General features: G+C 65.0%; 50 protein-coding genes. 28 read left to right on the forward strand and 22 right to left on the reverse strand.

The window, feature by feature from the left end; translation table 11 throughout:
• Positions 1 to 278: 278 nt before the first annotated feature.
• The 3 genes from HMPREF2990_RS07530 to HMPREF2990_RS07540 all read right to left on the reverse strand — a co-directional run bounded on the left by HMPREF2990_RS07530 (position 279) and on the right by HMPREF2990_RS07540 (position 2,910).
• Positions 279 to 1,193, reverse strand: a complete 915-nt coding sequence (locus HMPREF2990_RS07530; RefSeq protein WP_070763713.1) for an oxygenase MpaB family protein — start codon at positions 1,191 to 1,193, stop codon at positions 279 to 281.
• A 30-nt stretch (positions 1,194 to 1,223) separates the two neighbouring features.
• A complete protein-coding gene (locus tag HMPREF2990_RS07535; protein WP_070763715.1) occupies positions 1,224 to 2,006 on the reverse strand; it encodes an NAD(P)-binding protein in 783 nt (260 codons plus the stop codon).
• A 211-nt stretch (positions 2,007 to 2,217) separates the two neighbouring features.
• Positions 2,218 to 2,910, reverse strand: coding sequence for an AMIN-like domain-containing (lipo)protein (locus HMPREF2990_RS07540; RefSeq protein ID WP_141757842.1), 693 nt, complete (start codon positions 2,908 to 2,910; stop codon positions 2,218 to 2,220).
• Positions 2,911 to 3,039: 129 nt separating this feature from the next.
• On the opposite strand from HMPREF2990_RS07540, the gene dapB reads away from it, so the two are divergent.
• The 9 genes from dapB (at position 3,040) to HMPREF2990_RS07585 (ending at position 14,746) form a co-directional block, all read left to right on the forward strand.
• Positions 3,040 to 3,795 carry a 4-hydroxy-tetrahydrodipicolinate reductase gene (dapB, locus tag HMPREF2990_RS07545; protein ID WP_070763718.1) on the forward strand — a complete coding sequence of 252 codons (756 nt, stop codon included), beginning with the start codon at positions 3,040 to 3,042 and terminating at the stop codon, positions 3,793 to 3,795.
• Positions 3,796 to 3,798: 3 nt separating this feature from the next.
• Positions 3,799 to 4,551 (forward strand): FAD-dependent thymidylate synthase, encoded by a 753-nt coding sequence (gene thyX / locus HMPREF2990_RS07550; protein ID WP_070763720.1) that lies wholly within the window; start codon positions 3,799 to 3,801, stop codon positions 4,549 to 4,551.
• A 94-nt stretch (positions 4,552 to 4,645) separates the two neighbouring features.
• Positions 4,646 to 5,554: a 4-hydroxy-tetrahydrodipicolinate synthase gene (dapA, locus tag HMPREF2990_RS07555; protein WP_070763721.1), complete on the forward strand. Its 909-nt coding sequence runs from the start codon at positions 4,646 to 4,648 to the stop codon at positions 5,552 to 5,554.
• A 2-nt stretch (positions 5,555 to 5,556) separates the two neighbouring features.
• Positions 5,557 to 7,608 carry a ribonuclease J gene (locus HMPREF2990_RS07560; RefSeq protein WP_070763723.1) on the forward strand — a complete coding sequence of 684 codons (2,052 nt, stop codon included), beginning with the start codon at positions 5,557 to 5,559 and terminating at the stop codon, positions 7,606 to 7,608.
• A 649-nt stretch (positions 7,609 to 8,257) separates the two neighbouring features.
• Positions 8,258 to 8,704 (forward strand): hypothetical protein, encoded by a 447-nt coding sequence (locus tag HMPREF2990_RS07565; RefSeq protein ID WP_141757843.1) that lies wholly within the window; start codon positions 8,258 to 8,260, stop codon positions 8,702 to 8,704.
• A gap of 30 nt (positions 8,705 to 8,734) precedes the next feature.
• Positions 8,735 to 9,364 carry a TIGR03085 family metal-binding protein gene (locus tag HMPREF2990_RS07570; protein ID WP_070763727.1) on the forward strand — a complete coding sequence of 210 codons (630 nt, stop codon included), beginning with the start codon at positions 8,735 to 8,737 and terminating at the stop codon, positions 9,362 to 9,364.
• 96 nt (positions 9,365 to 9,460) lie between these two features.
• Positions 9,461 to 12,757: an FtsK/SpoIIIE family DNA translocase gene (locus HMPREF2990_RS07575; protein ID WP_083317067.1), complete on the forward strand. Its 3,297-nt coding sequence runs from the start codon at positions 9,461 to 9,463 to the stop codon at positions 12,755 to 12,757.
• On the forward strand, positions 12,758 to 13,360 hold the full coding sequence (locus HMPREF2990_RS07580; protein WP_070763731.1) for a DJ-1/PfpI family protein: 603 nt from the start codon (positions 12,758 to 12,760) through the stop codon (positions 13,358 to 13,360).
• 204 nt (positions 13,361 to 13,564) lie between these two features.
• The gene (locus tag HMPREF2990_RS07585) at positions 13,565 to 14,746 is read left to right on the forward strand and encodes a TerC family protein (protein WP_070763733.1); all 1,182 of its coding nucleotides are present in this window, start codon (positions 13,565 to 13,567) and stop codon (positions 14,744 to 14,746) included.
• Between the two features lie 8 nt (positions 14,747 to 14,754).
• On the opposite strand, the gene HMPREF2990_RS07590 is transcribed toward HMPREF2990_RS07585, so the two are convergent.
• Positions 14,755 to 15,048, reverse strand: coding sequence for a YciI family protein (locus HMPREF2990_RS07590; protein WP_070763735.1), 294 nt, complete (start codon positions 15,046 to 15,048; stop codon positions 14,755 to 14,757).
• Positions 15,049 to 15,094: 46 nt separating this feature from the next.
• On the opposite strand from HMPREF2990_RS07590, the gene pgsA reads away from it, so the two are divergent.
• From pgsA to HMPREF2990_RS07610, 4 genes are all read left to right on the forward strand, one after another.
• On the forward strand, positions 15,095 to 15,634 hold the full coding sequence (gene pgsA, locus HMPREF2990_RS07595) for a CDP-diacylglycerol--glycerol-3-phosphate 3-phosphatidyltransferase (protein ID WP_083317082.1): 540 nt from the start codon (positions 15,095 to 15,097) through the stop codon (positions 15,632 to 15,634).
• Positions 15,624 to 16,133 carry a CinA family protein gene (locus tag HMPREF2990_RS07600; protein WP_070763739.1) on the forward strand — a complete coding sequence of 170 codons (510 nt, stop codon included), beginning with the start codon at positions 15,624 to 15,626 and terminating at the stop codon, positions 16,131 to 16,133. Before pgsA ends, HMPREF2990_RS07600 begins: the two co-directional genes overlap by 11 nt.
• A 16-nt stretch (positions 16,134 to 16,149) precedes the next feature.
• Positions 16,150 to 16,530 carry a helix-turn-helix domain-containing protein gene (locus tag HMPREF2990_RS07605; protein ID WP_070763741.1) on the forward strand — a complete coding sequence of 127 codons (381 nt, stop codon included), beginning with the start codon at positions 16,150 to 16,152 and terminating at the stop codon, positions 16,528 to 16,530.
• A 72-nt stretch (positions 16,531 to 16,602) separates the two neighbouring features.
• A complete protein-coding gene (locus tag HMPREF2990_RS07610) occupies positions 16,603 to 17,451 on the forward strand; it encodes a PspA/IM30 family protein (protein WP_070763743.1) in 849 nt (282 codons plus the stop codon).
• A 261-nt stretch (positions 17,452 to 17,712) separates the two neighbouring features.
• Here the strand turns inward: HMPREF2990_RS07610 and HMPREF2990_RS07615 are convergent, their stop codons facing one another.
• Genes HMPREF2990_RS07615 through HMPREF2990_RS07625 form a run of 3 tightly spaced genes read right to left on the reverse strand, consistent with a single transcriptional unit; the run spans position 17,713 to position 19,617 of the window.
• Positions 17,713 to 18,327, reverse strand: a complete 615-nt coding sequence (locus tag HMPREF2990_RS07615; RefSeq protein WP_070763745.1) for an energy-coupling factor transporter transmembrane component T family protein — start codon at positions 18,325 to 18,327, stop codon at positions 17,713 to 17,715.
• Positions 18,324 to 19,013 carry an energy-coupling factor ABC transporter ATP-binding protein gene (locus HMPREF2990_RS07620; RefSeq protein ID WP_070763747.1) on the reverse strand — a complete coding sequence of 230 codons (690 nt, stop codon included), beginning with the start codon at positions 19,011 to 19,013 and terminating at the stop codon, positions 18,324 to 18,326. Before HMPREF2990_RS07620 ends, HMPREF2990_RS07615 begins: the two co-directional genes overlap by 4 nt.
• A gap of 1 nt (position 19,014) precedes the next feature.
• Positions 19,015 to 19,617, reverse strand: coding sequence for a biotin transporter BioY (locus HMPREF2990_RS07625; protein ID WP_083317069.1), 603 nt, complete (start codon positions 19,615 to 19,617; stop codon positions 19,015 to 19,017).
• An 89-nt stretch (positions 19,618 to 19,706) separates the two neighbouring features.
• Between HMPREF2990_RS07625 and HMPREF2990_RS07630 the strand changes: the two genes are divergently transcribed.
• The 3 genes from HMPREF2990_RS07630 to recX all read left to right on the forward strand — a co-directional run bounded on the left by HMPREF2990_RS07630 (position 19,707) and on the right by recX (position 21,880).
• Positions 19,707 to 19,922: a DUF3046 domain-containing protein gene (locus tag HMPREF2990_RS07630; protein WP_070763749.1), complete on the forward strand. Its 216-nt coding sequence runs from the start codon at positions 19,707 to 19,709 to the stop codon at positions 19,920 to 19,922.
• 234 nt (positions 19,923 to 20,156) lie between these two features.
• Positions 20,157 to 21,281 carry a recombinase RecA gene (recA, locus tag HMPREF2990_RS07635; protein ID WP_070763751.1) on the forward strand — a complete coding sequence of 375 codons (1,125 nt, stop codon included), beginning with the start codon at positions 20,157 to 20,159 and terminating at the stop codon, positions 21,279 to 21,281.
• Positions 21,281 to 21,880, forward strand: a complete 600-nt coding sequence (recX, locus tag HMPREF2990_RS07640; RefSeq protein WP_070763752.1) for a recombination regulator RecX — start codon at positions 21,281 to 21,283, stop codon at positions 21,878 to 21,880. Before recA ends, recX begins: the two co-directional genes overlap by 1 nt.
• Here the strand turns inward: recX and HMPREF2990_RS07645 are convergent.
• From HMPREF2990_RS07645 to gluA, 4 genes are all read right to left on the reverse strand, one after another.
• On the reverse strand, positions 21,877 to 22,815 hold the full coding sequence (locus tag HMPREF2990_RS07645) for an amino acid ABC transporter permease (RefSeq protein WP_070763754.1): 939 nt from the start codon (positions 22,813 to 22,815) through the stop codon (positions 21,877 to 21,879). The two genes, recX and HMPREF2990_RS07645, sit on opposite strands and share 4 nt — an antisense overlap.
• Complete coding sequence (gene gluC, locus HMPREF2990_RS07650; RefSeq protein ID WP_070763756.1) at positions 22,815 to 23,501, reverse strand: glutamate ABC transporter permease GluC; 687 nt, start codon at positions 23,499 to 23,501, stop codon at positions 22,815 to 22,817. The genes HMPREF2990_RS07645 and gluC overlap by 1 nt, the downstream gene beginning before the upstream one ends.
• A 70-nt stretch (positions 23,502 to 23,571) precedes the next feature.
• A complete protein-coding gene (locus HMPREF2990_RS07655) occupies positions 23,572 to 24,450 on the reverse strand; it encodes a glutamate ABC transporter substrate-binding protein (protein ID WP_070763758.1) in 879 nt (292 codons plus the stop codon).
• A gap of 50 nt (positions 24,451 to 24,500) precedes the next feature.
• On the reverse strand, positions 24,501 to 25,229 hold the full coding sequence (gene gluA, locus HMPREF2990_RS07660; protein WP_168167132.1) for a glutamate ABC transporter ATP-binding protein GluA: 729 nt from the start codon (positions 25,227 to 25,229) through the stop codon (positions 24,501 to 24,503).
• Positions 25,230 to 25,422: 193 nt separating this feature from the next.
• On the opposite strand from gluA, the gene miaB reads away from it, so the two are divergent.
• Complete coding sequence (miaB, locus tag HMPREF2990_RS07665; RefSeq protein ID WP_070763762.1) at positions 25,423 to 26,973, forward strand: tRNA (N6-isopentenyl adenosine(37)-C2)-methylthiotransferase MiaB; 1,551 nt, start codon at positions 25,423 to 25,425, stop codon at positions 26,971 to 26,973.
• A gap of 17 nt (positions 26,974 to 26,990) precedes the next feature.
• Entirely contained in the window at positions 26,991 to 27,611 is a 621-nt protein-coding gene (locus HMPREF2990_RS07670; protein ID WP_070763764.1) for an Rv2732c family membrane protein, read from the forward strand.
• A gap of 6 nt (positions 27,612 to 27,617) precedes the next feature.
• Here the strand turns inward: HMPREF2990_RS07670 and HMPREF2990_RS07675 are convergent, their stop codons facing one another.
• Positions 27,618 to 28,706, reverse strand: a complete 1,089-nt coding sequence (locus HMPREF2990_RS07675; RefSeq protein ID WP_070763766.1) for a GNAT family N-acetyltransferase — start codon at positions 28,704 to 28,706, stop codon at positions 27,618 to 27,620.
• A complete protein-coding gene (locus tag HMPREF2990_RS07680) occupies positions 28,706 to 30,037 on the reverse strand; it encodes a DUF349 domain-containing protein (protein ID WP_070763959.1) in 1,332 nt (443 codons plus the stop codon). The genes HMPREF2990_RS07675 and HMPREF2990_RS07680 overlap by 1 nt, the downstream gene beginning before the upstream one ends.
• Before the next feature lie 308 nt (positions 30,038 to 30,345).
• On the opposite strand from HMPREF2990_RS07680, the gene HMPREF2990_RS07685 reads away from it, so the two are divergent.
• From HMPREF2990_RS07685 to dapF, 3 genes are read left to right on the forward strand one after another with little or no spacing between them, the layout of a single operon-like run.
• A complete protein-coding gene (locus HMPREF2990_RS07685) occupies positions 30,346 to 30,957 on the forward strand; it encodes a hypothetical protein (RefSeq protein ID WP_246817487.1) in 612 nt (203 codons plus the stop codon).
• A gap of 11 nt (positions 30,958 to 30,968) precedes the next feature.
• Positions 30,969 to 31,892: a tRNA (adenosine(37)-N6)-dimethylallyltransferase MiaA gene (gene miaA, locus HMPREF2990_RS07690; protein WP_070763961.1), complete on the forward strand. Its 924-nt coding sequence runs from the start codon at positions 30,969 to 30,971 to the stop codon at positions 31,890 to 31,892.
• A complete protein-coding gene (dapF, locus tag HMPREF2990_RS07695; protein ID WP_070763767.1) occupies positions 31,889 to 32,707 on the forward strand; it encodes a diaminopimelate epimerase in 819 nt (272 codons plus the stop codon). The genes miaA and dapF overlap by 4 nt, the downstream gene beginning before the upstream one ends.
• 22 nt (positions 32,708 to 32,729) lie before the next feature.
• On the opposite strand, the gene HMPREF2990_RS07700 is transcribed toward dapF, so the two are convergent.
• Positions 32,730 to 33,245, reverse strand: coding sequence for a hypothetical protein (locus HMPREF2990_RS07700; RefSeq protein WP_051904869.1), 516 nt, complete (start codon positions 33,243 to 33,245; stop codon positions 32,730 to 32,732).
• Between the two features lie 82 nt (positions 33,246 to 33,327).
• Positions 33,328 to 34,101: a hypothetical protein gene (locus tag HMPREF2990_RS07705; RefSeq protein ID WP_070763769.1), complete on the reverse strand. Its 774-nt coding sequence runs from the start codon at positions 34,099 to 34,101 to the stop codon at positions 33,328 to 33,330.
• A gap of 122 nt (positions 34,102 to 34,223) precedes the next feature.
• Here HMPREF2990_RS07705 and hflX point away from each other — a divergent pair, with 122 nt between their 5' ends.
• Positions 34,224 to 35,750 carry a GTPase HflX gene (gene hflX, locus HMPREF2990_RS07710; RefSeq protein ID WP_070763771.1) on the forward strand — a complete coding sequence of 509 codons (1,527 nt, stop codon included), beginning with the start codon at positions 34,224 to 34,226 and terminating at the stop codon, positions 35,748 to 35,750.
• A gap of 50 nt (positions 35,751 to 35,800) precedes the next feature.
• A complete protein-coding gene (locus HMPREF2990_RS07715; protein ID WP_070763773.1) occupies positions 35,801 to 37,078 on the forward strand; it encodes a uracil-xanthine permease family protein in 1,278 nt (425 codons plus the stop codon).
• A 69-nt stretch (positions 37,079 to 37,147) separates the two neighbouring features.
• Here HMPREF2990_RS07715 and HMPREF2990_RS07720 read toward each other — a convergent pair whose 3' ends face one another.
• From HMPREF2990_RS07720 to lexA, 5 genes are all read right to left on the reverse strand, one after another.
• The gene (locus HMPREF2990_RS07720; protein WP_038591031.1) at positions 37,148 to 37,417 is read right to left on the reverse strand and encodes an HPr family phosphocarrier protein; all 270 of its coding nucleotides are present in this window, start codon (positions 37,415 to 37,417) and stop codon (positions 37,148 to 37,150) included.
• Positions 37,418 to 37,469: 52 nt separating this feature from the next.
• Positions 37,470 to 39,545, reverse strand: coding sequence for a PTS fructose transporter subunit IIABC (locus HMPREF2990_RS07725; protein ID WP_070763775.1), 2,076 nt, complete (start codon positions 39,543 to 39,545; stop codon positions 37,470 to 37,472).
• Positions 39,546 to 39,560: 15 nt separating this feature from the next.
• Positions 39,561 to 40,541 (reverse strand): 1-phosphofructokinase family hexose kinase, encoded by a 981-nt coding sequence (locus tag HMPREF2990_RS07730; protein ID WP_070763777.1) that lies wholly within the window; start codon positions 40,539 to 40,541, stop codon positions 39,561 to 39,563.
• A gap of 189 nt (positions 40,542 to 40,730) precedes the next feature.
• On the reverse strand, positions 40,731 to 41,522 hold the full coding sequence (locus HMPREF2990_RS07735) for a DeoR/GlpR family DNA-binding transcription regulator (protein WP_070763779.1): 792 nt from the start codon (positions 41,520 to 41,522) through the stop codon (positions 40,731 to 40,733).
• A 163-nt stretch (positions 41,523 to 41,685) separates the two neighbouring features.
• Positions 41,686 to 42,366, reverse strand: a complete 681-nt coding sequence (lexA, locus tag HMPREF2990_RS07740; protein ID WP_070763782.1) for a transcriptional repressor LexA — start codon at positions 42,364 to 42,366, stop codon at positions 41,686 to 41,688.
• Between the two features lie 220 nt (positions 42,367 to 42,586).
• Between lexA and HMPREF2990_RS12725 the strand changes: the two genes are divergently transcribed.
• Complete coding sequence (locus tag HMPREF2990_RS12725; protein ID WP_141757844.1) at positions 42,587 to 42,955, forward strand: hypothetical protein; 369 nt, start codon at positions 42,587 to 42,589, stop codon at positions 42,953 to 42,955.
• Between the two features lie 81 nt (positions 42,956 to 43,036).
• On the forward strand, positions 43,037 to 43,495 hold the full coding sequence (gene nrdR, locus HMPREF2990_RS07745) for a transcriptional regulator NrdR (RefSeq protein WP_038591013.1): 459 nt from the start codon (positions 43,037 to 43,039) through the stop codon (positions 43,493 to 43,495).
• A 4-nt stretch (positions 43,496 to 43,499) separates the two neighbouring features.
• Here nrdR and hrpA read toward each other — a convergent pair whose 3' ends face one another.
• Together hrpA and HMPREF2990_RS07755 are read right to left on the reverse strand one after the other, a co-directional pair.
• Entirely contained in the window at positions 43,500 to 47,426 is a 3,927-nt protein-coding gene (hrpA, locus tag HMPREF2990_RS07750; RefSeq protein WP_070763784.1) for an ATP-dependent RNA helicase HrpA, read from the reverse strand.
• Between the two features lie 36 nt (positions 47,427 to 47,462).
• Entirely contained in the window at positions 47,463 to 48,422 is a 960-nt protein-coding gene (locus HMPREF2990_RS07755) for a hydrogen peroxide-inducible genes activator (protein ID WP_070763786.1), read from the reverse strand.
• 135 nt (positions 48,423 to 48,557) lie between these two features.
• On the opposite strand from HMPREF2990_RS07755, the gene HMPREF2990_RS07760 reads away from it, so the two are divergent.
• The 3 genes from HMPREF2990_RS07760 (at position 48,558) to HMPREF2990_RS07770 (ending at position 50,964) form a co-directional block, all read left to right on the forward strand.
• Positions 48,558 to 49,154 (forward strand): peroxiredoxin, encoded by a 597-nt coding sequence (locus tag HMPREF2990_RS07760; protein ID WP_070763788.1) that lies wholly within the window; start codon positions 48,558 to 48,560, stop codon positions 49,152 to 49,154.
• Between the two features lie 86 nt (positions 49,155 to 49,240).
• The gene (locus HMPREF2990_RS07765) at positions 49,241 to 49,765 is read left to right on the forward strand and encodes an alkylhydroperoxidase, AhpD family (protein ID WP_070763790.1); all 525 of its coding nucleotides are present in this window, start codon (positions 49,241 to 49,243) and stop codon (positions 49,763 to 49,765) included.
• A gap of 170 nt (positions 49,766 to 49,935) precedes the next feature.
• Positions 49,936 to 50,964 (forward strand): HNH endonuclease signature motif containing protein, encoded by a 1,029-nt coding sequence (locus tag HMPREF2990_RS07770; protein WP_070763792.1) that lies wholly within the window; start codon positions 49,936 to 49,938, stop codon positions 50,962 to 50,964.
• Positions 50,965 to 50,985: the final 21 nt, after the last annotated feature.

A 50,985-nucleotide genomic window follows, 5' to 3' on the forward strand; every position in this document is an offset into this window, starting at 1 on the left:
GTCTAAATGGAGCTAGCTCCGTTTAGGGTTGTCGGTTTTGCACGACCTGGGGTTTTGGCACCGGGGTGGTCTAAATGGAGCTAGCTCCATTTGGAGTTTTCGGTTGTGTGCGACCTGGGGATTTGTGGCCGGGGTTGGTCTAAATGGAGCTAGCTCCGTTTAGGGCACCGCGCAATGGAACCGCGCAGCGCCCCGCCGCACCCATGCAAAAGCGCCAGGCCCGCGAGATAGCGGAACCTGGCGCTTAATGGTGTATCGACAAACCTCGTACGACAAACCTAGTAGTGGAAGCCGCCCTCGGCTTCTGCCTTCTCGAAGGCGCGGGTGGCGATCGGCACCATGCGTGCCTTGCGCGGCAGGACCGAGAAGACGAGGCGGGTGCCGGTGGACAGTGCCTTGAGGCGACGGGCGTCGGACTTGGTCCACTCCCAGCCCAGGTTGTCGCGCAGCTTGTCTGGGATCATGCCGATGGCAACCCACAGGAGCAGCTTGGACACGTAGGGAGCGATCGGCTTCCACGCCCACTTCGGTACGGACGGGTCCGGGGTGTCCAGGGTCAGACCGTTGATGATGCGGGAACGATCGATGGTCTCGCTGGGGCCGAGCTTGTCAATCATCGCGTCCATGTACTCGACGTACTCGTCGTAGGTTTTCGGGGCGTTGTCCGGCTCGGCGACGCCGTAGAAGCTGTACCAGGTGCGGCACTCCTGGAAGAGCTGTTCCTTTTCGGCGCGGGTCATGTCCGGCATGAAGTTGCCCGCGAGCAGGTACGGCATGGCCACGAAGGTGGCGTGTGCCCAGTAGTAGACCTCCGGGTTGAGCGAGTGGTAGCGCGAGCCGTCCGGGTGGGTGCCCTTGATGTCCTTGTGGAAGTCGCGGATCATGGAGCCGACCTCGGGGCCCTCGTAGACTGCGCGGATGATCGGGAACGCGGAGCGGACGAGGCGGGCGACTTCGTTGTCGAACACGTTGGACTGCTGCACCAGCGAGCGGCTGATGTCGCGCTGCGCGATCTGCAGCACGCCGGCGGACAGCGCGACGAAAGCGGAGCGCCAGTCGCCGAAGCGGTTCCACAGGATGGAGTCGGGGCCGAGCTCGGGCAGGCCCGCTTCCGGCGCGGCGATGTCGATGACCGGGTCTGCCGCTGCTGCGGTGTCGGTGGTGTCGTTCTTGGGTGGGTGAACGGTAGTCATGTGTGTCTCCTTGAAGAAGCGGTGTAAGCGTTAGCCGGCGTGGGTGCGGGCGGACTTACGGGCCTCGTCCGCGTGGTTGGAGGCGCGCTGGAATGCGTGCGCGGCCGGGTCGAATTCGGACAGTTTGGAACGGATACCGCGCACGGCACCGGGCTGGACGAGCCACTTGTCGCGCTTGACGGTCAGCGCGCCCGGGCCGCGGATCTCCAGCTGGCGTGCGTAGCGGCGGGCATAGTCGCCGCGAGCCTCAAACACGGCCAGCGGGTGGCGCTTGAGTGCGCGGTCGGTGGGGAAAGGGCCGTCGACAAACAGCGCGTTCGGCAAGCCCACAACCTCGGCACCGTAGTGGAGGTAGAGGTCGTCGGCGGCGATGTTCGGCCGTCCCGGCACCTCGATCCACGGCGAGGCCTCGCCGGTGGCGCGGATGAGGATGTCAAAGCGCTCGGTACCGGTCGTGCCGTCGGCGCCGCTGAAGGTGACTTCCCACTGGCCTTCGCCCTCGTTGAACGCGGCCTTGGTCACGGTGGTGTTCGCGCGGAACTGCGCGCCGCCAGCGTTGACGGCCGCGGCGAGGTGGCGGGCGGCAGAAGCTGCGGAGCCGTCCACCTTGGTCACCTTCAAGTACGGGGTGCGGTAGCGGAAGTGCTTGGACACCGGCTCCGCGTCCGGGGCGGTGAGGTGGCCGCCGATCGCGCTGCGCATATCGAACAGCGTGGTGTCGAAGCCGGAGAACGAGCACTCGGCGGCAGCGGTGGCACCAGCCGGGCCGGCGCCGATGACGGCCACCGTGGGCCGCCTGTACGGGTCAAACATGTGCGTTACCTTTCACAGTCGGCGCGAGTACGCCGGCGAGAGGAAGTGTGGATGAATTGTTGTAGATAATAGCGGACGATACGCAGCAATAGCGGTCACTTGCAAATTATTATGTGGCCCACGTTACCAATGCACCGTCATGGTGCGCAGAGACAACAAAAGCGGGCATGCGGTGATCCATACCGCATGCCCGCGTGTCGCAGGGCGAAACCTAGTTTGCGTCGATATCCACGACGATCCGCGTCGGGTTCTCCAGCGTGAAGACGTGGAAACCGCGCTGGCGGTCGAGCCCGATGAAGAACTGCGAATCCGCCTCGAAGATCGAGGCCAGGTACACGTCCTGCACACTGCGAGTGGACACACCCTTGGAACCGATCTGGGTAATCGGCTCGTCGAGGCGCATCATGTCGCCCGCAGTGCCCTGCACAATCAGCTCGAGGTGCGCTGCCCCCGGCACCTGCATCGGGTTGCCCGAGGCCTGCTGCCGCGGCGTATCCACGTAACCAGCCAGGTAGCTGGGCGCGCCCGTGCCCGCGTACTCAAACACGACCCTGTCGTAGCCCTCGTGCTGGCCGACGCGGATGTCCTGCAGCATGAGATCCGCAGGCTGCGGCTGCGTCACGCGCACGTCCTCGACCTTGAATGGGCTGCTCGCACTCGCCATGCGCTGGGGCTTCTCGCTTGTCGACGCCCCCTCGTCCCCCGCGGCCGCCGATGAAGTCTCACTCGGCGTGCTCGCCTGCGCCTCCGTGGACGTGGTTGTCTCGGTAGAGGAGGGGGCAGTGGTGGCGTCGTTAGAATCGGCGCTTTGTCCACACGCGGCAAGCGCGAGTGCGGAAGCGCACAGCACACCGGCGAGCGTGACGGCAAGGTGCGGACGGGACTGGTGGTGCGTGTGAGTCATGCTTTAAGTATATGGGCAGTGAGCTTGCGCTGGCCGCGACCTGCGTACGCCCGGTGCGGTGCACCTGCCGCCCGCGGGCTAGAGTTGCCAGCAACGGGTAACACGAAAAAGGCTGTAAAGGAGCACACCATGACTGCGAAGACTGTAAAAGTTGGCGTCCTCGGCGCGAAGGGGCGCGTCGGCACTGCCGTTGTCGCTGGGGTGAACAAGGCGGAGGATTTGGAGCTCGTCGCTGAGGTTGACCGCGGCGATAGCCTCGACGTGCTGGTGGACAACGGTGCAGAGGTCATCGTGGACTTCACCACTCCGGCCTCGGTGATGGACAACTTGGAGTTCTGCATCACCCACGGCATTCACTGCGTGGTCGGTACCACCGGCTTTGACGACGAGCGCTACGCACAGGTCCGCTCCTGGCTCGACGCCAACCCGGAGGTCGGCGTGCTCATCGCGCCGAACTTCGCCATCTCCGCAGTGCTAACCATGGCGTTCGCCCGCCAGGCTGCGCCGTTCTTCGAGTCCGCGGAGGTTGTGGAGCTGCACCACCCGAACAAGCTGGATGCGCCATCTGGCACCGCGGTCAAGACCGCGCAGGGCATCGCCGAGGCACGCAGGGAAGCGAACATGGCCCCGATGCCGGACGCGACCGAGCAGACCCTCGACGGCGCGCGCGGCGCGGACGTCGACGGGGTCAAGGTCCACGCCGTGCGCATGCAGGGCATGGTCGCACACGAGGAGGTCATCTTCGGCACGCTCGATCAGTCGCTGACCATCCGCCAGGACTCCTACGGGCGCGATTCCTTCGTGCCGGGCGTGCTCACCGGTGTGCGCCAGGTCGCCGAGCACCCGGGCCTGACGATCGGCCTGGACACCTACCTGGGGCTGTAGGCAATGGCTGTTTCTTCGCACTTGGATGTGCAGCTCATCGCTGCGACGACGTTTACGGCCCCGCAGTCGGTGGACTGGCAGCCCGAGGAGGGGGCCACGGACGCGGAGTCGCTCGTCGAGTTCGCCGGACGCGCCTGCTACGAAACCTTCGACCGGCCCAACCCGCACACCGCGGCCAACGAGGCGTACCTGCACCACATCCTCGACGTCGGCCACGATGCCCTGCTCGAGCACGCCACCGCCACCCTCTACATCCGGGGCCTGTCGCGCTCTGCGGGCAACGAGCTGCTGCGCCACCGCCACTTCTCGTTTTCCCAGCTGTCGCAGCGCTTCGTGCACAACACCGATAACGAGGTCGTCGTTCCCGGCATCATCGCGCAGGACGAAGAGCTCAAGCGCATGTTCCTCGCTGCGGTGGACGACTCCCGCTTCGTCTACGAGGAGCTGCTCACCGCGCTCGACGAACACATGGCCGCCGAGCCGAACGCGCTGCTGCGCAAGAAGAAAGCGCGGCAGGCGGCGCGCGCCATCCTGCCCAACGCCACCGAGACTCGCTTCGTGGTCACCGGCAACTACCGCACGTGGCGCGGGTTTATCGCGGCCCGCGCCTCGGAGCACGCGGATGTGGAGATCCGCACGCTCGCCGTGGCGTGCCTGGAGATTCTGCGCGAGCAGGCCCCCGCACTTTTCGACGACTTCTTGGTCAGCACGCTTGCCGACGGCACCCGCATGGCCACGAGTCCGTACGTGGCTTAAAGGGGGCGTTGGCGGGGCGTCGTAAAGCAACTGCCCCGAACAAGCGGCGTGCTGTTGTACCACATTGGGCCCCAAGGGGGTAGGGTTTGTGGGCATGGGCACATCAATGAAAGCTAACCTCGGTGCAGAAGTCTTTGGCACCGTCTGCGTCGCAATGGTCACGCCGTTTGATTCTGACGGTGCACTCGACTGCGCCGCGGGCCGAAAGTTGGCAGCCCACCTTGTTGATCAAGGCATCGATTCGCTCGTCCTCGCAGGAACGACGGGGGAGTCCCCGACCACCACGGTGGAAGAAAAACTTGAGCTGCTCAAGGCAGTCAGGGAAGAAGTGGGGGACCGTGCGAAGCTGATCGCGGGCGCCGGCACGAACAACACGAAAACCTCGGTGGAGCTGGCGCAAGCCTCGCGCGACGCCGGGGCCGACGCACTGCTGGTCGTCACCCCGTACTACTCCAAACCCTCGCAAGACGGCGTGAAGGCGCACTTCACCGCGGTCGCGGAAGCGACCGAGCTGCCAGTCTGCCTCTACGACATTCCGGGCCGCTCCGGCATCCCCATTGACGGGGCCACGATTGCGGAGCTCGCGAAGCTGGACACGATTCAGGCGGTCAAGGACGCCAAGGGCAACTTCCTGGAGGCCGCCCCGCTGATCCAGGACACTGGCCTGGCCTGGTACTCGGGCGACGACCCGCTGAATCTGCCGTGGCTGTCCGTGGGTGCGACCGGCATGATCTCGGTCGTGGGGCACGCGGCTCCGAGGGCGATGCGCGAGATGGTCACAAGCTTCGAGGAAGGCGACCTCGCCCGCGCGCGGGAAATCAACGCCAACACCATGGCCGTCCTTGCTCACCAGCAGGGCGTGCTTGGTGGCGCAACTTTTGCAAAGGCAGCCCTGCGCCTGCAGGGCATCGACGTTGGAGCGCCCCGCCTGCCTGTCGTTGACGCGACGGATTCGCAGCTCGAGGTGCTCCGTGAGGATATGGAAAAGGCTGGAGTCCTTTAAGTATGAACGAACCCCGTAATCGCTCCCGCAAGGTCACCCGCAAGGCGGGTCCGCCGGAGCCTGCTGAGCAGCAGCCCGCATTCAAGGCACCTGCGCAGCAGTCCCCCAACAATGACGCCGACAACGGAAGCGGCAACGGTCACGCAGGCGATAACAACAGGAACAACGGCAACAATGGCGGCGGTAACGCGAAGCGCCAGGGTAACGGTAACGGCGGCAACCGCGGCGGAAACAACCGCAATCGTCGCCGCCGTGGTCGTGGCGGCTCGGGCGGCGGTCGCCGCAACCCGATGAAGTCCATGCAGGGCGCGGACCTGACCAAGCGTCTGCCGGCCCCGCCGAAGCCTGCGAAGGACACCTTGCGCATCTACGCGCTCGGCGGCATTTCTGAGATCGGCCGTAACATGACGGTCTTCGAGTACAACGGCCGTCTGCTCATCGTGGACTGCGGCGTGCTCTTCCCCAACTCCGGCGAGCCGGGCGTGGACCTGGTGCTGCCGGACTTCGGCCCGATTGAAAACAAGCTGGACAAGATCGAGGGCCTGGTGGTCACGCACGGCCACGAGGACCACATCGGCGCGATTCCGTGGCTGCTCAAGCTGCGCCCGGACATCCCGATCTACTCCTCGCGCTTCACCAACGCACTTATCGCGGCGAAGACGCAGGAGCACCGTCAGCGTCCGAAGCTGCACGAGGTGAACAAGGATTCCGAGGTCACGCTCGGCCAGTTCCGCCTGCGTTTCTGGCACGTCAACCACTCCATCCCGGAGTGCCTGGGCCTGTCCATCAAGACCGGCGCGGGCCATGTCGTGATGACGGGCGACGTCAAGGTCGACCAGACCCCGTACGACGGCAAGCCCACCGACATTCCGGCGCTTTCGCGGCTTGGCGACGAGGGCGTGGACCTCTTCCTCTGTGACTCCACCAACGCCACCATCCCGGGCATCTCCGCTTCCGAGGCGGGCATCGAGGAGACCTTGATCCGTCTGGTCTCGCAGGCGAAGCAGCGCGTGGTCATCGCCTCCTTTGCCTCCAACGTGGCGCGTGTGCAGATGGCGGTCAACGCCGCAGTGGCGAATAACCGCAAGGTGGCCTTCAACGGCCGGTCCATGCTGCGCAACATGGAGATCGCGGAAAAGATGAGCCTGCTGAAGGCACCGAAGGGCACGATCATTCCGATCGAGGAAGCCGCGAAGATGGCGCCGCACAAGACGGTGCTCATCACCACCGGTACGCAGGGTGAGCCGATGGCTGCACTGTCGCGTATGTCGCGTCGCGAGCACCGTCAGATCACGGTGCGCGACGGCGACACGATCATCCTGTCCTCCTCGCTCATCCCGGGCAATGAGGAAGCGGTCTTCGCCGTGATTAACAACCTCGCCCAGATCGGCGCGAAGGTGATCACCAATGCGGAGGAGCACGTCCACGCTTCCGGCCACGGTTACGCCGGCGAGCTGCTGCAGCTCTACAACGCTGCGCGTCCGCGCAATGCGATGCCGGTGCACGGCGAGTGGCGCCACATGCGCGCCAACAAGGAGCTAGCGATCTCCACGGGCGTGCGCCCGGAGAACACCGCGCTGGCCCAGAACGGCGTGGTCGTCGACATGCAAGCCGGCAAGATCAAGGTGGTCGGCCAGTACCAGGTCGGCCAGCTCTACGTAGACGGCGCTACGATGGGCGACGTGGACCCGGACGTGCTCGCGGACCGTTCCTCGCTGGCTTCCGGCGGCGTCGTCTCCATCACCTGTGTGATCGACGACCGCACCGGCCAGCTCCTCGAAGTACCGCGCGTCTCCACCACGGGCTTCTCTGATGACGACCGCGACTTCAACAAGAAGCTCGTCGAAGCCGTCGAGAACGTGATGGGCGACCTCGCCGCCGAGGGCGAGAACGACCCGTACCGCATGGTGCAGCAGCTGCGCCGCAAGCTTTCCCGCTCGATCGAGCAGAAGTACAAGCGTGAGCCGGTCATTCTGCCAACCGTCGTTCCGATGGCGGCGGAGAACCTGCCGGTTGACGACGAGGATATCGAAGCCACCCGCGAGTCGCTCTAAGCGTCACCCGCTTGGTTTCCGTACACCCCCTTGGCTTTTGGCCGAGGGGGTGACGTGTTTTTCGGGGACCGTACGGATCCGTGGTTCGCGATGCAGAAGAGCGGTCGTGTGGTCTGCGGCAGCCTACGGCGAGGTGGTCCTGGGCGTGCCGGGTCCAAATGGAGCTAGCTCCGTTTAGAGGATTCGGTTTGTCGCGACCTGGGATTTTGCAGGCGGCGTTGGTCCAAATGGAGCTAGCTCCGTTTAGGAGATCCGGTTTGGTGCGACCTGGGATTTTGCAGGTGGGGTTGGTCTAAATGGAGCTAGCTCCGTTTGAGAAACCAAGATGGGCTTTTGGACACGGAGTCCGAAGACTTCTTGGAGCACGCAGCGGCAGACTGAAAACTGCAAGGCATGTGGAGTCTGCGGCCGCAGACATTCGCGTCAAGAGCCATGCCCCGTTCACAAGCGCCTATCTGGTCGCGCAACTTGGAGGTTCATCCTGGATATATGGAGAGCGGGCCCATCGTTTATTCGAATGAACATCGTCCCGGCAGCAGTCTCTCCATGCAGTCACATATTCAGCCAACTGCCAGACTAATTCCGCAGGGGCGGAAGTTTCACGCGAAGGGGGTGACGCATGGATGACAGGTGTATAGAATGTCGTGGCATGAAGACGCTTAGGAGAATGACCGCGGCGCTTCTCGCCGCCACAGTAATTTCTGCCCCTGTCATCCCTGCCGCATCAGCAGTGGAGGATGAGACCGACTGGACGGGTGGCCGCCCACTGCCGGGAGGTACCGAGGTTCCCTACGAGCCCGGGTACGGCTCCAGCTGGAAGAACTACGACGCTATCAAGCTGGGCAACCCGGACTACCAGAACAGTGACGTCCAGGGAATCCGCGTTGTGGGCAACTACAAACCGGACACGATTATGTGCGTGATGAACTTCAAGGGAGGGCTGGGCGAATGCTACGCGGACGGCAAGCAGGCCGTTGACCTCGGCTGGGGCGCTGGCGGCAAAATCGTGACTACGGATCCGGTGGTCGCGGCGTTTGCGCCTGTCGTTCGTAGCTTTGTCTCTTTGGAGCAGCGGCTGTCCAGCTCCCGCGGCTAAGCTTGCGACGAAAGCGCTAGGGTAAAAGGCATGTCTTTTGCTTCTAGTGAACGGGAAAAGCTTGGCGCGCTGCTACTGGAACTCGGGCCGGACGCGCCCACGCTGCTTGAGGGGTGGCGCACTCGTGACCTGGCTGCGCACCTGTATGTGCGTGAGCAGCGCCTGCCTTGGATCGCCGGTGCGTTCGTGCCGGCGTTGAGCAAGGGTCTTGACCGGGAGATGGAAGCGGCCAAGAGCCGGCCATATGCGGAGGTCGTCGCTGACTGGTTGGCTGGCACCAACCAGGTGGTGGGCGCATTGTTCGGCCCGGCGAATGGGGGGGAGCACTTTATTCACCATGAGGATGTGCGCCGCGCGCAACCAGGTGCCGCGCCCCGCGATTTCAGTGCGGCGACGCAGGCGAAGTTGCTTAAGCTGGCCAAGCGTTACGGCAAACTCACGCTGCGGAAAGCTCCGGTGCCGGTGATTTTGACTCCCGAGCACCTCCCGCCGGTGACGTTGGGGGAGCGCGCAGGGGTCGCGGACAAGGGCGACCGCGTTGTGCGCGCCTTTGGTCAGCCCGCGGAGCTGCTGCTGTGGGTGACAGGACGTACGTCGGCTGCGCAGGTGCGCGTCGATGGTGGCGAATTGCTTGCTGGTTACGACATCACTTTGGGCTAAAACGGCGCACACTCAGCGGGGTGGTGCGGAAGAAAGTCCGCACCACCCCGCGATGCCTCTGTGAATAATGTGACTTGAGGTATTAGAGTTACACCCATGTCTGTCAAAAATTCCGCCCCACGCTCAACCCGCCCACAGTCCGGCGGGTCGTCCGCGCGTCGCAGTGGCCCCGTGTCCCTGACGCACCCACCGACTTCGTCGATGGTCGCGGCGGAAACCACCGACGAGCGCGTCGGCTCTGCCACGCGAGCGGTCGGCCGCTCGTTAGGCTCGGCCGCCCGCGGGGTGGGCAGTGCATTCGGTGCGCTTACGAGAAAGCTCGGGGGCGCCCGCCGGAAGCAAGACGATGAGGATATAGACGACAACTTCGACCTATTCGACGACGAAGAGGAGCACGTGCAACCAGACCGTAGGCGCGAGCGCAGGAGGAAAAACGCCAGCACCCTCGAGCACCCTGGCACCAGCCGCTACAGCGAGAATGCTGAGGCCAACGAAGCCGCAGATACGCAATACGACGAGGCTGACGCGCACCAGTCGCGCACGCCCTACCGTGGCACCTTTGCGGAGCACGCTGATGCCTGGGGCCTCCTACTTATTGGTCTGGCCGCAGTCATCGGTGCCTCGGTGTGGTTGGATATCGCCGGTCCCATCGGCGAGCTGATCGCCAAGGCCACCCACTGGGTGATCGGGGCGGGCGCGCTTATTCTGCCGGTGCTGCTCGTGGGCGTCGCCATCGCGCTGATGCTCAACGTGCGGGCGCCGGGCGAGGTGCGCACCCGAGTCACGATCGGGCTGAGCATCATCGCAGTGGCAATGCTCGGGCTCGTACACGTCTTCGCGGGCAACCCCTCGGACTGGGAGACCCGCCGTATTGCCGGTGGCATCATCGGTGCCTACACCGGGGGTGTGCTCGCAGCCGGGTTTTCGTCCTATGTCGCTGTACCGCTGCTCGCGTTAGTGATTGTCTACGGGGCGCTGAAGACCACTGGCATTACCGTGCGCGAGGCCTACGACATGGTCGTTGCGTGGGTCAACGACCTTGTTGACTCGGCCCGCAACCCAGAAGCGGATCTCGATGAGGAGTGGGACGACGAGGACGACGACCTCTACAGTCACGTTGAGCGTGATCTGGATGACATCGCGGAAGGCCGCGAGCGTCGCCGACCCAGGCCGCGTACAACGCCGCGAACGGAGCGAACGGAACGCCAGCCCCGCGAGCGCGATACCCACTACGGTGAGGACACCGAGCAGCGCCCGCGCAAGCGCCGCGTGCGTAAGACTCGCACGCCGCTGGACAACTACCCGGCGGACGGGCGCGATGTCGCCCCGGCGAGCGACGTGGGCGAGGAGGGTCGCGACGACTTCGGCGAGCCGGTCACGGAGGCTTTCGCGGCCCCAGAGCGCACTGAGCGTACTGAGAGGACGGAGCGCCGTGGGCGTCGTCAAGCACAGCCCGAAGAGACGAAGGTGCTCTCTCGCGGGGCGGACATTGCCGACGCCGCGGGGAAGACCGCAGCCGCAACAGTCAAGGGTGCAGGCCGGACTGCGGCGGCGGCCGCCGGTGCTGCCGGGTCAACCGCAGGCGCAGCTGCAGCAGGCAAGGCCGCGGCAGCCGGGCAGGCGGCCGAGGCCGCCGGGGACGCGGTGGCAAGCTCGCGTGACGCGGTGCGCAAGGCGATCGTGGCCCGCTCGGGTATCGACGCCGCCGCGGTGCCTGCCTCCACGCCGAAGTCGGAGCTGGAGGCCGCAGATGCCGACGCGGCACCGACCCAGCAGTTGGCGCGGAAGGTGGCGCGCGATACGGACTACACGTTGCCGTCGACAAGCTTGCTCATCGAAGGTGACGCACCGAAGACGCGCACTGAGACCAACGACCGCATGATCGAGGCGATTACTGATGTCTTCGAGGAGTTCAAGGTCGACGCCCAGGTCACCGGGTTCTCGCGCGGGCCGACAGTGACGCGCTATGAGGTCGAGCTTGGGCCAGGTGTGAAGGTTTCGAAGATCACCAACCTGCAGTCCAACCTCGCGTACGCAGTGGCGACGGATAACGTGCGCCTGCTGACACCCATTCCGGGCAAGTCCGCCGTTGGCATCGAGGTACCCAACCGCGACCGCGAGATGGTGCGCCTGCGCGACGTGCTCGACGCGCCGAAGGTCGCCGCCGATGAGGACCCGATGCTCATCGGGCTGGGCAAGGACATCGAGGGCGACTTCATCGCCTCCTCGGTGCAGAAGATGCCGCACTTGCTCGTTGCGGGTTCGACGGGTTCCGGTAAGTCGGCGTTTGTGAATTCGATGCTGGTCTCGTTGCTTACGCGCGCCACCCCGGAAGATGTGCGCCTGATCCTGGTGGATCCGAAGATGGTGGAGCTGACGCCCTACGAAGGCATCCCGCACCTGATCACCCCGATCATCACGCAGCCGAAGAAGGCCGCGGCCGCCCTGCAGTGGCTGGTCGAGGAGATGGAGCAGCGCTACCTCGACATGAAGCAGGCGCGCGTGCGTCACATCAAGGACTTCAACCGCAAGGTGCGCAGCGGCGAGATCCAGGCCCCGCCAGGGTCCGAGCGCGAGATGCGGCCGTACCCCTTCATCGTCTGCGTGGTCGACGAGCTCGCCGACCTGATGATGACGGCGCCGAAGGAGATCGAGGAATCGATCGTGCGCATCACGCAGAAGGCACGTGCAGCCGGTATCCACCTGGTGCTGGCGACGCAGCGTCCGTCGGTCGACGTGGTCACGGGCCTGATCAAGACGAACGTGCCCTCGCGCCTGGCGTTCGCCACCTCCTCGCTCACCGACTCCCGCGTCATCCTGGATCAAGGCGGCGCCGAGAAGCTCATCGGCATGGGCGACGGCTTGTTCATCCCGCAGGGGGCCGGCAAACCACAGCGTCTCCAGGGCGCGTTTGTTACCGACGAGGAGATCCAGGCAGTTGTCGACGCCGCGAAGTCCCAGGATGAACCCGACTACGTCGAGGGCGTGACTGAGGAGAAGCAGGCGGAGAAGAAGGTCATTGACGACGACATCGGCAAGGATCTCGACGACCTGCTCGAGGCAGTCGAGCTCGTGGTCACCTCGCAGCTCGGTTCTACCTCGATGCTGCAGCGCAAGCTGCGTATCGGCTTCGCCAAGGCCGGTCGCCTGATGGACCTCATGGAATCCCGCGGCGTGGTTGGGCCCTCCGAAGGGTCCAAGGCGCGCGAGGTGTTGGTCAAGCCGGAGGAGCTCGAGACGATCATCTGGATGATCAAGGGTGCCGATCCGGCTGAGGCTCCGAAGGAAGCGGATGTGGAGGACGACGGGGCGTCGACAAGCGATGGCTCGGATGCTGACGATGAGACCCGCACCGTGCAGGCAACCTACAATCCGACTGGCGGCGCGTTCTAGATGCAGCAGCGCAGCTCAAAACGGATCTCGTTGGTTCCGTTTGACGGGTTCGAGCTTCTCGACGTGGCCGGCCCGCTGGAGATTTTCTCAAAGGTTGCGGGGTGGGAAACCACGTTGCTCTCCCCGGATGGGCGGCCGGTGGCCTCGTCTCAGGGTGTGCGGTTTGAGGTCGGCGGTGACTATGCGCCGCGCAGTTGCGATGTGGTGTTCGTTCCGGGAGGGCAAGGGACTCGCAGGCTTGCGGGCGACGAGAGTTTCCTTAAGAGTCTTCAGAAGATGGCGAACGAAGCCAGCGTGGTGATGTCAGTGTGCACCGGCTCGGCGTTGCTTGCCGCGGCAGGGCTCCTGGAGGGATATGCGGCTACGAGCAATAAGCGAGCGTTTGCCTGGGCCACCAGCTTCGGCCACGACATTGACTGGCGACGCTCGGCCCGTTGGGTGCACGATCGCGACCGTTGGACATCCTCTGGAGTCTCCGCCGGTACAGATATGGCGGTGGCCTTCGTCGCTGATGCGTGCGGTGAGACAGCCGCACGTGAAATCGCGGACGCGGTCGAGCTTCGTCTCCACCTGGACCCGAACGTTGACCCTTTCGCTGTGTAGGCACCACAGACCTCAGCGGACGGTGTCCTCTCGCTTGATGTGCCTCGTGGTGTAGAGTTGGACGAGCTTGGAGGGGAGTACCCCGTAAGTGCCCGGATCGTCAGCACGGCAGCGCACCTCGCGCCCCGGTCTGGGCAGCCCCATATCAAGGGGTGGGGGAGACCTCCGGTCATTTCATCGTAACTTCTGACCGGAGGAAAGCTTATGCATGTGCCTCTTTCAATTTGGCTGCTCACCTCAGCGGTGATCCTCGGCTTTTTCGTCTTTGACTTTCTCTCGCACGTGCGCAACGCGCACGAGCCGTCGATGAAGGAGTCCGCCGGGTGGGCCGGGTTCTACATGGCCATGGCCGCCATCTTCGGCGGGATTGTCTGGTGGCTGTGGGACGCCGAGCACGGGATGCAGTTCTTCACCGGCTACATCACCGAGTTGTCGCTGTCGGTGGATAACCTCTTCGTCTTTGCTCTGATCATGGGCTCGTTCAAGATCCCGCGCGCCTACCAGCAGAAGGTGCTGCTCATCGGCATCGTGATTGCGCTGATCTGCCGCCTCGCCTTCATTCTGCTCGGTGCGGTGATCATCGAGGCGTGGTCCGATGTCTTCTACCTGTTTGCCGCATTCCTGCTGTACACCGCGATCAAGCTGGTCTACGACGAGGCGACCGACCAGGAAGACCCCGACCCGAACGACATGATGGTGGTCAAGACCCTGCGCAAGGTCATTCCGGTGACCAGCTCGTACCACGGCGACCGGCTGGTTTCGGCCACGCAGGCTGGCAAGAAGGCCGTCACCCCGCTGTTCGTGGCGCTGCTGTCCATCGGGTTTGTCGACGTGATGTTCGCCTTCGACTCCATCCCCGCCATCTTCGGTATCACGCAGGAGTCCTTCCTGGTCTTTACCGCCAACGCCTTCGCGCTGCTCGGTCTGCGCCAGCTCTACTTCCTGCTCAACGGGCTGCTAGACAAGCTGGTGTACCTGCCGTACGGCCTGGCGGTAGTGCTCGGCTTCATTGGCGTCAAGCTGCTGCTGCACGCCCTGCACGAGAACAACCTGTCGTTTATCAACGGCGGCGAGGGCCTTTCCGTCCCGGAGATCGGCACAGTCACCTCGCTGCTGGTCATCATCGGCGTGCTGGCAGTGACCGCGGTTGCTTCCATGATCAAGGACCGCGCGGACATCAAGGCCGGGCGCCTCGACCCGGATGGGCCGTCGTTCCACATTGACTACGACGACCACGGCAACCGCCGCAAGGTCGACCGCGATGGCCATCACATCGAGTGGATCGACGACCCGGCAACCTCCGGTAAGGGCGACCACACGGCGACCGGCTCGCGCGAGACGGACCACTTACATGTTGCCCGCGGCGGCAAGCCGAAGCAGGGCTAGACCCGGGCTTAATCGCCGGCGAAGATGTTGCTCACCGGGTTCCACTCGTGGACTTCACGCCCGGCCAGCGCCCCTTCTACCGTGTACGGGTCAGCGTCCATGATCTCCTCCGCGTCGGCCACCGATGCGGTATCCGGCAGCTGGAGGATGATCAGTGCCTGCTTGCCGCCCGCGTAGGGGCCGGAGCCGACAATTCGGCCCAGCGAGAGCTGGCTGGAGATAAACTCGCGGTGGGCGGGACGGGTCGCGTCGACAAGCGCGGCGTCTGCACCGTAGGTATAGGTAAATGCGAAATACTTCATGGGTGGCAGTCTAGGCCACGGCGAGTAGGTGGGTAGGGTGGTGGGCGTGAACACTCAGTCCAATTGGAATCTGCCGAACGCGCTGACCTCTTTGCGCATCCTGTTTATTCCGGTGTTTGCGTGGCTCGTGCTCGCGCAACATTGGTGGTGGGCGTTCGGGCTGTTTGTAGCGCTCATGATCACGGACAAGCTGGACGGGGACATCGCCCGCGCCAGGAACATCGTGACCGACTTTGGCAAGATCGCCGATCCCATCGCCGACAAGGCGCTGATGATCACCGCACTGGTCACCCTGAATATCGCCGGCCCGCTGCCGGTGTGGATCACGGTGGTGATCATCGTCCGCGAGCTGGGCATTACTTTCTGGCGGATGTGGATGCTGCGCCAAGGCCAGGTCGTGCCCGCCTCCAAGGGCGGCAAACTCAAGACCGTGCTGCAAACTCTTGGCGTAGGGATGTACTTGTGCCCGCTGCCCGGCTGGATGGACATCCCGACGCTGATTGTCATGCTGATCGCGGTGGCCGTCACCGTGATCACCGGCGTGCAGTACCTGGTAGATGCACGGAAGGCCAACGATGGAGCGTGAGCTTGTTCGCTTAGCGACGGGCGCGGGGGTCACCCTCGCCTTCTGCGAGTCACTCACCGCGGGACTCGCTGCAGCCACAGTGGCGAGTGTGCCCGGTGCCTCCGCGGTACTGCGCGGCGGGCTTGTTACCTACGCGACGGATCTCAAGGAGACGCTCGCCGGGGTGCCCCACGACGTGCTCGCTGCCTGTGGTCCGGTGAGTCCGGAGACGGCCCGCGCCATGGCTGAGGGCGCGCGCCGTACCTGCCGCGCCGACTACGGGGTGTCGCTCACCGGTGTGGCCGGGCCGGACTCCCAGGACGGGCACCCAGTCGGGGAAGTCTGGGTCGGTGTGGCGACGCCTACGCGCAGCTTCGCAGCGTCGGCTGGGGGTGACGCGCTGCTGCAGGGTTCGCGCCAGGAGATCCGGAGCGCCGCTGTGGACGCTGCGCTACGGATTCTTGTAGATACGCTGCGGGAAGATCTTTCTGCCCGCGACGGGAACAAATCAGAGACCTAGACCGTTATTACTCGTGATGGCAACAACAACTCTCGTACACGAAGCACCGATGACCCGCCCCGCCGCGCTCGCAGGCGCGGTGGATGACGCACTGCACTCGGGCACGCCCGGGCGCGAACCGCTGCTGCGCGAAGCGCTCGGCATGTCGCTGCGTGCCTACCGCGCCGACAAGAACGTCACGCTGCGCGAGCTGGCCAAGCAGGCACGCGTGTCCTCCGGGTACCTTTCCGAGCTGGAACGCGGCCGCAAGGAAGTGTCCTCGGAGCTGCTCGCCGCGATCTGTAATGCGCTGGACACGACGGTGGCTGAGCTGCTGATGGAAGTGGTGGCGAATATGTCGCTGCATTCCATCCAGGAGGAATTGGCTACCACTTCTCCGGCGGCAGCGGAAGCGTAATGGCACCGGCCGCACTACAGTAGTGACTACTTAGTGTGATCGACCCATAAACGAAAGGTCTTTTGAACTCGTATGGCTAACCCATTTGCAAAGTTCTGGAACTACTTGATGGCCCTCTTTGACAACAAGATCGAAGAGAACGCTGATCCTAAGGTGCAGATTGAGCAGGCAATCAGCGAGGCTCAGCGCCAGCACCAGGAGCTTTCCCAGCAGGCCGCCGCCGTCATTGGCAACCAGCGCCAGATCGAGATGCAGCTGAATCGCCGCCTCGAAGAGGTGGAGAAGCTGCAGGCGAACACCAAGCAGGCACTGCAGCTGGCGGACAAGGCCCGCGCGAACAACGACGCGCAGAAGGCCCAGGAGTACGAGAATGCCGCCGAGGCGTTCGCGGCTCAGCTGGTCACCGCCGAGGAGAGCATCGAGGAGACCAAGCAGCTGCACGACCAGGCGCTGCAGCAGGCAGCCCAGGCCAAGCAGGCCGTCGAGCGCAACGCCGCCCACCTGCAGCAGCAGGTCGCCCAGCGCTCCAAGCTGCTCAGCCAGCTGGAGCAGGCCAAGATGCAGGAGAAGGTCTCCGAGACCATGCAGTCGATGAACTCGATCACGGCGCAGGGCCCGAACCTGGACCAGGTGCGCGACAAGATCGAGCGTCGCTACGCCAAGGCGCTTGGCTCCGCAGAGCTGGCACAGAACTCCGTCCAAGGCCGCATGGCCGAGGTCGAGCAGGCAGGCATCCAGATGGCTGGCCACGGCCGTCTCGAGCAGATCCGTGCAGAGATGGCGGGCGAGCTGTCCTCCGGGCAGAAACCGGCGATCGAGGGTTCCGCTGATGCTGGCTCCAGCGCTGCCGATGCTGCCGGCGCGAATGTGAGCGACGACGCGGTGGCGCAGCGCATGCGCGAGCTGCGCGGCGAGAGCTAAGCCGAAGAGCTACAGCGCCAGAGGAGAGGCTTCCCCTGGCGCTTTTTCGTGCCGTTTTCGGTGGGTGGTTCGCCTGGCTCGCCTACATGACGAAACTCGGTTGACGAAGATGTCGCGATTTTCGTCAATCTGCGGCCACTACGTTCGTCATGTAGCACGGGCGTGGGCCAAATAGCGCAGATCGGAGCTCGATACTGTTGAAATTTCGGCACTATCGAACTCCAACTTGCGCTTTCTGCGTCAGCCCCAGCGAAAACCCCGCTAGTCCACCGCGCCCCGTGCCATGAGCGCCTCGCCGATCAGGCGGGCGCGGCGCACCGAGCGGATCACGAGCGGGATGCCGAAAGCGGCAAGGGAGAAACCGACACCGCGGGCCTTGCGGGCGTCGAGAACCTCGTTCGCGGTGGCGAGCATGAGCGGAATGAGCCGGATGGTCAGGGCGATCGTCAGGCTGATGGTCTCGACCGGCACGCCGAATCGTCCGAGCGGGGCGAGGTTGCGGTCGAGAGCGTCGAGTAGGGCCTCGACGGGCGTGGTCAGCGTGAGTAGGTTCGCGGCGGCCACGGTGGCGAGCAGCGCGAAGAACGTCGTCGCAGCGGACTTCAGCCCGTTTTGCCACCACAAAAACGCAGCAAGGAAGAGCAGGAGCGGAAGCACAGGGAGCGCCTGGTCCCAGGCGATCTTCGGCGGGATCTTCGCTACCGCGTAGAGCGCGACGGTGAGGCCGAAGGCGGCGAGCGCGTGCCACGGCACCGTGGGCAGCAAGGTCACGGCGAGGATGAACACCACCAGCGCGACGAACTTCTGCGTCGGGCCCGCGCGATGGAGGATCGTGTCGCCTTCGATGTAGACGCCTAAGGGGAGTGCGCGGATCATGGCTTGGAATCCATCAGGTCGGTGTAGAACGCGATGGCGTCCGGGGGTGCGCCGTCGTAGACGAGCTCGCTGTCGTCGATGCAGATGACGCGATCAAAGCCCGCGAGCATGTCGAGGTCGTGCGTGACCACGATGACCTGCTGGTCCAGCGCGCTGAGCTCCTGGATGATGCGGCGGCGGTTGCGTAGGTCGAGCAGCGTGGTCGGCTCATCTGCGATCACCGTTTCGGGCTCGATGACCAGTACGGAGGCCAGTGCGAGCAGCTGCTTTTCGCCGCCGGAGAGCGTGTGCGGGGAGTTCTCCGCCTTGTCTGCCAGCTCGAAACGCTCGAGGACCGCGTCGACGCGGGCGCGGACTTCGGCGCGGGGAAGTTTGAAGCGGCGCAAGGAGAAGGCGACGTCGTCGGCAACGCGCGGCATGACGATCTGTGATTCGGCGTCGGAGAAGACGAAGCCGACGCGCTTGCGGACGGTTTTGCCGTCGGTGGTCGGCGACAGGCCGTCGACAAGCACTTCGCCTTCGGTGGGCTCAATTAGCCCGTTGATCAGGCGCACGGTGGTCGATTTGCCGGAGCCGTTCGAACCGATGATGCCGATGCGGCGCTCTGTGAGCGTGAGGTTGAGCGGGGCCAGGACGGTGCGCCCGTCGTAGGCGACGGTGGCACCGCGGAACTCGATGGTGGGCATCTTAACGACGGCGCATGTCCGGGAAGGCGGCGTGGACGGCGAGCGCGATGACGATCATCAGCGCGATCTTGCCCGCATCCGGCAGCAGGAAGGGCACCTGGGCGGCCCAGGCGGCACCGAAGGTCATGTCTGCGCGGAACATCAGGCCAAACACGCCGAAGAGGTATTGCAGGAACAGGCCGAGGTAGCCAGCGACGATGAACATCGCGACGCGGGTACCCTTGCCGCCGCGCAGGGAAGCGTATGCGATCGCGCCAGCGACGGCTGCGGAAATGAGGTAACCGACGAGGTAGCCCACGGTCGGCGATCCGAGCGCGTAGATAGTGGTGCGCCCGCCCGCGAGCACAGGCATGGCCAGGCCGACCAGGAGGAAGATCGCCACGGACGCGGGGCCGCGGCGCGCGCCGAGGACGAGGCCTGCGAGGATGGCGGCGGCGTTCTGCAGCACGATGGGCACGCCGGCTGCGCCGACGGGGATAGAGACGAAGCCGAGGACGCAGATGATCGCGGCAAAGACGGCGATGTAGGCGATGTCGACTGGGGAAGTGGAGCGGGCGCCTGCGTTCTTACTTGGCGCTGCGTTGGAGGAGGATTGCGTACTCATGGGAGTGACATTACTGAATGGTGTTCAATCCTTCGCACGACGGGCCGGGTTTGTGTCGGCGTTTCGGTGCGGCGTGTAGGTTGGACGGCATGCGTTTGACGGAGTTCCGGCAGTTGGTGGACGACGAATTCGGCCCCGATCGGGCTGGGTGGATCATCCAATCGCAAGTGCTCACGGGGGAGGGCGAGACCGCCGCCCAGATGATCGAAAACGGGGTCGACCCGAAGGAGGCCTGGGCGCGGCTTTGCGACGCCTTCGATGTCCCCGAAGAGCGCAGACTCGGTGTCGATAGGCCGGGCACCTAGTCCGGCGCTTGATGCGGCGCGCCGCGTGTGGAGTCGAACATGTATGCGTGTATGCTCTGAGAGTGTTCGCGCGCTGTTCTACTGTGTGCGGTAGTTCCCCTTGGAAGCCGGGTGAAGAAAACTTTGCGGTGTGAAGGGAACCGCCCCCTATAGTCGGTGCGTCTAATAAAGGGAACGTGGCATACCTGCCGCAAGAAGCATTGAGAAGAAGCGAAGGTTTAAGGAGCAAACAACATGGCTGCGAAGAAGAAGGCTGCCGCTGCGAGCGGCAATGATCGCCAAAATGCCCTCGATGCCGCGATGGCGATGATTGAGAAGGACTTTGGCAAGGGCGCAATTATGCGCCTGGGCGATGATAACCGCCCGCCGATTCAGTCCATCTCCTCTGGCAATACCGCGATTGACGTGGCGCTTGGCATCGGCGGGTGGCCGCGCGGCCGCGTAGTAGAGATCTACGGACCGGAGTCTTCGGGTAAGACCACCGTGGCGCTGCACGCTATTGCTTCAGCACAGCGCGCTGGCGGCATCGCCGCGTTTATTGACGCGGAGCACGCGCTCGATCCGGACTACGCGAAAAAGCTCGGCGTAGACACCGATAACCTGCTGGTCTCCCAGCCGGATACAGGCGAGCAGGCCCTGGAGATCGCGGACATGCTGGTGCGCTCCGGTGCGATCGACATCATCGTGATTGACTCCGTTGCGGCGCTGACGCCGAAGGCGGAGATCGAGGGTGAGATGGGCGACTCGCACGTCGGTCTGCAGGCGCGCCTGATGTCGCAGGCGCTGCGCAAGATGACCGGTGCGCTGTACAACTCGGGCACGACCGCGATCTTTATTAACCAGCTGCGCGAGAAGATCGGCGTGATGTTCGGCTCGCCGGAGACCACCACCGGCGGTAAGGCACTGAAGTTCTACGCCTCCGTGCGTTGCGATGTGCGCCGTATCCAGACGCTGAAGGACGGCCAGGATTCGATTGGTAACCGCACGAAGATGAAGGTGGTGAAGAACAAGGTTTCCCCGCCGTTCAAGATCGCCGAGTTCGACATCATGTACGGCGAGGGCATCTCGCGCGAGTCCTCCATCATCGACCTGGGCGTGGACAATGGCATTGTGAAGAAGTCCGGCTCCTGGTTTACCTACGAGGGCGACCAGCTCGGCCAGGGCAAGGAGAAAGCCCGCAACTTCCTCAAGGACAACCCGGACCTGGCCAACGAGATCGAGGACAAGATCTTCCGTGCCTTGGGCGTTGGCGCATACGCGAACGCGAAGGACGAAGACGAGCTGACGGACGATCCGGTGGACATGGTGCCGAACATCGACTTCGACGATGAAGAGGCCGCCACGGCGGACGCGAAGTAGTGGCGCAGCCGGATCCGGAGAAACTGGAGCAGCTGCAGGCAGCGCTTGCCGCCTACGAGCGCGGGGAAGGCTCCAGCGAGCTGTTTGACCGCACCCGCGAGGAGGCGCTCGCCCCGGTGCGGAAGCGCGCGCTCGGCCTGCTCGATCAGCGCGCCCGCTCGCGCGAGGAGCTACGCGAGCGCCTCGTGCGCGCGGAGTTCGAGCTACAGGTGGTTGAGGAAGTACTTGACGAGCTTGAGCGCAGCGGGCTGATCAACGACGCCGCCTTTGCCCACGAGTGGGTCCGCCAGCGCGCGAAGCGGCGCGGCAAGTCCTCGCGCGCGCTCGATCGGGAGCTATTGCAGAAGGGTGTGGGCAGCGCGGACCGCGCCGACGCGCTCGCGCAGCTCAGCGAAGAAGACGAGGAACACACTGCCCGCGAGGTTGCGGAGAAGAAAGCCCGCCAGGTCAAGCGCGTGCCCGCGGACCGCGGCGAGTACAACAAGGTGTTGCGCCGGGTGGTGGGGGCGATGGCGCGGCGCGGCTTCCCCGAGGGGATGGCGCTGGCCATCGGCAGGCAGGTGCTTGACGCCAGGCTCGAGGAGTTGCGAGAGAGTTAGCGGTCCGGGTTGTCGATCCGCACGTAGTCCGGGTCGTGCCAGTCCACGTTGACGTTGTCCTTCGTGTCCAGGCCCTGGTCAGCCTGCTCGGGAACGAGCGCGAACGGGTTGCGGCGGGCGCGGCCTGCGCGCAGCTGGCGCTCCACGCGGGAGGCCAGGCGGGTGAGCAGGAAGTTGATCGCGATCATGATGATGCCCACCACGATCAGCGCCGGGATGTAGTTCTGGTTGGCCGACGCGACCTGGGTGCCGGAGCGAACCACTTCGATGTAGCCGATCTGGTAGCCCAGCGCCGAGTCCTTCAGGGCGATGACCATCTGGGAGATCAGCGCCGGCAGCATGGCCGCGACGGACTGGGGCAGCAGGATCTGCCACATGGTCTGCCAGTGCGACAGGCCGAGCGCCTGGGCGGCCTCGGTCTGCCCCTTCGGCAGGGACTTGATGCCTGCGCGGAGGATCTCGGCGATGACGGCACCGTTGTAGAGCGTCAGTGCAACCACCACGGCCCAGAAGGCGAGCCCCTTCGGCGGCACGATCTTGAATACCGCGAAGAACTGGTAGAGGAAGATCATGAGCATCAGCACGGGAATTGCGCGGAAGAACTCGATGATGACGCCGCAGAACCACCGGACGATTTTCGCCTCGGCGAGACGCCCGAGGCCGAAGATCACACCGAAGACGATGGCGAAGAGGATCGACAGCGCAGCCGCCTTCAGTGTGCCGAGCAGGCCTGGGATGATGTAGGTCGTCCAGGTGTTGCCCTGGATAAACGGCGTCCACTTTGCGGCGCTCAGCTGCCCGTTGTCGGCGAGGGTGGAAAGCACCCACCACGCCACGGCGGCAAGTGCGAGCACCGTCAGGACCGTGTAGATGCGGTTTCGGCGGATGGCCTTTGGTCCCGGTGCGTCGTAAAGAACTGTTGCGCGGACGGACATTAGCGCTTCACCGCCAATCGGTCAGACAGCCAGCCGAGGGCAAGACCCATCGGCAGGGTGAGGATGAGGAATCCGGCGGCGAAGACGCCGAAGATGACAAACAGTTGGTTCGCGTGGAACTCGATCGTGGACTTCATCAGCAGCGAGGCTTCGGCCACGCCGATCACAGACGCGATCGTGGTGTTCTTCGTCAGCGCGATCAGAGTATTGCCCAGCGGCACGATCGCGGCGCGCACGGCCTGCGGGAAGATGATCAGAGAAAAGATCTGCCCGAAGCTCAAGCCCAGAGAACGTGCGGCTTCCGCCTGCCCGAAGTGCACGGTGTTGATACCACTGCGCAGCGATTCCGCCACGAAGCAGCTGGTGTAGAGGATAAATCCGAGCACGGCGAGCCGGAAGTTCTGGTCGATGATAAACGTCGAGGAATCCCGGCTGGCCAGCGTCAACCCGAGGTTTTGGTACAGCCCGAAGGAGCAAAACAGGATCACCAAGGTGAGCGGGGTGTTGCGCACCGTCTCAATGTAGGTGGTGGCAAGCCCGCGCAGGATGCCTACGGGCGAGACCCGCATTGCGGTCAGAATCGTGCCGAGGATCATTGCGCCGATCGCCGAGTAGACGGTCAGCTTGATCGTGGTGAAAAATGCCGGCCAGAGATTCGGTAATAGGTCGGCCCATAAGGCGTCCATGGAGTACTCCTACAAGCTGTGCGCGCGTATCGACGCCCCGTCGATACGCGCGCGGGGTGGGTGGGCTGAACTAGCTCTCGAGGAAGGAGAGGTCGCCCGGGGTTGCCTCGTTGACGCCAACGCCGCCCTCGAGGTTCTCGTCGACGAAGTTCTTAAAGGAACCGTCGGCGTACATCGCCTCGAGCGCCTTGTTGATCGCGTCGACTGCGGCGGTGTCGTCCTTCTGCACGCCGATGCCGTAGTTCTCGTTGGTGAACGGCTCGCCGTCCTTCTCCAGCTCGACGACCTCGAAGTCGCCCGGGGACTGGGCTGCGTAGCCGCCGAGGATGGTGGCGTCCGTGGTCAGGGCGTCAACGTTGCCGTTGCGCAGTGCCTCGACGCAGGAGGAGTAGGTGTCGTACTCCTGGAGCTGGACACCCGGCAGGGCATCTTTGACCTTCTGTGCCGGGGTGGAACCGGTCACGGAGCAGAGGATGCGGCCATCCAGGTCCTCCAGGCCCGCGATGTCGTTGGCATCGCTGCGAACCAGCAGACCCTGGTGGGTGAGGAGGTACGGGCCGCCGAAGCTGACGGCCTCGGAGCGGGACTCGTTGATGGTGTAGGTCGCGCCGATGGCCGCAACCTCACCGTTCTGGATGAGGGTCTCGCGCTGGGCGGACGGGGTCTCGCGCCAGGTGATCTCCGGGTGCTCCCAGCCGTTTTCGTCAGCGATGGAGTTGACCACGTAGGTCAGCACCTCCACGTCGAGGCCCGACATGGTGCCGTCGGCCTCGCGCAGGCCGAGGCCCGGCTGGTCGTACTTGGTGCCGAGGGTGACGCTGCCTGCCTCGATCTGTGCGAGCAGGCCGTCGCCGGAAGCTTCGCCTTCCGAGCCGCCGCAGGCAACCAGGGTGGTGGCCGCCAGCGCGGCGACGGCGGTGGTGGTCAGGGTGCGAAGTGCGCGGTTCATGAGTGGTCTCCTTGCAAGATAAAGGGGTAAGGGTGTGGGATGTGGTCCGATTAGTGCGAGAGGATCTTTGCCAGAAAGTCTTTCGCGCGACCGGACTGGGGGTTGGTGAAGAAGGACTCCGGGTCGGTGTCCTCCACGATCTCGCCGTCGGCCATAAACAGGATGCGGTCGGCTACCTTGCGGGCGAAGCCCATCTCGTGGGTAACCACCACCATCGTCATGCCGGTTGCGGCAAGCTCGCCCATCACATCGAGGACTTCTCCGACCATTTCGGGGTCGAGGGCGGACGTCGGCTCGTCGAAAAGCATGACCTTCGGCTCCATGGCGAGCGCACGCGCGATGGCGACGCGCTGCTGCTGGCCGCCGGAGAGCTGTGCGGGGTACTTCTCGGCCTGGTTGCCGATGCCGACGCGATCGAGCAGCTCCGCCGCGCGCTTCTGCGCATCGGCCTTGCTCATCTTGCGCACTTTCATCGGGCCAAGCGTGACGTTGTCGCGGATGGTCAGGTGCGGAAACAGGTTGAACTGCTGGAACACCATGCCGACGTCGGCGCGCAGTTTTGCCAGCTCCTTGCCCTCGGCGGGCAAAAGCTTGCCGTCGATGTGGATCGTGCCCTCCTCGATGGTTTCGAGGCGGTTGATCGTGCGACACAGGGTGGACTTGCCAGAGCCGGACGGCCCGAGCACGACCACGACCTCGCCTTTGGGCACGGTCAGGTTGATGTCTGTCAGGGCGTGGAAGTCACCGAAGTACTTCTGCACGCCCTCCATGCGAATCATGGGTTCAGTTTCCTGTGTCATAGGTCTAACTGGTACTCCATAAACGTGACCTATGCCACCCGATTGTGAAAGTTTGTGTAAATTTCCCCCAAACTGTGGGTAACGCTGCCGCAATTTTTGCTGACGGGACCCTGGCCGCCGCGCGCGTACATACGGTTGGGTGGATTCCGCGCGCGGGGATAGACTGTTCGCCGTGACGCAGCAGAACACTTCCCACACCACGGACCTGGCAGAAGCACCCGCGCACCCGCGTACCTACGAGGTGCGCACCTTCGGGTGCCAGATGAACGTGCACGACTCCGAGCGCCTCTCCGGCATGCTGGAAGAGGCCGGTTACGTAGCCGCGGATACGGACACGGAAGCGGACCTGGTGGTGTTTAACACCTGCGCGGTGCGGGAAAACGCCGACAAGCGCCTCTACGGCACGCTTGGTCAGCTGAAGAAGACCAAGGAGCAGCACCCGGGCATGCAGATCGCCGTCGGCGGCTGCCTGGCGCAGAAGGATCGCGACACGGTGTTGGAAAAGGCCCCGTGGGTGGATGCTGTCTTTGGCACGCACAACCTGTCTGCCCTGCCCGCGTTGCTCGACCGTGCGCGCGTGGAGGAGGAGGCGCAGGTGGAAATCGTCGAGTCGCTCGAGGTGTTCCCCTCCGTACTGCCGGCGAAGCGCGAGTCCTCGTACGCGGGCTGGGTTTCTGTCTCGGTGGGCTGCAACAACACGTGCACCTTCTGTATCGTGCCGAGCCTGCGCGGCAAAGAGGTCGACCGCCGCCCGGGCGACATCCTGGCTGAGGTGCAGGCCCTGGTGGACCAGGGGGTCTCGGAGATCACGCTGCTGGGGCAGAACGTCAACTCCTACGGGGTCAACTTCGTCGACGCGGACCTAGAGCGCGACCGCTCGGCCTTTTCCAAGCTCCTGCGCGCCTGCGGCGAGATCGAGGGCCTGGAGCGGGTGCGCTTTACGTCCCCGCACCCGGCGGAATTCACCTCCGATGTCATCGACGCGATGGCCGAGACCCCGAACGTGTGCCCGCAGCTGCACATGCCGCTGCAGTCGGGCTCCGACAAGGTGCTCAAGGACATGCGTCGCTCGTATCGCACCAAGAAGTTCCTCGGCATCTTGGACGAGGTGCGCGAGAAGCTGCCGCACGCCTCGCTGACCACCGATATCATCGTCGGCTTCCCCGGCGAAACGGAAGAAGACTTCCAGGACACGCTCGACGTGGTGGAGAAGGCGCGCTTTACCTCCGCGTTTACCTTCCAGTACTCGCCGCGCCCCGGCACCCCGGCCGCAGAGATGGACAACCAGGTGCCCAAGGAGGTCGTGCAGGAGCGCTTCGAGCGCCTCATCGCGCTGCAAGAGCGCATCAGCGCCGAAGAAAACGCGAAGCTCGTCGGCACCGAGCAGGAGCTGCTCGTCCAGGCCGAGGGCGGGCGGAAGAACGACCGCACCCACCGCATGTCCGGCCGCGCCCGCGACGGCCGCCTCGTCCACTTCACCCCAGAGGGCAACCTCGATGGCGAGATCCGCCCCGGCGACGTCGTGCACGTGCGCATCACCGATTCCAAGCCGCACTTCCTCATCGCCGACGACGGTGTGCTTGCGCACCGTCGCACCAAGGCTGGCGACAACTCGGCCGCAGGAGAGGTGCCGACCACCGCGCCGGTGGGCGTAGGCCTTGGCCTGCCGACGATCGGTCAGCCGGCGGCAGGGGCTCCGGATTCCGCCTGCTGCGGCGGTTAGCGCTACAGTTGGGCGACATGACGAAGCTCAACACCGAGACGCTTGCCCGCGCGGAAAAGGAAGCCGCCTCTTCCGTGGTCATGGGTACGAAGCGATGGGTACTCGCAGCTGCAGCGGCGCTCTACCTGGTGGCGGTGTTCCTGCCGTTTGCAGGCGGCGCCTCCCTCTGGCAGGTGCTTGCCGCGACTGAGGCGGCGAAGGCGGCGCAGACCGCGCTGACCGAGTACCTCTTCGCCTGGATTTCCTTCATCGGCGTCGCCGTCCTGACCACGCTCGCGGTGCTCACACAGCGCTTCGCTCTCGCCGTGCCCGCATGGATGGTCACCACGGTCTCGCTGGTGTTCTCCGTGCTGGGGATCTGGCTGCGTAACTCGAACAGCTCCGGCATTGGCCGCGGACCCGGCTACTACCTGGCCATCCTCGCGGTGGTGGTCGTGGTGTTCACCATCTTCCCGCTGATCCTGTCGCGCAACGAGGAGCAGGCCGCCGTTGCCGAGCAGCGCAGGGAGATCCAAGGCAAGGACGAGGTGGCGCTCGCGCAGCGCGCTGCGACCAGGGAGCAGGGCAACCCGCTGCTTATCGACGATCGCCGCGCCCGCGCCGCCGAACGCCACCGTAAGGACAGTGAGCGCGACTAGCGAGCATCAGCGCTTGTGCCAGGCGGTCGTCGAAGAGACGCACTCGGCACCAAGAGCTGCAAGGAGCGCGCCCGCTGCCGCGGAATCGGCGGGGTAGGAGCAGTACACCGTTTCTAGGTCCTCCCACACCTGGTGCGCGCGGGTAAGCGTTGCGCGCATCATGCCTGCGGCAAGTCCCTTTTCGCGGTGCTCGGGGAGCACGTAGATCAGCCCGAGCTCGCAGACTGTCTTATCGTCGGCGCTGTAGCGAACGAGCTCGCACAGCCCGACGATTTTCTTATCGACGTAGGCCAGGCCGGTGAGCTGGTGCCCGCCCCGGTTTCCCAGGCGCTGCCCGGCCTCCACGATGCGCGCGAGGTCCCACTCGATCGTGTCGAGCTCCAGCTCGCCGCGCGGGTAGCCCTGTGAGGCGGAGGTCAACAGGTGGGCGAATTGTTCCACCTCGCCCGGGATGCCGGGTCGTGTGGAGTTGAAGCCGGGGCCCTCGACGACCTCGAAGGTGCCGTCGGGGTAGCAGGTGGAGTCGGGGAGCACGCTGCGGCGTGCGATCGGGAAGGTGGCCTGGTCCTCGCGGAAAGCGGCGGTGTAGCCAAAGTCCTGCAGCGCCGGCGGGGTGTGCTCGCCTGGGGCATGGGGGATCCAGATGTGGCGGGTGGGGCGGGTGAAGTGGGACGACAGGGCGTCGAGAAGCGTGAGCGCTGCCTCCCACGGTGCGGGCGGGATGGGCTCGCCGGGCAGCGGGGCGATGGCCGCGTCGAGGGTGATGTTTGCCTCGATCACGCCGCGGTCCTCCAACAGCGGCAGTGAGACGAAGACCCAGGCGGCCACCTGGTCGAGGTCCTCGGCGAAAAGCTCCGGGTAGCCGAGCTCGGTGACGGGTCGCGGCGCGCGGGCGTCGGTGAGTGCGAAGAGGTAGGCGGCGGATTCCGCAGATGGTGCCAGGCGGGTGCGCACGTGCGAGGCGCTGACCCCGGAGGTGGCAAGGCCGGTGATGTCCTGGATGGCCAGGGTGGCGGAAAAGGCGTACGCCCCGGTCACGGCCTCCGTGAGTTCGACCGTTCCGGGGTGAAGTACGAAAAGTTGCGGGTGCAGCACTAGTTGTCGTTGACCGCCTTGGTCGCCACGTCGGCGAACTCCTGCCACTGGGCAGCCTGCTCGCGCAGCTCCGCGGCCTTGTCGGACTTGCCTGCGGCTTCGGCGGCCTCTGCCTGCTTCTTCAAGTCGTCTGCCTTGACCTGGAACTGGTTCGCGGTGGCCTGTGCTGCCGGGTCCGCCTTGCGCCAGCGGGATTCCTCGGCCTCGGCGACGCGCTGCTCGAGCGCGCCAATCTTGTCCTCGTACTCGCGCACCTGACCGCGCGGTACGTAGCCGATCTCATCCCACTTGTCCTGCAGCTCGCGCAGCTTCGCCTTCGCCCCACCCAGGCCCTTGGCCGGGTCGATCAGGGGCTCGTACTGCGCGATGAGCGCGTCCTTGGCCTCGGCGTTCGCGGCGAACTCGCGGTCGCGCTCAGCGTTGACCGCGTCGCGTGCACCGAAGAACTTGTCCTGCGCGGCGCGGAACTTCGCCCACAGCTTGTCATCGGCTTCGCGCGGGGCGCGGCCGGCGGCCTTCCACTCCTTCATCAGGTCGCGGTAGGCACGCGCGGTCTCGTTCCAGTCCGTGGAGTCCTGCAGCGCCTCGGCGCGGACCACCAGCTCCTCCTTCGCCCGCTTAGCGGCGGCACGATTGCGGTCCAGCTCGGCGAAGTGGGAGCCGCGGCGGCGGTTGAAGGCGTCGCGTGCGCGTGAGTAGCGCTTCCACAGCTGGTCGTCCGTCTTGTGGTCGATGCCGCGGATGGTGCGCCACTCCTCCAAGATGGCGCGGATCCTATCGCCCGCTGCCTTCCACTCAGTAGAGTTCTCGGCCAGGTCCTCGGCTTCGGCCGCGAGCGCTTCCTTGCGGGCGATGGCATCGGCGCGGCGCTTCGCCTTGGCTTCCTTGGCCTGCTTACCCGCGACATCGGAGGCGGCGATGACCGCATCCAGGCGTGCGTCGACCGCGTCGAGGTCGCCGATGACGGCCTGCTCATTCAGCGAGGCCTTGAGCTCCTCGGCGCGCTGGCGCAGCTGCGCCGCGTCGTCCGGGTGGGCGGCAAGGCGGGACTCGATCAGCTCGACCTCGGTGACCAGGTCGTCGAAGCGCTGCCCGTAGTGAGCCAGGCCTTCCTCCGGGGTGCCAGCCTGCCAGGAGCCGATCTGGCGCTCCGTGCCGCCGCGGGTGACAAAGACCGCGCCGTTTTCGTCGATCCGGCCGAACTTGGACGGGTCAGAGGCGGGTGCGACAGGTGCCGGGTGTGGCACCGGGGACGGGGTAGTGGACTGCGGGTTCGCCGAACTCGGGCGCGCACCGGGCAGCGGTCCCGGCTTGGGCGCGCGGTGCGGCATTGCGGCCGGCGAGGGCTTCGCGCCCGGTGTGGGCTTTGCCTGTGGCTTCGCATCCGCCTGGGGCGTGTTCTCCGGTGTCTGGTCCGAGGTGGTCATTGCAGGTCCTTTCCCTACGTTCAAAGTGCCGCGCGACGCGGCTGCCGGTGCCACCCAGCGCGTGCGCCGGGGCCGAAGTGGAATACGGCCCATAACGCACGGCGGGTGCTGCAACAGACTCTACAGGGGGCAGGCAGGAAGTGCGCCGAAAACCTGCCAACTCGCAGGGCCAGCAAGAAAGACCACGCGACCGGGTCACTAGAGTGGGGTGCGTGACTACTCGCGCCCAGATTCTGCTGATGCCCGGCTCGCCGGCCCTCGTGGACGCGCTCGCGCCCGCGCATGAGCCCTCGCGGCGGGTGCTGGAGTGCATCCGCAGCGCCGCGCGCGATACGTTAGAGGACACAGATGCCCGCGCCGTCGATATCGTCTGCCCGCTCGAGCAGCACGACTATACCGCCCATACCGGCTCCTTTGCGGCCTGGGGCGCACCGCAGGTACAGCCAGGTGCCGGCAACTACCTCCCCGAGCTGGTCGCCCGCTACGCGCTGGCTCCGCTCGAGGTACAGGTGCGCGAGGTCCGCGAGCACATCGGCACCCCGGCCCCGGAGGTGCTCACCGTCGTGGTGGTGGACGGCTCCGCGGGGCTGACCGCCCGCGCCCCGCTCGCGCTCGTACCCGGCGCGCCCGAGCTGCACGCCCAGCTGCAGGACTTCGTCGCGGGGAAGGCCGAGTTGCCTGGCCAGTTGGAGTCCCTCGGCGTGTTTGCACCGCGCCTGTGGGAGGAGCTGGCCAATGTAGAGGCCCTCCGTCGCGAGCTGTACTGCGCCGACGACTCCTTGGGCGTGGGCCGCTATGTAGGAGTGTGGGAGGTGTGCTCGTGAGTACACATGAAATCCGACCGATCGCAGTCGTGGGGCCGACGGCCTCCGGCAAGTCCGACCTGGGCATCGCGCTCGCCCAACGCCTGGGCGGCGAGGTGGTCAACGTCGACTCCATGCAGCTGTATCAGGGCATGGACATCGGCACCGCCAAGCTCGCCCTAGATGAGCGCGGCGGGATCACGCACCACCTGCTCGACATCTGGCCGGTGACCAAAACCGCGTCTGTCGCCGAGTACCAGGCGCTCGCCGTCGACACGGTGGAAATGCTCATGGCGCGGGGCAAGGTCCCCATCCTCGTCGGCGGGTCCATGCTGTACGCTCAGTCGCTTCTCGACGCCTGGACGTTCCCGCCCACCGACCCCGCCGTCCGCCAGAAGTACGAGGACCGCAGGCAGGAAATCGGCACCGACGCGCTGCATGCAGAGCTCGCCGCAGTCGACCCCGCGGCTGCGCGCATCATCGAGGACAAGGACCCCCGCCGCACTGTCCGCGCGCTCGAGGTCATCGAGCTGACTGGCAAACCCTTCCAGGCTTCCCAGCCACCCAAGGACGCGCCGCCGCGCTGGGGCACGCGCATCTTGGGGCTGCGCACCAATGCGGAGTGGCTCAACCCGCGCATCGCGCTGCGCGCTGAGCGCATGTTTGCACTCGGGCTCATCGAGGAGGTCGAGTCGCTGATGGGCGAGGGGCTTTCCCGCAACTCCACTGCGGGCCGCGCCATCGGCTACGCCCAAGTGCTCGACATGCTTGCGGGCACGCTCACGCGCGAGGAGGCCGAGGAGAAAACCATTACCGGCACGCGTCGCTACGTGCGCCGCCAGCGCTCCTGGTTCAACCGCGACCACCGCATTTCCTGGCTCGACGCCGCCGCAGGCAACACACTCGAGCAGGCCTTGGCGGTGCTGGACACACCCGCGATAGACTCGCAGGCATGACATCCCCGCTGCACTTCATCAAGGCCCACGCCACGGAAAACGACTTCGTCGTGCTCATCGACGTCGACGATCAGCTCGAGCTCACACCTGCGCAGGTGGCCTGGCTCTGCGATCGCCGCGCCGGTATTGGCGGCGACGGGCTGCTGCGGGTGGTGCGTACCGACGGCACGTGGTTTATGGACTACCGCAACGCCGACGGCTCCATCGCCGAGATGTGCGGCAACGGCATCCGTGCCTTCTCCCACGTGCTCAAGGCCGAGGGACTCGAAGACGCCGACGAGTTCGACGTGCACACCCGCGCCGGGATCAAGCACATCACCGTCGAGCACGCGGACGAAGTCCACGCCCGCGTCCGCGTCGGGATGGGCCAGGTCAACGTCTTCGGCGAGTCCTGGGCGAAGGTAGGGGAGACTACGTACGAAGGCATTGCCGTCGACGTGGGCAACCCGCACCTCGCCGCCGTGGTACCGGGGTTGACCGCGGAGGCGCTTTCAGAAATGGAGCTTTCCGCCCCGACCTTCGACCCGGGGGTCTTCCCCAACGGGGTCAACGTGGAGATCCTCACCGCCGCGCGCGACGGGGCGTGCTCGATGCGGGTGTGGGAGCGCGGGGTGGGCGAGACCCGCTCCTGCGGGACCGGCACGGTCGCCGCAGGTACCGCGGCACTGCGCGCCAGCGGTAAGGAATCCGGCAGCGTGACCGTCCGCGTGCCGGGCGGCGAGGTAGAAATCGAGCTCACCGAATCTGGCACCGCCATCATGACCGGGCCTTCGCGCATTGTGGCGCGCGGCGAACTCGCGGCTGAGCTCGACTAGTGCTCGATCAGTGCCCGACTGATTAGGCAGGCCCGATCTGGCGTGCGGCGCGCCGGGCGTCGTCCCAGGATTCGGCGAGTTCCAAAGCGCGTTCGTCCGCGACAGCGATGAGCCGCTCCAATTGGTAGCGGTCGATGTCGGGGGACTCGAGGTAGCCGTCGATACGGGCGATGAAACGTCGCGCTGACGAGCTGCGCAGCAAAAACTCGCTGATGGCGTGATGGGAGATGTCGCCGTTGGCCAGGGCGGGGTAGTTGAGTGTGCGGTCGGCGACAGCCTGGGTGGAGGTGCCGTGCTGGAGGTCCTCGTAGTTTTGCAGGATCTCGGCCATGTCGTCCCGGGCGATGCGCAGCGAGGCCTTCAGCGAGGCGACCTCCGGGTTGGTGTTGTAGCGGCGGTGGACGGCAACGCCAAACACCACCAGCAGAATCGCGATGATCAGGCCAGGCAGACGGAAGAAGACCACCAGCAGGATCGCTAGCGCAAGGACAAGCGCCCCGTAGAGCGCTTGGAGCAAGTCTTTCCGCGAGGGATCCATCGCTGCATCGTCACCTCCTGAAAACGTACCGACCGTCGATTTCGCGCCATGGTAGCGCGAATCTCCTATCGATGTGGCAGGCCTAGTGCCCGCCGCAGCCGCAGGAACCGCCGCAACCGCCGCAGCCGCCGCCCGCACCCGGGGTCGGGATCGCACCGGTCAGCACGGCGCTGCCCGCGATGACGGAGTCGCGCTCCGGCAGCTCGCCGTCGGGCAGGCAGATGTCGAAGGGGAACGCCCCGTCGACGGTGGCGTGGATGAAGCGCTGGCCGGTCAGCTCAGAGGTGCGGTACTCGGCGTCCAGCACGCGGGCGGAGAACTCGGCCGCAGCATCGGGCGCGGTTGCTGCGCCAGTCGCGACGGCCTCCGCACCGGGAGACAGCACCGCCCCGAGGGTAGCGCCGGGGTTGTTGGCCAGGTAGGCCTCCGTGGAGGCGTAACGCTCGTGCGCGAGCACCAGGGCGGTCAAACCCAGCTCCTGCCACTGCAGGGTCGCCTCTTCCACAACGAGCGGGCCCTGCGCCAAGTTGACGGTGACCGAGGTAATGGTGTTACCGTGCGGGTCGACGATATCGGCCAACGACACCACGTCGTTAAGCGGCGTGATGTGCGCGTACGCGCGCGTGACCGAGTCAAAGCCAGCGAAGGTGGCGAAAGGCTCCACCGCAAGAATGTTGAGCTGCGCGCCGGACGGGTCGCTGTACTGGATCAGCTGCCCGCCGCGGACCTCGCCGGTGACCGCAAGGTGCTCGGTGGCAATGGCCCGCTCGACTGCGTCCTGCCACTTGGCAAAGCCAAGGCCGATGGCGGCCAGATCAGCGTGCGTGTCAGAGTGCGTGTCTAGAGATTCGGTCATAGGCCACAGCCTAGTCCGTGGCGGCGGCAGGGCGGAAACGCGAAGCGAGAGAGGAAGCACCCGGCGGCTGGACATAGCACGTAAGATAGCGAGAAAGCATGCTGGTGAGAACAAAGGACTCAATGACCTCAACTGTAAATACCCATCCCGAGCACGACCCACAGGAAGCTGCGCACGACGCGCTGCTGGCGGAGGCTTTTCGCCACAACGCGCCGCAGCCTCCACGAGAAGGCTCGGGCGAACCAACCACAGGCTCCCTCGACCTGGAGGCGCGCAACGCGCTGCGGCGCGTGGGCCAGCGCACCGAGATCCGCACCGACGAGGCCGAAGAAGCCTACGAGGTTGAGTACCGCAAGCTGCGCCTCGAGCAGGTCATCCTGGTCGGCGCGTGGTTGGAGGGCACCACCGCGGAGATGGAAGCCAACATGCGCGAGCTGGAGGCCTTGACCGAGACCGCCGGGGCGGAAGTCATCGACATGCTCTACCAAAAGCGCGACAAGCCCGACCCGGGCACGTACATCGGCGCGGGCAAGGTTTCCGAGCTGCGTGAGGTCGTCGAGGCCTCCGGCGCGGACACCGTTGTCTTCGACGGCGAGCTTTCCCCCTCCCAGATCGTGGCGCTGGAGGAGGCGCTGCGCGTCAAGGTGATCGACCGCACCATGCTCATCCTGGACATCTTCGCCCAGCACGCGAAGAGCAACGAGGGTAAAGCCCAGGTGTCGCTGGCGCAGATGGAGTACCTGTTCTCCCGTACCCGCGGCTGGGGCGGCAACCTGTCGCGCCAGGCCGGTGGTCGGGCCGGATCCAACGGCGGCGTGGGTCTGCGTGGTCCCGGTGAGACCAGGATTGAGGCGGACCGCCGCCGCCTGCGCGCGGACATGGCGCGCCTGCGCCACGAGCTCAAGGGCATGAAGACGGTACGCGAGGTCAAGCGCGCCCGCCGTAATCGCTCGACCACGCCGCAGATCGCCATCGCGGGCTACACCAACGCGGGCAAGTCCTCGCTGATCAACGCGATGACGGACGCGGGCGTGCTCGTTGAGGATGCGCTCTTTGCCACCCTCGACCCTGCCACGCGCCGCGCCCAGCTTGCCGACGGCCGCACGGTCGTCCTCACCGACACCGTCGGCTTCGTCCGCCACCTGCCAACCCAGCTGGTCGAGGCGTTCAAGTCCACCCTGGAGGAGGTCACCAACGCCGACCTGGTGCTGCACGTGGTGGACGGCTCCGACCCCTTCCCGCTGAAGCAGATCGAGGCGGTCAACGAGGTGCTCGCGGAGATCACCCGCGACTCGGGCGAAGAGATCCCGCCGGAGATCGTGGTGGTCAACAAGATCGACCAGGCCGACCCGCTCGTCCTCGCCGAGCTGCGCCACGCCTTCGATAAGTCCGGCCGCGACGTCGTCTTCGTTTCCGCGCTCACAGGCGAGGGCATCCCCGAACTCGAGGGCAAGGTCGAGCAGTTCCTCAACACGCTTGACGCGCACGTGGAGATGCTCGTGCCCTACACGCGCGGCGATGTCGTCTCCCACATCCACGAGGCCGGCACCGTGCGCAACGAGGCCTACGAGGAAGACGGCACGCGTATCGACGTCCGCCTGCCGCACGTGCTCGCCGAGCAGTACGCCGAGTTCGTCGTCGCAAAGTAGCCCCGCGCGGAATTGTGTGACACCTGGGTGCGCGCCTTAGACTCCCAGGTGTGAAACAGACACTTGGTTGGTCCCTCCATGGCGACGGCCGCACCGTGAAACCCGGTGCCGTCGTCGCACCCGATGAACGTTTGAGCTGGTCGCGTACCGTCGGCATCGGCATGCAGCACGTCGTCGCCATGTTCGGCGCAACGCTGCTCGTGCCGACGCTGACCGGGTTCCCGGTCAACACGACGCTGCTGTTTTCCGGGCTCGGCACGATCATCTTCCTCCTGATCACCCGCAATCGGCTGCCAAGCTACCTGGGCTCGTCGTTCGCCTTCATAGCTCCGCTGTCCGCCTCGCAGCAGTACGGCATCGGCGCGCAGTTGGGCGGCGTGCTCGTCACCGGTGTCCTGCTCATCCTCGTCGGCGTGGTGGTGCACGTGGCCGGCAAGCGCGTCATCGACGCGGTCATGCCCCCGGCCGTCACGGGCGCGATCGTGGCGCTTATCGGCTTCAACCTTGCGCCAACCGCGGTGAGCAACGTGGAGACTCAACCCGCCGTCGCGGGCGTCACACTCGCCACCATCGTGCTGGTCACCGTCGCCACGCGCGGCATGGCCTCGCGCCTAAGCATCCTCATCGGCGTCGTGGTCGGCTGGGCCTTTGCAGCTGCCACGGGCGGGCTTTCCGACGACGCGCTTTCCACCATCGGCGCGGCCCCCTGGGTCGGCCTGCCGGAGTTCCACAGCCCCGAGTTCCACCTCTCCGCCATCCTGGTGACGCTGCCGGTGCTGGTGGTACTGATCGCGGAGAACGTCGGCCACGTCAAAGCCGTCTCCGAGATGACGCACCGCGACCTCGACCCGCTGCAGGGCAAGGCGCTGATTGGCGACGGCATCGCCACCACCCTTGCCGGCACCTTCGGCGGCTCCGGCACGACCACGTACGCCGAGAACATCGGGGTCATGGCCGCGACTAAGGTGTATTCGACCGCCGCGTACTGGGTGGCCTCGCTCTTCGCTATCGCGCTGGCCTTTGTTCCGAAGTTCGGTGCGGTGATCTTCACCATCCCGGCCGGCGTGCTCGGCGGGGCGTGCCTGGTGCTCTACGGGCTCATCGGCATGCTGGGTGTGCGCATCTGGCAGGAAAACCAGGTGGACTTCACCAACCCGGTCAACCTCACCGCGGCCGCCGTCGCGCTCATCGTGGGCATCGGCAACCTGTCCTTTACTGTTGGCCAGGTCACCCTGGAGGGCATCGCGATTGGTTCCGTTGGCATCATCGTGTTCTACCCGCTCATGCGTTGGGCGTACGAGACGATCGGGGAGGGGCAGTACCGCTAACTCTAACGTCGAAGCCCCCGGCACCAAGATCACGGTGCCGGGGGCTTGAAGCGTGCTTTAAGCGAAGGCTTACTCCTCGTCGAGGTTCTGCTCGATCAGCGCGGCGATCTTGTCCACCGCGGCTGCGTTCTCGGACTCGACGGTGACCTCGTCGCCGAACTCGGCGCCCATCGCCATAATCATCAGCGAGGACGCGGCATCCGTCTCATCGTCCTCGTCGCCACCGACGAGGGTGAGGATGATCTCGTCATCGAACTCGCCGGCTGCATCGGCGATGATGGTTGCGGGGCGGGCGTGCAGCCCAACCGTGGAACCGACCTTGACAGTCTTGGAAGCCATAGTGAGAATCCTTTCTTTTGGTGTTTACGTGCTAGTCTAGGCGCGCGTGTGCTTAGGCCGCCACCGTTTCCGGGGCCTGATTTTCCGATTGCTCCTTGGCAGCGGCGGCTTTCTGAATCTCTTCGTTCGGCCAGAACTGCTTGATGGCAATTACGGCCACGGTAGCTACCGCTACGCCCGCAGCCAGGGCGATGAACATGCCCCACCACGGCTCGTAGGCGAAGATGACGAAGATACCGCCGTGCGGTGCCTGGCACCCCACGCCCAGGCCCATGGAAACCGCGCCCGCAGTCGCGCCGCCGAGCATCATCGCCGGGATGACGCGGAAGGGGTCAGCCGCGGCAAAGGGGATCGCGCCTTCGGAGACAAACGACAGGCCGAGAAGCCAGGCCGACTTACCGTTCTCCTGCTCAGCCGGGGTGAACAGCTGCTTGCGCAGGAAAGTAGCGATGGACAGCGCGATCGGCGGAACCATGCCGGCGATCATGACGGCGGCCATGATCTCGAAGCTTGCGTCCGTGCCTGCCGACAGACCGGCAGTACCGAAGAGGTAGGCGGCCTTGTTGACCGGGCCGCCCAGGTCGAAGCACATCATCAGGCCGATGATGATGCCCAGCAGGATCGCGGAGGAGCCACTCATGGACTCCAGCCAATCGGTCAAGCCCAGCATGAGTGATTCGAGCGGGCGACCGAGCAGAAGGAACATGATCAAGCCCACGACCAGCGAGGTCAACAGCGGGATGATCACGACCGGCATCAGCGAGCCGAGCCAACGCGGTACGCGCCAGGTCTGAATCCAGTAGGCAATTACACCGGCGAGCAGACCGGTGACCAAGCCACCGATGAAGCCCGCGCCGACCATGACAGAGATTGCGCCGCCAATGAAGCCCGGGGCGATACCGGGGCGGCCCGCCAGGCCATAGCCGATGTAGCCGGAGAGCGCGGCAACGACGAAGTTCATGCCCATCTGCCCGGTGGCGAAGAGCACGGCACCGAGGTAGAGGGCCCAGCCGGAGCGTTCGAAGGTCATGGCGGTGCCGTCGACAAGCACTTCATGGCCCGGCAGGTTGGTGGGCGAGTGCTGGAGCACGAGCGCCTCCCAGGCGTTGGCCATGTCGTAGCCGCCGACGAGGAAGCCGAGCGCGAGCAGGAGGCCGCCTGCAGCCACGAAGGGCACCATGTAGGACACGCCGGTCATGATCGCCTGCTGCAGGCGCTTCGGCCAGGGCTGACCGTCGCTGGAGGCGGCGGAGTCCTCGCCCGCCGACTCGGAGGCCGCCTCGACGCGCTTGGCGTTGGGGTCCTTCGCGGCGGCGATGGCCTCGTCGATGAGCGCGTCCGGGCTGTTCACCCCGCGCTTGACGGGGGTGTCGACGACCGGCTTGCCCGCGAAACGACCCTTGTCGCGGACAGCGACGTCGTGGGCGAAGATGACCGCGTCGGCGCTGTCGATGAAGGACTGCTCGAGCGGGTCGCCGCCCGAGGAGCCCTGGGGCTCGACGATGAGCTCGACGTTGTCGCGCTTCTGCGCGGCCTGGGTGAGCGCGTCGGCGGCCATGTAGGTGTGCGCGATACCGGTGGCACACGAGGTCACCGCAGCGATGCGGATGACCTCGGGCTTCTTCTCAGCTCTTGCCGCTGGCGCAGCCGGGGCCGCCTTCTTTTTCTTCGGCTCGGCGTTGACGACTGCAAGCACGGCGTCGACGATCTCCTGCTCCGTCGTGGCGGCGCGCAGGGTCTCCACGAAGTCACCGCGAACGAGCGCGCGGGCGAGCTTCGACAGAATCTTCAGGTGCGCCTTGCCGCCGGACTCCGGCGCGCCGATGATGAAGACCAGCTCGGCGTCGCCGTCGGGGCCGGAGAAGTCCACGGGCGCGGACAGGCGGGCAAACGCGAGCGTCGGTTCGTTGACCGCAGCGACGCGGCAGTGCGGGATGGCGACCCGGCCGTTGACGCCGGTGCCGGCCTTCTCTTCACGAGCGGTCGCCGCAGCCGCGACTTCCGCGGCGTCAGTTGCGCGACCGGCGGCGGCCATCAGCTCGGCGAGGTGTCCAATGACCTCACTCGGCTGGCCACCGAAATCAACATCAAGCCTGACCAGGTCAGGCGTAATCAGTGGTGCGTTCATAGTGTGTCCTTCCACTTACACGCGAGGGAATGGGGCGGGGGCATCGAGCGCGACGACTTCAACGCGCGCACAATCAACATCCGCCGGGGAGGGGATACCGGTGCCGGGCAGGGAAGCGGCCGCGGACCCGTAGGCGACGGCTTGCTGCAGGCACTCGGCGAAAGACTTGTCTGCCACGCGCGCCATGACGTAGCCGGCCAGCGAGCTGTCGCCCGCGCCGACCGTCGAGCGCACAGTCACCTTCGGCGCTGCTGCGGCCCAGGCCCCGTCTGCTGTGACGAGGCACGCGCCCGCGCCGCCGAGGGTGACCAGCACTTCGGCCACACCGCGGTCGACGAGTTCGCGAGCGGCGCGCAGAATCGAGTCGTAGTCGCCGCGGGCGGCGTCGGCTTCGAGAGCGCGCCCGTCGCCGTCGGTAAGCTGCGCGAGTTCGAAGGCATTCGGCTTCATGATGGTCGGCGCGGCCTGCTCGAGGCGCTCACCGAGCGCGCGCAACGGCGCGTCGGAGGTGTCCACCGCGATCAGCGGCACAGTGTCGCGCAGCTGAGCAGTGAGATCGGCGTACCAATCGAGCGGTGCGCCTGGCGGCAGGGATCCGGCGAGCACCGCGGCGTCGGCCTTGTGCGCGTGCTCAGCCAATTGCTTCTCGACGTCCACCCGTTGCTCCCCGGACAACTCCGGGCCAAGCTCGTTGATCTTGGTGGTCGTGCCGTCGGCTTCCGTCAGCGCGGTGTTCGTGCGCACGAAACCGTCGACCGCGATCGGCACAAACGGCACATTGATCCGGCCTACTGCCTGCAGAAACGGATCATTCTCACCGCATGGCGCGAGCGCCAGCGTTTCCCCGCCTGCCTTGGCGATGGCGTGGGAGACGTTGATGCCTTTGCCACCGGCTTCGCGGCTGGCGGCGTGTGCGCGGACGACTTCGCCGCGGACGACCTGGTCGACGGACAGGGTGGCGTCAATACTGGGGTTTGGTGTCAACGTGATGATCACGGGGTACTCCGTACTGTCGATGTCCGGTGTTTTCTACCCCCGGTGTGTCATACCCCGCGGGCAGTGCACTTCAAGTGCCCTTGAACAGCGACAAAGCGGTCGTGTGAGCACCACGTGCTACGCCCAATTATGCCCGATCGTGTGGGAATACTCAAGGAAACGGGCATAAACCCACATACGTGGGGGGGCTTACCCCTCCTCCTCGGTGAGGATGACCTGCACCCCGTTGCGCTCAATCTCCTCGACGAAGGAGGCTGGCGCGTCGGCATCCGTGATGAGCACGTCGATATCGTCGATCGAGCCGAAGCTGACCAGGTAGTCGTTGCCCAGCTTGGAGGAATCACACATCACCACAACCTTGCGAGCGTTGGTTACCATGGCCTGCTTCACCGCTGCCTCCTGCGCGTCTGCGGTGGAAAGCCCGTGGTCGATGGTGAGTGCGTTCGTGCCGATGAAAGCCACGTCGGCCCGCAGGATGGCGAGCGATCGCAGCGCGATATCGCCGACGACAGCCTGGGTGATCGCGCGAACGTTGCCTCCGAGCAGCTGCACGTCCTGCACGTCGGCGCTCGAGAGGTCAAGCGCGGTGGGCAGCGAGTTTGTTACGATGTGGCACTCGCGTGCTGGCGGGTGTTTTGCCATGAGCGAGGCGAGCCCGTTGATCGTGGTGCCGGAATCTAAAAAGATCGAGCCGCCAGGCTTGTCTGGCACAAAATTCAGCGCGGCGCGTGCGATCGCGAGCTTCGCAGCAGAAGCGGTTCGGTAGCGAGCGTCGAGCGGGAACTCTGTGGTGAGGAACGATTGGCTGGCCACGGCACCGCCGTGCACGCGGTGGACCAGCCCCTCGGTGTCCAGCACAGCCAGGTCGCGGCGGATTGTTTCCGCGGTTACCCCGAACTTCCCAGCAAGTTCTGTGACGTTGACCCGTCCCTCAACTGCAGTCAGCGAGGCGATCTGCCGCCGACGTTCTTCTGCGTACACGGCGCTCCTTCGGCTCCTTTGGCACACTAAGCAAAAACCAACACGTTGACCGTATTGTTGCAAAAATCGGTGCCCGGTTACACCCTTTTACTTCCGTTTCCCCCGCTTTGGGGGCGGCGAAAGCCACACTTTGTGCGGCATGCCGACCCGCATCAGGGGTGATTTACAGGGTGCGGAAGACGGAGACGACGCGGCCCATGATCTCGGCATGCGTACCGTCGATAGGCGAGTAGGCGTCATTGTGTGGCAAAAGCCACACGCCGGTGGAGTCCTTGTGAAACTCCTTTACCGTTGCCTCGCCGTCAAGCAGTGCGGCAACGAATTCGCCCTCCTCTGCTACCGGCTGGGAGCGCACCACGACCCAGTCGCCGGGCAGGATGCCTGCATCCCGCATTGACTCGCCAACAACCTGCAGCATGAACAGGTCGCCGTCTCCCAAAAGCTCCTCGGGCAGCGGGTAGTAGCTCGTCACATTCTCCTCGGCGAGGATCGGGGAGCCGGCGGCAATCTGGCCGACAACAGGAACGTAACGCGCATTCGAAGCATCTTCCGGGGCCTCCGCCGCCGGAGCCTTCTGGCGCTGCTTTGTGTTGGGCAGGTGGCGGAGATCAACCGCACGCGGTTTGTTCGGGTCCCGGCGCAGGAAGCCCTTCTTCTCCAGCTCTTTGAGTTGGTATGCGACAGAAGACGTGGATTGTAGCCCCGCCGCATCTCCGATCTCGCGAATGCTCGGCGGATATCCGCGCAGCACCACCGCGTCCTGGATAACCTCCAGGATCCTGCGCTGGCGATCAGACAAAACGCTCATGTCTAAGTTCTTGTTTTCGGGTTTCTTGCGTGCCATGGGTGCTCCTTAATTGTGAAATTGGTGGCGCGTATCGCGCACTCTCTAACCTACCAGACAGGGCAAGGGTGTTCGACTTCTTCTTTGTGGGGTAGACAGCGTTGTGTTTGGGGTGCTATAAATCGAACACGTAACCTAATGTCGAACATATGGGCGCGAGACCGTTCGGTAATGTTCGTCCGGTTTTTAGAATGAAGAAAACGCACAAAGGAGCACAACAATGACCATCATGCACAACCACCCGTATTCGGTCGCTACGAGCGCGAAGTCACGTGGGTATCGCGGATACCCTGTTGCAGAATGGGACCTCATGGAACGAGAACTTTCTGCACGAGAGGTACGCCCTGTTCGAACGCTCAATGTTTCGACTCCGCAGCGAACCGAGACGAGGCCGCAAGCGCGATATATTGGGGATAGCGAAAAATTACAGTTCGAATCCCGCCGCGAAAAGCGCGAAAGCGTACTGGTGGGAATCGGACTTGGAATCGCGCTTATCCTGGGATCTGCAATTGGCGGCGTGTTCTCGCCGGAACAGTCAGGTCACACCTTGCCCACCGAGGCAGAGTTCGCCTTTTACGCACAGCATTAGGTTGCACTGTCTCTCTGGCTGCGGCACCGGGTAGCGTAGGCAAGCAAGAGGATAGATGCCTAGCTGCCGGAGGAGACCGCGATGTACTGCCCGTTCTGCCACCACGAACACTCGCGGGTGACCGACTCGCGCATGATAGACGCTGGTGCCGCAATTCGGCGCCGCCGCGAGTGCACCGAGTGCGGCGGCCGCTTCACCACGGTGGAGAAGGCGGTCCTGACAGTGGTGAAGAGAAACGGCGTGAGCGAGCCCTTCGACCGCGACAAGCTCATCGTGGGTGTGCGCAGGGCGTGCCAGGGCCGCGACGTGTCTGATGACGCGCTCAAACGGCTCGCGCAGCAAGTCGAAGAAACCGTCCGTTCGCACGGCAGCTCCCAGGTGCCCGCCAACGAGATTGGGCTGGCCGTCCTCGAGCCGCTGCGCGCGCTCGATGAGGTGGCGTACCTGCGTTTCGCGTCGGTGTACAAGTCCTTCGAGAGCGCTGACGACTTCGAATCCGAAATCCGGCTGATGCGCCGCCGCGACAAGGACGACTTCTAGGCACCTAGCGCAGCTTGTCCACCATCTTTTCGATCCGGCGGGCGCTGACTGGCTTCGGCGTGCCGAGCCGCTGCGCAAAAATACTCACGCGCAGTTCCTCGATGCGCCACAGTACGTCCTTGTACGCGCGTGTTTTTTCCCGCCCCGCTGGTAGCGTCTTGCGCTTCGCTTCCAGGTAGGCCTTTGCAGTGTCGATGACCTCCTGGCGGTCCGCATCGCGGTCCGGGTCCATCCGCATGTCCTCCAGCCGCAGGCGCATGGCCTCGATGTAGCGCGGCAAGTGCTGGAGGTTGACTAGCCCGTGGATCGTCAGCGCGTTCTTCGGGAGGAAAAACGCCAGCTGCGACTTCATGTCGTCGATGGCTGGGCCCTCCCACTGGGAAAGCTCGCTGGCCATGTTGGCGTACGCCACCAAGCCCGGTGTGACTCCTACCACCATGCGGCGCACTGCGCCCGGCACCTCCGGCTTGATACGCGCGACGAGTGCGTCGAAGTCTTCCGGCGTACGCACCGGCCCGCCGTGCTTGATCAGAAGATCGCGGATAGAGGCGACGCGGGCATCCTCGACCAAGCCCGCGGCACCGCCGTGTGGGTACTGGTCGACTGCGACCTTCTGGCGCAGCGGCAAGCCCTTCGTCATCTGCTGCGGGGAGACCGAGATCTTGCGCAACAGCATGGTCAGCGTCGCCGTCATCATTGAGGCATCCGCCGCGGCCTTGGTGGGGAAGACCTTCACGCGCACGCCATCGCGTGTCACCTCGAGGGCGGGGTAGGCGTCGACCTCGTTGCCGTCGATGGTGGTCGGCACCGTCTCAGGCACCTCGCCGAGCGAGTCGGCGGTCCAAGCTTGTACTGCCTTCGACTCGGAGGCGCGGCCCGCCTTGGACACCGACGACGAGATTTTGCCCGCCTGCCTGCGCTTGAGGGCATCGACATCTTTGTCGTGGTCGACGATGTCGCCACGGCGATCGATCGCGGCGAAGGTGACCCGCAGGTGCGCCGGCAGCCGGCTCGGGTTGAAGTCAGAGCCGTTGACCCCGCTTGCGCCGAGGCGTTGCAGGGCGGTGGCGAAGGCGTCGACAAGCGAGGGCTCCTGCGTATCCAAAAGCGGCAGCGCGCGCTGGGCGAAGTCGGGGGCGGGCACCACCGTGGTGCGGATGCCCTTCGGTAGCGTGCGGATGAGCTCGGTGAGCAGCTCCTCGCGCAGGCCCGGCACGAGCCAGTCGAAGCCGGCCGGGTCAAAGCCGGCGAGCAGTGGGACGGGGACCTCGACGGTGACGCCGTCGAAGGGGTCGCCAGGCTCGAACTTGTAGCGCAGGGCATAGTCGATGGAGCCGCTGCGCAGCGTTTCGGGGAAGGCGGCCTCGGAGGTGTCGGTACCGGCGTCGTCAAGCAGCGCGTCCGGGTCGAAGTCCAAAAAGTGTGCATCTTTGCGCCGCTGCTTTTTCCACCAGGAATCGAAGTGGCGGGCGGTGGTCACGCTCTCGGGCAACTTCGCGTCGTAAAAGTCGAAGAGTGTGTCCTCGTCCACCACGAGTCCGCGGCGGCGCACCTTGTCCTCGACGTGCGCGGCCTCGTCAAGCAGCGCGTCGTTGTGCTCGATGAAACGGTGGTGGCGGTTCCACTCGCCGGCGAGCAGGGCGTGGCGGATAAACATCGCGCGTGCCGCCTCCGGATCGACGCGGTGGTAGGGCACGAGCCGGTCGCGCACGATGGCCACGCCGTAGAGCATGGACTTTTGGTGCACCATTGCCGACGAGCGCTTCCGCGACCACACCGGCTCCGAATAACTGTGCTTGAGCAGTTCTTTCGCGGCGCGTTCGACCCACTCGGGCTCGATCTTGGCCACATCGCGCGCCCAGAGCCGTGAGGTTTCAACGAGCTCGGCGGCCATGAGGAACTCTGGTGGCTTCTTGCTCAGGCTGGAGCCGGGGAAGATCATGAAGCGGGTGCCGCGGGTGCCCTGGAACTCCTTCGAGTTGCCGTCGCGTGCGCCGATGTTCGACAAAAGGCCGGTCAGGAGAGACTTGTGGATGGCGTCCGCGTCCCGCTCGCCGGCGACCTGCGCGGGCATCGACCAACCGAGCTGTTTGGAGACCTCGCGCAGCTGGCGCACCAGGTCGTACCACTCGCGGATACGCATGTAGTGCAGGAATTCGCGCTTCATGCGCTTGCGGAACGCGTTGCCGGAAAGCTCGTCGCGCGAGTCGTGGATGTAGTCCCACAGCTTGAGCGCGGACAGGAAGTCCGAGGTCTTATCCTTGAAGCGGGCGTGCGCCTGGTCGGCCTGGGCCTGGTACTCCAGGGGTCGCTCGCGCACGTCTTGGATGGTCATGCTTGCGACGATCACGGAGACATCGTCAAGCACGCCCAGCGTATTGGCCTCGACGAGCATGCGTGCCATGCGCGGGTCGACGGGGATGCGGGCGAGGTCGCGCCCGATGTCGGTGAGCACTGGCGCGCCGCCGCGCTCCTTGTCCGTGATCGCGCCGAGCTCGTGGAGCAGCAGCAGCCCGTCGCGCACCGCCTTGTGGTCCGGCGGCTGGATGAAGGGAAACTCGGCGATGTCGCCCAGGCGCAGCGAAATCATCTGCAGAATCACGCTGGCGAGGTTCGTGCGCAGAATCTCCGGGTCTGTGAACTCCGGCCGCGCCTCGAAGTTCTCCTCCGAGTACAGGCGGATCGCGATACCGTCGGCAACGCGCCCCGAGCGGCCCGAGCGCTGGTTCGCGCTCGCCTGCGAGACCTCTTCGATGGGCAGGCGCTGCACCTTGGTGCGGGTGGAGTAGCGCGAGATGCGCGCAAGCCCTGTGTCCACCACGTAGTGGATACCTGGCACGGTCAGCGAGGTCTCCGCGATATTCGTGGCCAGCACGATGCGGCGGCCCGAGTGCGGCGAGAACACGCGGTGCTGCTCCGCGTTGGACAGCCTGCCGAACAGGGGAGTGACCTCCACACCGCGCCAGTGCTTCTTCTCAATGGCCTCCATGCAGTCGCGGATGTCGCGCTCCGAGGCGAAGAAACACAGGATGTCGCCGTTGCCCTCGCGCATCAGCTCAGCGCAAGCATCGACGACACCGTCGATCATGTCGATGTCCACTTCCTTGCCGCCGACCTGCTCGACAAGCGGGCGGTAGCGGATCTCCACCGGGTAGGTGCGCCCGGAGACCTCGATGATCGGGGCCGGCTCACCTTGCGCATCGCTGAAGTGCTCGGCGAAGCGCTCCGGGTCAATCGTCGCCGAGGTGATGATGACCTTCAGATCCGGGCGCTTCGGCAGCAGCCGCTTGAGGTAACCGAGCAGAAAGTCGATGTTCAGTGAGCGTTCGTGCGCCTCGTCGATAATGATCGTGTCGTAGGCGTTGAGGAAGCGGTCGCGCTGCATCTCGGCGAGCAGAATGCCGTCGGTCATGAGCTTGACCGCCGTGTGCGCCGAAACCTTGTCGTCGAAGCGGATGGCGTAGCCGACGGATTCGCCAATCTTCTGCCCAAGCTCGTCGGCAATGCGCTCGGCAACACTGCGCGCCGCAATTCGGCGCGGCTGCGTGTGCCCGATCAAGCCCCTACGGCCGCGGCCGAGCTCGAGCAGCATCTTCGGGATCTGCGTCGTCTTGCCCGAGCCGGTCTCGCCCGCGATGATCACGACCTGGTTGTCGCGGATCAGCTCCATGATGTCCTCGCGGCGCGCGGAAACCGGCAGCTGCTCGGGGTATTCGATCGCGGGCACAAGCGCATCTCGCTTCTCGACGACCCGCTGCGCCCTCCCAATATCCTCACCAATCGCCGCCAGCGCCCGCGGTGCCTTGGCCTTGGCGAGCCGGCGGCGGAAGTGGCGCTCCTCATTCAGCGGGACCTTCTCGAGGCGCTTGTAGAGCTCGTCTTTCGTCGGCGCAGTCTCAGGCGCCTCGTGTGCTGCAGCAGATTCCTTCATAGATGAAGCAACAGTGTAGTCGCCCGCGCTACTTTGCTAGGACTTTGCTAGGACGGTGGTGCTGCGCTCGGCTGCGGCACCGTAGGCCTGAACAATCAACCTGCCGAGCGCGGCGAACTCCTCGCCGCGTGTCGACGACGCGCGGTAGGCCAGCCCGATCGTCCGGTGCGCCTCCACGCCTTTGGCGAATGTGGCGAGCCCCAGGTCAGGGCGGTCGCATTCAGTAGCCACCGCGGAAAGGGGCACGAGCGTGGCACCGAAACCGGCCATGACCAGCTGGATGATCGTGGTCAGCGACGCGGCGCGCGTATCCGAATGCGCCGCCGAGGCGTTGCGAGCGTCGGCGCGCTTGCACAGGTCGATGACTTGATCGCGGAGGCAGTGGCCGTCGTCAAGCAAAAGCAGCTCGAGGTTGCTCAGCGCATCGAGCGAGAGCTTGCGGCTGCCAGCGTGTGCGCTGTCGGTGCCGGTGACCACGACGAACTCCTCGTCGTAGAGCGGTACTTCGGTCAGCCCCGTGGCGTCGGTGGGAAGCGCGAGGATGGCCAGATCCATGCGGCCGTCGCGAAGCTGGGCGAGCAGGTGCTCGGTCTGCTCCTCCACGATGCGCGGGCGCAGCTCGGCAAACTCCTGATTGAGGAGCGGAAGCAGTCCCGGCAACAGATAGGGGGCAACGGTGGGGATCACCCCGATGGTCAGCGGGCCGTGCAATACCCCGTGCGTGCCCTTGGCGTGGGAGACAAAGGCGTCTGCGGCTTCCAGGGTCGCCTTGGCGAAGGGGAGGAGCTCCTTGCCCGCCGGTGTGACGATGACCTTGCGGGTCGAGCGCTCGATGAGCTGGATGTTCAGGCCGCTTTCCAGCGCCACGAGCGCTTGCGAGAGTGAGGGTTGTGAGATGTGCAGCTTGCTCGCCGCAGTGCCGAAGTGCTTGTGCTCCGCGATGGTGACGAAGGTGCGCAGCTGTGCGAGCGTGGGTTTATATTCCTTATTGCTCATGCCTATCAGCGTACCGGAGCTTAATAAGTTTTGCTGTTGAAGAATCGTGTGGGCTGTGGCATACTTGGGATCGAAGGCGAAAACCGCCTCGCAGCAAATCCGTACCCGGCAACATTTCTAAATGGAGGAATCACTATGCCGATCATGACCGTTGGAGAGCGCTTCCCGGAGTTCAACCTCACCGCACTGAAGGGCGGCAACCTCAAGGAAGCTAACGCCTCCACCCCGGACGACTACTTCGAGCAGGTTTCCCTGGATAAGTACGAGGGCAAGTGGAAGGTCGTCTTCTTCTACCCGAAGGACTTCACCTTCGTCTGCCCGACCGAGATCGCTGCGTTCGGCAAGCTGAACGAGGAGTTCGAGGATCGCGACACCCAGGTGCTCGGCGGCTCCGTTGACAACGAGTTCTCCCACTTCAACTGGCGCGCAACCCACGAGGAACTGCTGGACATCCCGTTCCCGATGTTCTCGGACATCCGCCACGACCTGATCCGCGCACTCGGCGTCGAGAACGCTGACGGTGTTGCAGACCGCGCAACCTTCATTATCGACCCGGACGGCATCGTCCAGTTCGTGTCCGTCACCCCGGACGCTGTCGGCCGCAACGTCGACGAGGTCCTGCGCGTGCTCGACGCACTGCAGTCCGAGGAAGTCTGCGCCTGCGACTGGCAGAAGAACGACCCGACCAAGAACATCGACAAGATGGCCGTGGTCCAGGAGTCCCTGAAGTAGTACTTCACCTTTAGTTCCCGTGCCGCCCCGCGCTCCGCACCGCTGGAGCGGCGGGGCGCACCTATACCAACCGAGAGGATAAACGTATGTCTATTGATAACCTGCGCAGCGCACTTCCCGAGTACGCCAAGGACCAGAAGCTTAACCTTGGCTCCCTGACCCGCTCCACCGAGCTTTCCGAGCAGCAGCTGTGGGGCACCCTCGTTGCCTCCGCGGCCGCGACCCGCAACGCAACCGTGATCTCCGAGATCACCGACGAGGCCAAGGAGCACCTCTCCGAGGAAGCCATCGACGCCGCCTTCGGCGCCGCGACCGTCATGGCGATGAACAACGTTGCCTACCGCGCCAAGGGCTGGCTCGGCGACGACTACGCACAGGTCAAGTTCGGCCTGCGCATGAACATCATCTCCAAGCCGGGCGTGGAGAAGGTCGACTTCGAGCTGTGGTCGCTCGCCGTGTCCACCATTAACGGCTGCGAGCACTGCGCTGTCGCGCACGCCAACACCGTACGCGAGGAGGGCCTGACCAAGGAGCAGGTCTGGGAGGCCGTGAAGGTCGCCGGTGTCGTGCAGGCAATCGCTCAGACCATTGAGATCGAGGACGCGCGCTAGTCGCCCGCTTATCGACGCCCCGCTCACCCCCGAGCAGGGCGTCTTTTTTTACTTCCCTCAAACCATTATTAGACGTTCGTTTTGGGTCGTTGGTTCCGTTTCGGGCCAATAATGGGTGTATTCTCACATTTGCTTGTTTTGGCAGGTGAGCGTGGTTTATCGTCGGTGGCATGACAGATTTGGATGCACTTGCTTTGGTTGACCGCTGCGGATACGACTTCGTTGCCGCAGCGGCCGGACTCGAGCTTGCCCAATTGCAGGCGCACGGCATCCAACCAGATCGCGCCAAACAGTTGCGTGCGACCGCCGCGGTGTTGTGCGGGCCGACCTCGCACACCAAGTACCAGGCCCGCGCCCAAGAAGGCGCCCGTGTCAACGGGCATAGGTTGGACACACTTGCCTACATCACCCGCTCCGCCCGCTCACTCAAAGACGTAACCAAGCGCTGGCACTACATCGACACGCTGTGCAACACATCCGGGGACCTGGCGCGCATCCGACGGGTTGCCGCAGAACTCAAAGCCGAGTTGCAGGCGCCTGAGCCGCGCACCCCGAAAGCACGGGTCACCCACCACGGCGACGGGTACGCCACCCTGAGACTTACCGGGCCCGCCGCAGACGTCCAGGGCGTCTTTGATGCTGCGAAGAACGACGTGACCGGCTGGCTGAATGGCGGCTGCCCGAAAGCGGAGTACCTGGTGCGCGTGACCGCCAACCTGGACCTGGGTGATTACCTGCGCATTATCGCAGGCGAAGGCAACGACGTCCAGGTCCACTTCGACAACGGGGTAATCGTGTCCGGTGAAGAGTTTGTGCGCATGCAGCTCGAAGACATCGGCGCGATCATCCTCATCGGCGTCATGGACGGACCGGTCAACGCCTACCACGCACGCTTCGCCACCCCGAAACACCGAGAAGTCATGCTTGCCGACTCCACCACATGCACCTGGAAAGGCTGCAAGGCACCAGCTTCGGAGTGCGATGCCCACCACATGGTCGAACACCAACACGGAGGCGAAACCACACCGGCAAACCTCGGGTGGTTATGCAAGTACCACAACTCGCAAGCCGCCCGCGGTACCCGGGGACATACCGAACGGCGCGACGGGCAGATCACCTACGTCTCACCCTATGGGAATGTGACCCCCACCGGCACCGACCACAAGGCCCGGGCCGACAACCGCAAACCGCCCGACTAAACCCCCACGCAAAAAGCCCGC

It is taken from the genome of Corynebacterium sp. HMSC071B10 (assembly GCF_001814825.1).
Classification (GTDB): Bacteria; Actinomycetota; Actinomycetes; order Mycobacteriales; family Mycobacteriaceae; genus Corynebacterium.

What these genes read in the sequence shown, in the direction of transcription:
- HMPREF2990_RS07530 (WP_070763713.1), bottom strand. Translation starts at nt 1,193, where the DNA reads ATGACTACCGTTCACCCACCCAAGAACGACACCACCGACACCGCAGCA.
- HMPREF2990_RS07535 (WP_070763715.1), bottom strand. Translation starts at nt 2,006, where the DNA reads ATGTTTGACCCGTACAGGCGGCCCACGGTGGCCGTCATCGGCGCCGGC.
- HMPREF2990_RS07540 (WP_141757842.1), bottom strand. Translation starts at nt 2,910, where the DNA reads ATGACTCACACGCACCACCAGTCCCGTCCGCACCTTGCCGTCACGCTC.
- dapB (WP_070763718.1), top strand. Translation starts at nt 3,040, where the DNA reads ATGACTGCGAAGACTGTAAAAGTTGGCGTCCTCGGCGCGAAGGGGCGC.
- thyX (WP_070763720.1), top strand. Translation starts at nt 3,799, where the DNA reads ATGGCTGTTTCTTCGCACTTGGATGTGCAGCTCATCGCTGCGACGACG.
- dapA (WP_070763721.1), top strand. Translation starts at nt 4,646, where the DNA reads ATGGGCACATCAATGAAAGCTAACCTCGGTGCAGAAGTCTTTGGCACC.
- HMPREF2990_RS07560 (WP_070763723.1), top strand. Translation starts at nt 5,557, where the DNA reads ATGAACGAACCCCGTAATCGCTCCCGCAAGGTCACCCGCAAGGCGGGT.
- HMPREF2990_RS07565 (WP_141757843.1), top strand. Translation starts at nt 8,258, where the DNA reads ATGAAGACGCTTAGGAGAATGACCGCGGCGCTTCTCGCCGCCACAGTA.
- HMPREF2990_RS07570 (WP_070763727.1), top strand. Translation starts at nt 8,735, where the DNA reads ATGTCTTTTGCTTCTAGTGAACGGGAAAAGCTTGGCGCGCTGCTACTG.
- HMPREF2990_RS07575 (WP_083317067.1), top strand. Translation starts at nt 9,461, where the DNA reads ATGTCTGTCAAAAATTCCGCCCCACGCTCAACCCGCCCACAGTCCGGC.
- HMPREF2990_RS07580 (WP_070763731.1), top strand. Translation starts at nt 12,758, where the DNA reads ATGCAGCAGCGCAGCTCAAAACGGATCTCGTTGGTTCCGTTTGACGGG.
- HMPREF2990_RS07585 (WP_070763733.1), top strand. Translation starts at nt 13,565, where the DNA reads ATGCATGTGCCTCTTTCAATTTGGCTGCTCACCTCAGCGGTGATCCTC.
- HMPREF2990_RS07590 (WP_070763735.1), bottom strand. Translation starts at nt 15,048, where the DNA reads ATGAAGTATTTCGCATTTACCTATACCTACGGTGCAGACGCCGCGCTT.
- HMPREF2990_RS07600 (WP_070763739.1), top strand. Translation starts at nt 15,624, where the DNA reads ATGGAGCGTGAGCTTGTTCGCTTAGCGACGGGCGCGGGGGTCACCCTC.
- HMPREF2990_RS07605 (WP_070763741.1), top strand. Translation starts at nt 16,150, where the DNA reads ATGGCAACAACAACTCTCGTACACGAAGCACCGATGACCCGCCCCGCC.
- HMPREF2990_RS07610 (WP_070763743.1), top strand. Translation starts at nt 16,603, where the DNA reads ATGGCTAACCCATTTGCAAAGTTCTGGAACTACTTGATGGCCCTCTTT.
- HMPREF2990_RS07615 (WP_070763745.1), bottom strand. Translation starts at nt 18,327, where the DNA reads ATGATCCGCGCACTCCCCTTAGGCGTCTACATCGAAGGCGACACGATC.
- HMPREF2990_RS07620 (WP_070763747.1), bottom strand. Translation starts at nt 19,013, where the DNA reads ATGCCCACCATCGAGTTCCGCGGTGCCACCGTCGCCTACGACGGGCGC.
- HMPREF2990_RS07625 (WP_083317069.1), bottom strand. Translation starts at nt 19,617, where the DNA reads ATGAGTACGCAATCCTCCTCCAACGCAGCGCCAAGTAAGAACGCAGGC.
- HMPREF2990_RS07630 (WP_070763749.1), top strand. Translation starts at nt 19,707, where the DNA reads ATGCGTTTGACGGAGTTCCGGCAGTTGGTGGACGACGAATTCGGCCCC.
- recA (WP_070763751.1), top strand. Translation starts at nt 20,157, where the DNA reads ATGGCTGCGAAGAAGAAGGCTGCCGCTGCGAGCGGCAATGATCGCCAA.
- HMPREF2990_RS07645 (WP_070763754.1), bottom strand. Translation starts at nt 22,815, where the DNA reads ATGTCCGTCCGCGCAACAGTTCTTTACGACGCACCGGGACCAAAGGCC.
- gluC (WP_070763756.1), bottom strand. Translation starts at nt 23,501, where the DNA reads ATGGACGCCTTATGGGCCGACCTATTACCGAATCTCTGGCCGGCATTT.
- HMPREF2990_RS07655 (WP_070763758.1), bottom strand. Translation starts at nt 24,450, where the DNA reads ATGAACCGCGCACTTCGCACCCTGACCACCACCGCCGTCGCCGCGCTG.
- gluA (WP_168167132.1), bottom strand. Translation starts at nt 25,229, where the DNA reads ATGATTCGCATGGAGGGCGTGCAGAAGTACTTCGGTGACTTCCACGCC.
- HMPREF2990_RS07670 (WP_070763764.1), top strand. Translation starts at nt 26,991, where the DNA reads ATGACGAAGCTCAACACCGAGACGCTTGCCCGCGCGGAAAAGGAAGCC.
- HMPREF2990_RS07680 (WP_070763959.1), bottom strand. Translation starts at nt 30,037, where the DNA reads ATGCCGCACCGCGCGCCCAAGCCGGGACCGCTGCCCGGTGCGCGCCCG.
- dapF (WP_070763767.1), top strand. Translation starts at nt 31,889, where the DNA reads ATGACATCCCCGCTGCACTTCATCAAGGCCCACGCCACGGAAAACGAC.
- HMPREF2990_RS07700 (WP_051904869.1), bottom strand. Translation starts at nt 33,245, where the DNA reads ATGGATCCCTCGCGGAAAGACTTGCTCCAAGCGCTCTACGGGGCGCTT.
- HMPREF2990_RS07705 (WP_070763769.1), bottom strand. Translation starts at nt 34,101, where the DNA reads ATGACCGAATCTCTAGACACGCACTCTGACACGCACGCTGATCTGGCC.
- hflX (WP_070763771.1), top strand. Translation starts at nt 34,224, where the DNA reads ATGACCTCAACTGTAAATACCCATCCCGAGCACGACCCACAGGAAGCT.
- HMPREF2990_RS07720 (WP_038591031.1), bottom strand. Translation starts at nt 37,417, where the DNA reads ATGGCTTCCAAGACTGTCAAGGTCGGTTCCACGGTTGGGCTGCACGCC.
- HMPREF2990_RS07725 (WP_070763775.1), bottom strand. Translation starts at nt 39,545, where the DNA reads ATGAACGCACCACTGATTACGCCTGACCTGGTCAGGCTTGATGTTGAT.
- lexA (WP_070763782.1), bottom strand. Translation starts at nt 42,366, where the DNA reads ATGGCACGCAAGAAACCCGAAAACAAGAACTTAGACATGAGCGTTTTG.
- HMPREF2990_RS12725 (WP_141757844.1), top strand. Translation starts at nt 42,587, where the DNA reads ATGACCATCATGCACAACCACCCGTATTCGGTCGCTACGAGCGCGAAG.
- nrdR (WP_038591013.1), top strand. Translation starts at nt 43,037, where the DNA reads ATGTACTGCCCGTTCTGCCACCACGAACACTCGCGGGTGACCGACTCG.
- hrpA (WP_070763784.1), bottom strand. Translation starts at nt 47,426, where the DNA reads ATGAAGGAATCTGCTGCAGCACACGAGGCGCCTGAGACTGCGCCGACG.
- HMPREF2990_RS07755 (WP_070763786.1), bottom strand. Translation starts at nt 48,422, where the DNA reads ATGAGCAATAAGGAATATAAACCCACGCTCGCACAGCTGCGCACCTTC.
- HMPREF2990_RS07760 (WP_070763788.1), top strand. Translation starts at nt 48,558, where the DNA reads ATGCCGATCATGACCGTTGGAGAGCGCTTCCCGGAGTTCAACCTCACC.
- HMPREF2990_RS07765 (WP_070763790.1), top strand. Translation starts at nt 49,241, where the DNA reads ATGTCTATTGATAACCTGCGCAGCGCACTTCCCGAGTACGCCAAGGAC.
- HMPREF2990_RS07770 (WP_070763792.1), top strand. Translation starts at nt 49,936, where the DNA reads ATGACAGATTTGGATGCACTTGCTTTGGTTGACCGCTGCGGATACGAC.